Annotated in this window: 48 protein-coding genes (1 of these 48 cut by a window edge); 28 read left to right on the top strand and 20 right to left on the bottom strand. The window is 66.4% G+C overall.

Annotated features, from left to right (window positions below; translation table 11 throughout):
* Window positions 1-526, top strand: partial view of a phage baseplate assembly protein V gene (locus DB032_RS23180; protein ID WP_227106023.1) — the 3' portion only. 128 nt of this gene lie to the left of the window's left edge; 526 of the gene's 654 nt are visible here — the last part of the coding sequence; the start codon falls outside the window, past its left edge; the stop codon is at window positions 524-526.
* Between the two features lie 87 nt (window positions 527-613).
* On the opposite strand, the gene DB032_RS23175 is transcribed toward DB032_RS23180, so the two are convergent.
* Window positions 614-952, bottom strand: coding sequence for a hypothetical protein (locus DB032_RS23175; protein ID WP_107801526.1), 339 nt, complete (start codon window positions 950-952; stop codon window positions 614-616).
* 433 nt (window positions 953-1,385) lie between these two features.
* Between DB032_RS23175 and DB032_RS23170 the strand changes: the two genes are divergently transcribed.
* The 11 genes from DB032_RS23170 to DB032_RS24775 all read left to right on the top strand — a co-directional run bounded on the left by DB032_RS23170 (window position 1,386) and on the right by DB032_RS24775 (window position 13,530).
* Window positions 1,386-2,411 (top strand): hypothetical protein, encoded by a 1,026-nt coding sequence (locus DB032_RS23170; RefSeq protein ID WP_107801525.1) that lies wholly within the window; start codon window positions 1,386-1,388, stop codon window positions 2,409-2,411.
* Window positions 2,412-2,421: 10 nt separating this feature from the next.
* A complete protein-coding gene (locus DB032_RS23165; RefSeq protein ID WP_107801524.1) occupies window positions 2,422-4,410 on the top strand; it encodes a hypothetical protein in 1,989 nt (662 codons plus the stop codon).
* Between the two features lie 13 nt (window positions 4,411-4,423).
* A complete protein-coding gene (locus DB032_RS23160) occupies window positions 4,424-5,485 on the top strand; it encodes a ferritin-like protein (RefSeq protein WP_107801523.1) in 1,062 nt (353 codons plus the stop codon).
* A 140-nt stretch (window positions 5,486-5,625) separates the two neighbouring features.
* Window positions 5,626-6,858, top strand: coding sequence for a 3-dehydroquinate synthase (locus DB032_RS23155; protein WP_199225977.1), 1,233 nt, complete (start codon window positions 5,626-5,628; stop codon window positions 6,856-6,858).
* On the top strand, window positions 6,845-8,080 hold the full coding sequence (eboE, locus tag DB032_RS23150) for a metabolite traffic protein EboE (protein ID WP_158274405.1): 1,236 nt from the start codon (window positions 6,845-6,847) through the stop codon (window positions 8,078-8,080). Before DB032_RS23155 ends, eboE begins: the two co-directional genes overlap by 14 nt.
* Window positions 8,077-9,018: a UbiA family prenyltransferase gene (locus tag DB032_RS23145; protein WP_199225976.1), complete on the top strand. Its 942-nt coding sequence runs from the start codon at window positions 8,077-8,079 to the stop codon at window positions 9,016-9,018. Before eboE ends, DB032_RS23145 begins: the two co-directional genes overlap by 4 nt.
* Before the next feature lie 16 nt (window positions 9,019-9,034).
* A complete protein-coding gene (locus DB032_RS23140; RefSeq protein WP_107801522.1) occupies window positions 9,035-9,733 on the top strand; it encodes an EboA domain-containing protein in 699 nt (232 codons plus the stop codon).
* A complete protein-coding gene (locus DB032_RS23135; RefSeq protein WP_199225975.1) occupies window positions 9,720-10,610 on the top strand; it encodes a TatD family hydrolase in 891 nt (296 codons plus the stop codon). The genes DB032_RS23140 and DB032_RS23135 overlap by 14 nt, the downstream gene beginning before the upstream one ends.
* Window positions 10,611-10,614: 4 nt before the next feature.
* Window positions 10,615-12,030 carry an alkaline phosphatase family protein gene (locus tag DB032_RS23130; RefSeq protein ID WP_107801520.1) on the top strand — a complete coding sequence of 472 codons (1,416 nt, stop codon included), beginning with the start codon at window positions 10,615-10,617 and terminating at the stop codon, window positions 12,028-12,030.
* Between the two features lie 1,049 nt (window positions 12,031-13,079).
* Window positions 13,080-13,448, top strand: coding sequence for a hypothetical protein (locus DB032_RS23990; RefSeq protein ID WP_146176775.1), 369 nt, complete (start codon window positions 13,080-13,082; stop codon window positions 13,446-13,448).
* A complete protein-coding gene (locus DB032_RS24775) occupies window positions 13,399-13,530 on the top strand; it encodes a hypothetical protein (protein WP_255411666.1) in 132 nt (43 codons plus the stop codon). Before DB032_RS23990 ends, DB032_RS24775 begins: the two co-directional genes overlap by 50 nt.
* A 663-nt stretch (window positions 13,531-14,193) precedes the next feature.
* On the opposite strand, the gene DB032_RS23120 is transcribed toward DB032_RS24775, so the two are convergent.
* The 3 genes from DB032_RS23120 to DB032_RS23110 form a co-directional block, all read right to left on the bottom strand.
* Entirely contained in the window at window positions 14,194-15,726 is a 1,533-nt protein-coding gene (locus tag DB032_RS23120; RefSeq protein WP_107801518.1) for a catalase, read from the bottom strand.
* Between the two features lie 125 nt (window positions 15,727-15,851).
* Window positions 15,852-16,430: a TMEM175 family protein gene (locus tag DB032_RS23115; protein WP_107801517.1), complete on the bottom strand. Its 579-nt coding sequence runs from the start codon at window positions 16,428-16,430 to the stop codon at window positions 15,852-15,854.
* Window positions 16,431-16,575: 145 nt separating this feature from the next.
* Entirely contained in the window at window positions 16,576-17,568 is a 993-nt protein-coding gene (locus DB032_RS23110; RefSeq protein ID WP_107801516.1) for a sensor histidine kinase, read from the bottom strand.
* Between the two features lie 159 nt (window positions 17,569-17,727).
* Between DB032_RS23110 and argH the strand changes: the two genes are divergently transcribed.
* The 3 genes from argH to DB032_RS23095 all read left to right on the top strand — a co-directional run bounded on the left by argH (window position 17,728) and on the right by DB032_RS23095 (window position 22,259).
* The gene (argH, locus tag DB032_RS23105; protein ID WP_107801515.1) at window positions 17,728-19,113 is read left to right on the top strand and encodes an argininosuccinate lyase; all 1,386 of its coding nucleotides are present in this window, start codon (window positions 17,728-17,730) and stop codon (window positions 19,111-19,113) included.
* A gap of 653 nt (window positions 19,114-19,766) precedes the next feature.
* Window positions 19,767-21,371, top strand: coding sequence for an EAL domain-containing protein (locus DB032_RS23100; protein WP_158274404.1), 1,605 nt, complete (start codon window positions 19,767-19,769; stop codon window positions 21,369-21,371).
* Between the two features lie 120 nt (window positions 21,372-21,491).
* On the top strand, window positions 21,492-22,259 hold the full coding sequence (locus DB032_RS23095; RefSeq protein ID WP_019103455.1) for a DeoR/GlpR family DNA-binding transcription regulator: 768 nt from the start codon (window positions 21,492-21,494) through the stop codon (window positions 22,257-22,259).
* A gap of 166 nt (window positions 22,260-22,425) precedes the next feature.
* On the opposite strand, the gene DB032_RS23090 is transcribed toward DB032_RS23095, so the two are convergent.
* The gene (locus tag DB032_RS23090; RefSeq protein WP_227106036.1) at window positions 22,426-24,015 is read right to left on the bottom strand and encodes a diguanylate cyclase; all 1,590 of its coding nucleotides are present in this window, start codon (window positions 24,013-24,015) and stop codon (window positions 22,426-22,428) included.
* A 113-nt stretch (window positions 24,016-24,128) separates the two neighbouring features.
* Here DB032_RS23090 and DB032_RS23085 point away from each other — a divergent pair, with 113 nt between their 5' ends.
* Window positions 24,129-26,042, top strand: a complete 1,914-nt coding sequence (locus DB032_RS23085; protein WP_107801513.1) for a ribonuclease catalytic domain-containing protein — start codon at window positions 24,129-24,131, stop codon at window positions 26,040-26,042.
* 181 nt (window positions 26,043-26,223) lie between these two features.
* Here DB032_RS23085 and DB032_RS23080 read toward each other — a convergent pair whose 3' ends face one another.
* The 3 genes from DB032_RS23080 to edd form a co-directional block, all read right to left on the bottom strand.
* Complete coding sequence (locus tag DB032_RS23080) at window positions 26,224-27,045, bottom strand: HDOD domain-containing protein (RefSeq protein ID WP_107801512.1); 822 nt, start codon at window positions 27,043-27,045, stop codon at window positions 26,224-26,226.
* A gap of 183 nt (window positions 27,046-27,228) precedes the next feature.
* Entirely contained in the window at window positions 27,229-27,855 is a 627-nt protein-coding gene (locus tag DB032_RS23075; protein ID WP_048408066.1) for a bifunctional 4-hydroxy-2-oxoglutarate aldolase/2-dehydro-3-deoxy-phosphogluconate aldolase, read from the bottom strand.
* Between the two features lie 2 nt (window positions 27,856-27,857).
* Complete coding sequence (gene edd, locus DB032_RS23070; RefSeq protein ID WP_107801511.1) at window positions 27,858-29,708, bottom strand: phosphogluconate dehydratase; 1,851 nt, start codon at window positions 29,706-29,708, stop codon at window positions 27,858-27,860.
* 254 nt (window positions 29,709-29,962) lie between these two features.
* Here edd and zwf point away from each other — a divergent pair, with 254 nt between their 5' ends.
* The 5 genes from zwf (at window position 29,963) to pgi (ending at window position 35,940) form a co-directional block, all read left to right on the top strand.
* Window positions 29,963-31,441, top strand: a complete 1,479-nt coding sequence (gene zwf / locus DB032_RS23065; protein WP_107801510.1) for a glucose-6-phosphate dehydrogenase — start codon at window positions 29,963-29,965, stop codon at window positions 31,439-31,441.
* Window positions 31,442-31,736: 295 nt separating this feature from the next.
* Window positions 31,737-32,414 (top strand): 6-phosphogluconolactonase, encoded by a 678-nt coding sequence (gene pgl / locus DB032_RS23060; protein ID WP_107801509.1) that lies wholly within the window; start codon window positions 31,737-31,739, stop codon window positions 32,412-32,414.
* On the top strand, window positions 32,395-33,420 hold the full coding sequence (locus DB032_RS23055; RefSeq protein WP_107801508.1) for a glucokinase: 1,026 nt from the start codon (window positions 32,395-32,397) through the stop codon (window positions 33,418-33,420). The genes pgl and DB032_RS23055 overlap by 20 nt, the downstream gene beginning before the upstream one ends.
* Before the next feature lie 4 nt (window positions 33,421-33,424).
* Window positions 33,425-34,276: a transcriptional regulator HexR gene (hexR, locus tag DB032_RS23050; RefSeq protein ID WP_048415130.1), complete on the top strand. Its 852-nt coding sequence runs from the start codon at window positions 33,425-33,427 to the stop codon at window positions 34,274-34,276.
* Window positions 34,277-34,281: 5 nt separating this feature from the next.
* On the top strand, window positions 34,282-35,940 hold the full coding sequence (pgi, locus tag DB032_RS23045) for a glucose-6-phosphate isomerase (RefSeq protein ID WP_107801507.1): 1,659 nt from the start codon (window positions 34,282-34,284) through the stop codon (window positions 35,938-35,940).
* Between the two features lie 194 nt (window positions 35,941-36,134).
* Here the strand turns inward: pgi and DB032_RS23040 are convergent, their stop codons facing one another.
* The 6 genes from DB032_RS23040 to DB032_RS23015 form a co-directional block, all read right to left on the bottom strand.
* Window positions 36,135-36,812 carry an META and DUF4377 domain-containing protein gene (locus DB032_RS23040; RefSeq protein WP_107801506.1) on the bottom strand — a complete coding sequence of 226 codons (678 nt, stop codon included), beginning with the start codon at window positions 36,810-36,812 and terminating at the stop codon, window positions 36,135-36,137.
* A 65-nt stretch (window positions 36,813-36,877) separates the two neighbouring features.
* On the bottom strand, window positions 36,878-37,552 hold the full coding sequence (locus DB032_RS23035; RefSeq protein WP_158274403.1) for an META and DUF4377 domain-containing protein: 675 nt from the start codon (window positions 37,550-37,552) through the stop codon (window positions 36,878-36,880).
* Between the two features lie 174 nt (window positions 37,553-37,726).
* Window positions 37,727-39,103, bottom strand: coding sequence for an NAD(P)(+) transhydrogenase (Re/Si-specific) subunit beta (locus DB032_RS23030; RefSeq protein WP_107801504.1), 1,377 nt, complete (start codon window positions 39,101-39,103; stop codon window positions 37,727-37,729).
* A gap of 9 nt (window positions 39,104-39,112) precedes the next feature.
* The gene (locus DB032_RS23025; protein ID WP_019101645.1) at window positions 39,113-39,409 is read right to left on the bottom strand and encodes a proton-translocating transhydrogenase family protein; all 297 of its coding nucleotides are present in this window, start codon (window positions 39,407-39,409) and stop codon (window positions 39,113-39,115) included.
* A gap of 10 nt (window positions 39,410-39,419) precedes the next feature.
* Entirely contained in the window at window positions 39,420-40,541 is a 1,122-nt protein-coding gene (locus tag DB032_RS23020; protein WP_107801503.1) for a Re/Si-specific NAD(P)(+) transhydrogenase subunit alpha, read from the bottom strand.
* A 463-nt stretch (window positions 40,542-41,004) separates the two neighbouring features.
* Window positions 41,005-41,730, bottom strand: a complete 726-nt coding sequence (locus DB032_RS23015; protein WP_107801502.1) for an ABC transporter substrate-binding protein — start codon at window positions 41,728-41,730, stop codon at window positions 41,005-41,007.
* 327 nt (window positions 41,731-42,057) lie between these two features.
* On the opposite strand from DB032_RS23015, the gene DB032_RS23010 reads away from it, so the two are divergent.
* Complete coding sequence (locus DB032_RS23010) at window positions 42,058-42,993, top strand: GlxA family transcriptional regulator (RefSeq protein WP_107801501.1); 936 nt, start codon at window positions 42,058-42,060, stop codon at window positions 42,991-42,993.
* Between the two features lie 8 nt (window positions 42,994-43,001).
* Here DB032_RS23010 and DB032_RS23005 read toward each other — a convergent pair whose 3' ends face one another.
* From DB032_RS23005 to DB032_RS22980, 6 genes are all read right to left on the bottom strand, one after another.
* Complete coding sequence (locus DB032_RS23005) at window positions 43,002-43,472, bottom strand: thioesterase family protein (RefSeq protein WP_107801500.1); 471 nt, start codon at window positions 43,470-43,472, stop codon at window positions 43,002-43,004.
* Window positions 43,465-44,427: an L-carnitine dehydrogenase gene (locus DB032_RS23000; RefSeq protein WP_107801499.1), complete on the bottom strand. Its 963-nt coding sequence runs from the start codon at window positions 44,425-44,427 to the stop codon at window positions 43,465-43,467. Before DB032_RS23000 ends, DB032_RS23005 begins: the two co-directional genes overlap by 8 nt.
* Before the next feature lies 1 nt (window position 44,428).
* Window positions 44,429-45,331 carry a 3-keto-5-aminohexanoate cleavage protein gene (locus DB032_RS22995; RefSeq protein WP_107801498.1) on the bottom strand — a complete coding sequence of 301 codons (903 nt, stop codon included), beginning with the start codon at window positions 45,329-45,331 and terminating at the stop codon, window positions 44,429-44,431.
* A complete protein-coding gene (gene choX / locus DB032_RS22990; protein WP_107801497.1) occupies window positions 45,328-46,284 on the bottom strand; it encodes a choline ABC transporter substrate-binding protein in 957 nt (318 codons plus the stop codon). Before choX ends, DB032_RS22995 begins: the two co-directional genes overlap by 4 nt.
* Before the next feature lie 230 nt (window positions 46,285-46,514).
* The gene (locus DB032_RS22985) at window positions 46,515-48,587 is read right to left on the bottom strand and encodes a M60 family metallopeptidase (protein WP_107801496.1); all 2,073 of its coding nucleotides are present in this window, start codon (window positions 48,585-48,587) and stop codon (window positions 46,515-46,517) included.
* A gap of 427 nt (window positions 48,588-49,014) precedes the next feature.
* The gene (locus DB032_RS22980) at window positions 49,015-49,500 is read right to left on the bottom strand and encodes an oxidoreductase (protein WP_107801495.1); all 486 of its coding nucleotides are present in this window, start codon (window positions 49,498-49,500) and stop codon (window positions 49,015-49,017) included.
* 567 nt (window positions 49,501-50,067) lie between these two features.
* Here DB032_RS22980 and DB032_RS22975 point away from each other — a divergent pair.
* From DB032_RS22975 to DB032_RS24270, 6 genes are all read left to right on the top strand, one after another.
* Window positions 50,068-51,258 (top strand): MFS transporter, encoded by a 1,191-nt coding sequence (locus DB032_RS22975; RefSeq protein ID WP_233246770.1) that lies wholly within the window; start codon window positions 50,068-50,070, stop codon window positions 51,256-51,258.
* Window positions 51,259-51,287: 29 nt separating this feature from the next.
* Complete coding sequence (locus tag DB032_RS22970; protein WP_107801494.1) at window positions 51,288-52,421, top strand: acyl-protein synthase; 1,134 nt, start codon at window positions 51,288-51,290, stop codon at window positions 52,419-52,421.
* 1 nt (window position 52,422) lies between these two features.
* Window positions 52,423-54,846 (top strand): acyl-CoA reductase, encoded by a 2,424-nt coding sequence (locus DB032_RS22965; RefSeq protein ID WP_107801493.1) that lies wholly within the window; start codon window positions 52,423-52,425, stop codon window positions 54,844-54,846.
* Window positions 54,843-56,117, top strand: coding sequence for a phenylacetate--CoA ligase family protein (locus DB032_RS22960; RefSeq protein WP_107801492.1), 1,275 nt, complete (start codon window positions 54,843-54,845; stop codon window positions 56,115-56,117). The genes DB032_RS22965 and DB032_RS22960 overlap by 4 nt, the downstream gene beginning before the upstream one ends.
* A complete protein-coding gene (locus DB032_RS22955; protein ID WP_107801491.1) occupies window positions 56,114-57,025 on the top strand; it encodes a GNAT family N-acetyltransferase in 912 nt (303 codons plus the stop codon). The genes DB032_RS22960 and DB032_RS22955 overlap by 4 nt, the downstream gene beginning before the upstream one ends.
* 298 nt (window positions 57,026-57,323) lie before the next feature.
* Window positions 57,324-57,671, top strand: a 348-nt coding sequence (locus tag DB032_RS24270; RefSeq protein ID WP_158274402.1) for a hypothetical protein, incomplete at its 3' end; no start/stop codon positions are given.

Below are 57,671 nucleotides of genomic sequence, written 5' to 3'. Positions count from 1 at the left end.
GCCGGTGCTCAGCCGCAAGAGCGGCCGCGACAAGGACTACTGGCTGCCGGACATCGGCGAGCAGGTGGCGGTGCTGCTGGACGCGCGCGGCGAGGACGGCGTGGTGTTGGGCGCCATTTTCTCCGCCGCCGACGCGGTGCCGGTGGCCAGCGTCGATAAATGGCATCGCCGCTTCGCCGACGGCGCGACGCTGGAATACGACCGCGCCGCGCATCAGCTCACCGTCAGCGGCGGGGTGCAAAAAGTGGTGGTGGAGGCCGGGGCGGAAATCGTCCTCAAGGCGGGGGCCAAGGTCAGCATAGACGCGCCGGCCACCGAGATCAGCGGCACCCTGCTGGTCAAGGGTCTGCTCACCTATCAGGGCGGCCTGAACGGTTCCGGCGGCAGCGGCGCCAGCTTCTCCGGCAACATCAGCCAGAGCGGCGGCAGCTTCAACAACGCCGGCGGCGACGTGGTGGCCAGCGGCAAGAGCCTGGCCGGCCATGTGCATCCGGCGCCGGGCGGCATGACGGGCGGGCCGGTGTAGGCGCGGCGCTTAGCTGGGCCGCGGCGTCAACAAGCCAGCCCCGACGGATCTCTCCGTCGGGGCTGGCTTGCGTGTTGAATCAATCCCTTAGAGCAAGCGGTTCAACTCGCTGGCCGCATTCAGCTGCATCGCATGCAGCGGTTCCAGCATGAAGGCGAGGTGCTGGTCTTGCGTTCCGCCGTCTGCGCTCTGCCACAGCAGTTGCAAGGCCGCGCCCAGGCTGCTGTTGGCGGCGTCCAGCTCCAGCAGGTGGCGGCTGGCGATCTGGCGTATGGATTGGCGGCAGCGGCTCAACTCGTCTATCACCGCGTCCAGCACGCCCAATTCCGTATGTTGCTGACGCAGCGCCTGCAATTGGGCGATGGCCTGCCCCAGCTGACGCGTGGCTTGGCCTTCGGCGGCGGAGGGGAGGGAGGAGAGGGCCATGATGAGGTTTCCAATTGATGTCGGCGCAGCCTGTCCGGGACCGATCGGAAGCGGGCAAGTCCATGGCGGGGCGGCTGCCGGCCTGCGCGGGCCGCGTTCCCGGCGTCGGGAAAGCCGGCGCGTCGTGGATTGTCGTCCAGCGCCGAGCTTGGGGTCAAGGCCGGGAAGAGGACTGTCGCGCCCGCGTCGTTTTAGTCCGCATTTCACATTTTCCTTTGCGACTGATCCGCCGCCGGCTATAACCACACTTACAAGTCATGATAAAAGCATGTGTTTTTCTGTGTGTTAATACTAAGTGACTATACGTAGTGCGCTGCATCAGGGAGGGCGGGTCAGCCGCCCGTGAAGCGGCGCCGTCCGTAGCGCGTCGGGCAGGAAGCGGCGGCCAAGGGGGCGGATGGCACCGGGGGTTCCAATACAAGGAGCACGATCGATGTCATTGCAACAGTCTGTCACCGCCAGCGCGCGCTGGGGGTGGCTGCTTCTGGCCTGCGTCGCCGCCGGCGCCCAGGCCGCCGACATGCCGGAGGCCTCCGCGGCCGCCGCGCTCAAGGCCTTGAAAAGCACGCCGGCTGGGCGTCACAGCTACTACACCGGCGGCGTGCACAACACCGTAGGCTGTCTGTTGCCGGGCAGTTGCGTCTATCCGCGCAAGCCCGGCGAACCCAGCGATCCGCTGTTCCCCGAGTGGTGGGTCAGCGATTGGACCATGTATCGCATCTTCAATCAGGCGGCGATCCAGCAATACCCGCCGCCGTACGCCTCGCCGCCAGCCGGCATGAGCGAGGGTCAGGACTATGAAAAGTCCTACGGCGCCAGCTACTACGACGCCAGCTATGTGCCGGCGGACGGCGACGGCCGCGGCGCGATGATGGAACACTATGAAAAACGCTGCCTGCCCATCTTCCCCGGCAGCAACCAGTACAGCTGCTCCTTCGTGTCCTTGGGCAACAAGGCTTATTTCCTGCGCTACGCGGACCGGCCCAAGGGCACGCCGCAGTGCTGCCAGTTCTCCTTGGACAATCACCCGCCGCGCCGCGACTTCATCAAGCATCTGCCGTACAACGCCGAGCAGAGCACGCACCTGAACGGCAGCGTCCAGGCGTACTCGCGGATAGTGCAGCCGGGCAGCATCCTGTTCGGCTACGCCTTCTACAAGCAAGCGACCCGCGACGGCGGCAAGGGCGCGCCGTACCGGCACCCGCAGTCCTTCTTCTTCTCAGGCGATCCCGGCTCTCCGCCGGACGCGCCCATGGTCAGCCAGAACTACAGCAACTTCCGCGCGCAGAAGCCGGACCCGAAACGGACCTGGCTCAAAGTGGCCGAGATGTGCCCGGCCAAGCCGGAATGGTGCTGCCTGTTCGCCACCGATTGCCCGGACAAGGGCAAGACCGACGCGCCGGCGGCCGACAAGGCCAACGCTCAACCCGACCCGAGTTGGGCCACTTTGCAGCCGTAAAGGAACCGCCATGAGTTATCTCGACTCTCCCCGCATTCACTTTTCCGGCTACTTCCAGTCGGACGTGTCCACCGTCAACAACAATGTCTGTTATTACGATTCCGACGCCTTCAAGGAGGAATACCAGCAGTTGTCCACGACCGGCGGCGACGGCGGTTGGAACCCGCAGGGCACCGCCATTTTCCGCTTCGTCAGCTGCAGCGTCACCGGCGCCAGCCTCAACGGCAAGCCGGTCACCAGCAGCGCGCAGGACCCCATCATCGGCATGGCGATGGAAAACGCCGATTGCCGCGCGCCGGGCAAAATGGCGGACCTGGACCCGCAGCAGCAAATGGTGTCCCAGATCTGGGCGCTGCAAGTGCGGCTGACCGACAATGTCGAGCGCGCGTTGTTCATCGGCGACATGCTGCCGGTGGGCTTCATGAATCTGTGGCAGCGCCAGCAGCAGGGCATCCGCTCGGACCAACTGCTGGCCGCCAACTACCAGTCCATCCTGGAAAACGTCCAATGGCACGGGCACAGCCACTCGCCGGTGTTGGAGGCGCTGCGCAAGGCCAGCCAGCACGGCCTGCTGGCCATCGAGTTCAATCTGTTCGGCTACGGCCGCGACCCGTCCATTCCCCGCTATACCCAGGGCCATATCGTCGGCACCATCGGTCCTTACCACGACCGCGAACCCCGGCACTTCGTCATGGGCCGGCAAATGACCGCGCAGTTGGACCCCAACCCCAATGAATATCCGATGGTGCCCTCCGGCGGCGTCTACAGCTTCCAGTGCCAGAACCACCCGGAGCGCCAGACGCTGACCGCGGACTTCGGCAACGCCCTGCCCATCGTCGACGCCAGCGGCGCCTTCGTCGACATGGGCACCTTGACGCTTGGGGTGTTGAAACAGCCGGCGCATGCGCCGATCAGCGGCAATCTGCCCAAGGACCAGGTCATCGTGCTGGGCCAGGTGGCCTACGACCCGCCGCAGCCGGGCGCGGCGGCCAGCGACGAGCCGTCCGAGTGGTATCGCCAGACCGCGGCGATCCAGGACTTCGATTACTCGGCCATCCCCGGCGCCAGGCAGGCGCTGGAAGCTTGCCCGGTGCTGCTGCTGGCGCCGTCCGGCGGCGTGTTCCAGGTGCTGGTGCAAGAGTCCATCGACGGTCTCTATGTGCGTTCCGACGAACACGTGCTGCGGCTGAACGCCGGCCAGCAGCTGCCGGTCAGCTTCTTCGCCAGCCGCTACGGCAAGCCGCTGTCCGCGCAGGTGAACGTGGAACTGCTGCCCAACGGCGCCACCCTGATGGGCGGCGGCCAACCGTTGCCGCCGTCGCCGCCGCACAATAAACCGGTGCTGCCGCCCAGGATCAGCGTGCCGGCGGACGCGGTGCACTATCCGGCCTGTTTCCACACCAACGACAACGGCCACGGCCGCGCGGAGATAGGCGCGATTCCGGCCGGACCGGGCAATCCGCGCGGCTATATCGACGGCCAGTTGTACGGCATCGGCTACCAGCTGCAGCATCAGCCGCAGGGCTATGTCAGCAATTACTGGAACTTTGTCAGCGTACTGGCCTTCAACCGCGTGCCGGTGCCGGAACACCCCACCTGGTACGACGATATCCGGCCCATCTTCGTCCAGTACGGCAACCTCTATCCCATCATGAGCAAATACGTGGTGGACCTGGGCGATTACGACTCCGTGGTGCGCCATGTGGACATCCTCAAACTGGCGTTCGCCCTGCCGATGAGCGACCCCAATCACATGCCGGTGACGCGCGACCTGTCCGAAGACAAACGCGCCATCATCCTCAAGTGGCTGAACCAGACCGACGCTCAGGGCAAACCGCTCAAGGGTGCGCCGCCGGCCAAGGCCGCCGTCCTGCCCGCGCCGCAAGCGGTGGACACCGACGCGGTGGCGGTGAGCCTCGACGCCTTGCAAGTTGCCGGCAAGACCGCGGTGGTGATGCAACGCCAGGCGCAGCGCAAAGCCGCGCCGTCCAAGGATTGAGGGAGAACAGGCCATGATTCGCTTGCAACGCAGCATCATCCACGGCATCCGCGCCGCCAAGACCGCGGCCGAACTGCACTACTACCTGCAAAACGCGGTGGAACTGGAGCACGCCACCATCCCGCCCTATCTGACCGCGATGTTTTCGCTGAAGCCGGGCTACAACGAGGAAATCCGCCTGCTGATCCACAGCATCGTGATGCAGGAAATGCTGCACATGTGCATCGCGGGCAATATTCTGATCTCCATCGGCGGCCACCCGCAGATCAACAAGCCGCCGTTCATCCCCAAGTATCCGGGGCCCTTGCCGATGTCCATCGGCGGCGATGACTTTATCGTGGGCATCGAGCCCTTTTCCAAGGAGCTGGTGTTCAACACCTTCATGGTGATCGAGGAGCCGGAAGACCCGGTGCCGGTGGAAACGCCCAAGCTCGCCGCCGAGGACGAGCCGGACTACGCCACCATCGGCGAGTTCTACGACGCGATCAAAAAGAAGATCAAAGAACTGGGCGACGGCATCTTCATTCCGGCCACCGTGCCCAAGCAGGTGCTGGGCTGGTTTTCGCCGGAGCGGCTGTTCCCCATCAAGGACATCGCCAGCGCCCTGCACGCCATCAACATCATCATCGTTGAAGGCGAGGGCACCAGCACCAATCCGAACCAATCGCCGGGCAACCCGGCGCACTACTACAAGTTCGGCGAAATCTACTACGGCCGCCGCATCGTCAGCACCCCGGACGGCGGCTACGCCTACGCCGGCGCGGAAGTGCCCTACGACCCGGCCGGGGTCTACCCCATGGTGTCCAATCCGCAGGATTACGACTACCAGGACAATACCCAGGCCAAGGTGAGGGTGGAAGCCTACGCCTACAGCTACAGCAGCCTGCTCAACGCCCTGCACCAGGCTTTCAACGGCGAGCCCAAGCGCATCGACACCGCCATCGGCCTGATGTACGACCTCAAGGTGCAGGCGGTCAGCCTGATGGAGACCCCGGTGGCGCCGGGCAGCGCGCAGACGGCCGGGCCCAGCTATCGCTACGTCAACACGCAAGGAGGCATGGACACCAGCGATTAAACGCGTCGGCGGAGGAGTAGCGCCCAAGCGGTCCGGTTAGCGCCGGACCGCGTTTGCCGTCTCTTCCGCCTCGTCGGCGCGCCGCGCGAGGATGTCGCGGCGCGCGGCGGATCATGAACCGGTTTTCTAGGAGCACAGCCATGCCACTGTCAGCCAGCAAGCCAGGCCTCAGCGACGCCGCAGGCGGCCGCAGCGCCGGGGCCATGACCATGCAGCGTTTCAGCGTGCCGTTCGAATACCCGGTGTATTTCGGGCGCGGCCTGCTGAGCGACCCCGGCAACCCGCTGTTGCGGCAAGCCATCTGCCGGCGGGAGCCGGAACGGCGGCACCGCTTCGTGGCGCTCATCGACCAAGAAGTGGCCGCCGCCCACCCGCAGCTGCCGGCCGCTTTCGAACGCTACGCCCGGCGTCACCGCGCCGCGCTGGAACTGGCCGCGCCGCCGCGTCTGGCCCAGGGGGGCGAGGCGTGCAAGAACGAGCCGGAGCAGCTGCTCGCGCTGCAAAGCTGGCTGCAGCAATGCCATGTGGACCGTCACAGCTGCCTGGTCATCGTCGGCGGCGGCGCGCTGCTGGACATGGCCGGTTTCGCCGCGGCCACCACGCACCGCGGCGTGCGCGTGGTGCGCATGCCCACCACCGTGCTGGCGCAGAACGACTCCGGCGTCGGCGTCAAAACCGCGGTCAACGCCTTCGGCGCCAAGAACTTCCTCGGCGCCTTCGCCCCGCCGTTCGCCGTGCTCAACGATTACGACTTCATCGCCAGCCTGCCGCGCCGCGACCGCATCGCCGGCATCGCCGAAGCGGTGAAAGTGGCGGCGATACGCGACCGCGCCTTCTTCGACTGGCTGGACGCCAACGCCGAAGCGCTGGCCGCTGGCGACGACGAGGCGATGCAATGGATGATACGGCGCTGCGCCGAACTGCACCTGAACCACATCGGCCAGGGCGGCGACCCCTTCGAGTTCGGCAGCGCCCGGCCGCTGGATTTCGGCCACTGGGCCGCGCACAAGCTGGAAGCGCTGAGCGGCTACGCGCTGCGCCACGGCGAGGCGGTGGCGATAGGCCTGGCGCTGGACTGCCGCTACGCGGTGCTGACCGGCCTGTTGCGCGAAGCCGCCCAGCTCAGCCTGCACCGGCTGCTGCTGCGGCTGGGCTTTGCGCTGTGGCACCCGGCGCTGGACTGGCGCGACGGCGAGCGCCGCCAGGTGCTGGCCGGGCTGGATGAGTTCCGCGAACACCTTGGCGGCGATCTGACCATCACCCTGCTGCAGCGTCTGGGGCAGGGGGTGGAAGTGCACGCCATCGACGCGGATCGGATGAACGCGGCCATAGACTGGCTGCGCGACAGGAGCGATGACCATGTTGCTGCTTGACCCCCAACAACGGCCGGACAGCGTGTCGGCCCCCCATTTGCCCGCGGTCCACATGAGCTACTGCAGCAATATCCATCCCGGCGAAAGCTGGCAGGAATTGCGCGCTCAACTGGGCTTCCACCTGCCGCGCATCAAGGCGCGGGTGGCGCCGGACCGGCCGTTCGGCCTTGGCCTGCGGCTGTCCGCGCTGGCGGCGCGGCAACTGGAAGAGCCGCCGGCGCAGGCGGAATTCCGCGATTTTCTGGCCGAGCACCAATGCTATGTGTTCACTCTCAACGGCTTCCCCTTCGGCGCCTTCCACCGCCAGGCGGTGAAGGACGGCGTCTACCTGCCGGACTGGCGCGACCCGCAGCGGCTGATCTACAGCAACCGGCTGGCCCAGCTGCTGGCGGATCTGCTGCCGGCGGAACTGGAATACGGCAGCGTCAGCACCGTGCCCGGCGGCTACCGCCAGCACCTGAGCGGCGACGGCAGCGGCGCGCTGTGGATCGCCACCCATCTGCTGGAGCACGCCGCCTTCCTGCACCGGCTGCGGCAGGACAGCGGCCGCCGCATCGTGCTGGCGCTGGAGCCGGAACCGGACTGCCTGCTGGCCACCAGCGAAGACGCGGTCGCCTTCTTCGAACTGCACCTCCTGAGCCGGGCCGCGCTCAACCAGGTGGCCAAATGGTGCGGCGTCAAACGCGAGGAAGCCGAAGCCATTGTGCGCCGCCACCTGGGCGTATGCCTGGACGCCTGCCATGCCGCGGTGGAGTACGAACAGCCGGAAGACGCGGTGGCGCGGCTGGACCAGGCCGGCATCGCCATCGCCAAGCTGCAGCTCAGCGCCGGCCTGCGCGTGACCCGGCCGGACCGGATGGCGGCCGAGGCGCTGCGCGCCTTCGCCGAAGACACCTATCTGCACCAAGTGGTGGCGCGGCGCGGCAGCGAGTTGTGGCGTTATCCGGACCTGCCGGCGGCGCTGGCGGCGCTGCCGCGGCAGCCGGCCGACGAATGGCGCATCCACTTCCACGTGCCCATCTGCCACGCCGCGCTGGGGCCGTTCGCCAGCACCCAGGATTTTCTGTCGCGGCTGCTGGCGCTGCAACGCCAGCGCCCGCTGAGCGGACATCTGGAAGTGGAAACCTATAGCTGGGGCGTGTTGCCGCCGGCCCACCGCCAGGGCGACCTGGGCGAGGCGATCTGCCGGGAACTGCAATGGGCGGAGGGCCAGCTGCGATGAGCGGACAGCCCGCGCTGCCCATACCCAAGACCAGCGCCCGGCGGCGGCTGTCGCGGCGGCACGCGCGCCAGACCCGCCGGCGCGTGGCCGGGGTCTGGTCGCTGGCGCTGCGGCTGGGACGGGTGTCTAACCTGCCTACGGTGTGGAGCAACGTCCTCGTCGGCGCCGCGCTGTCCGGCCACGTCGCGGCCGGCGGCCCGCTCGCCTTGCTGCTGTTGTCGCTGTCGCTGATCTATGTGGCCGGCATGTATCTGAACGACGTCTGCGACCGCCACATCGACGCGCGCGAACGGCCGGAACGGCCGATACCCGCCGGGCTGGCGTCGGCCCGGCTGGTGCTGCTGGCCGGCTCGGCGCAGTTGGCCGTCGGCGTCGCCCTGCTGGCGGCGCTGGGCCTGTCCGCCTTGCTGGCCGGCCTATGCCTGGCCGCCACCGTGGTGCTTTACGACCTCTGGCACAAGGGCAACCCCTTGAGCCCGCTGCTGATGGGCCTGTGCCGGATGCAGGTCTATCTGGTCAGCGGCCTGGCGCTCGGCGCCGGCGCGCTGTCTGGCCCGCTGCTGCTGGCGGCGCTGGCGCTGCTGGCTTACCTGATCGCGCTGACTTACGTGGCCAAGCAGGAAGGCCGCGCCGGCCTGGGCCGCTTGGCGCCGCTGCTGGGCCTGGCCGCGCCGCCGCTCTACCTGCTCAGCCAACCGTTCCAGCCCTGGGCGTTGCCCTTCCTGCTGCTCAGCCTGGGCTGGAGCGCGCATTGCCTGCGGCTGGCCCGGCCCGGACCCGGCCGCGACATGCCGCGCGCCGTCGGCGGCCTGATTGCCGGCATCGCCCTGGCGGACGCCTTGTTCATCGCCGCCGCGGGCCTGCCGCAGTGGGCGGCGCTGGCGGTCCTGGCCGCCTGGCTGACCCGGAGCTGGCAACGCCGGGTACCGGGCACTTGAACGGAGAATCTGCGCGATGGAAACGCAAACCATGCTGGCGGACCAACTGCACGCCAGCCTGCTGGACGCGGCGGACCGCCACAACGCCGCCCAGGCGCTGGTGTGGCTGGAGTCCTGTCGCCGTCTGACCGCCGCCGTGCCGGAGCCCGCCGCCGCGCGCCGGCTGTTCAGCGTGGCCAACCGGCAACTGGCGGCGTTGACCCTGTTGCCCAAGGGCGCGATCAAGGCCTTGCAGGCCCAGCATGTGCTGGCCGCCGAAGCCTGGTCGCCGGGCGACGCCGGCCGCGCGCTGCTGCTGCTGCGCGCCCTGGCCGCCGGCGCCGGCGCGGCGCTGGCCTTCGATCTGTATCGCGGCGGCGACAGCCTGGAACAGCAGGCGGTGGTCAAGGCGCTGATCCTGCTGCCCAGGCCGGAAGACTGGCTGGCGCTGGCCACCGACGCCAGCCGCAGCCACGTGGCCGGCGTGTTCCAGGCGCTGGCCTGCGACAACGCCTACCCGGCGCAACAGTTTCCCGATCTCAATTTCAACCAGCTGGTGCTCAAGGCGCTGTTCACCGGCGCGCCGGCGCGGCACATCGCCGGCCTGGAGCGGCGCTGGAGCCCGGAGCTGGAACAGATGGTGGCCGCTTACGCCAGCGAGCGCCGCGCCGCCGGCCGCAGCGTGTCCGACGACGTCGTTTTCCTACTGCAAGGACTGCATCATGAAAATGTTTGATCCGCACATCCACATGACCTCCCGCACCACCGACGATTACCAGGCGATGAGCCGGGCCGGCATCAGCGTGGTGGTGGAGCCGGCGTTCTGGATGGGCCAGCCGCGGCGGCACGTCGGCAGCTTCGACGATTATTTCCTGTCGCTGCTGGGCTGGGAGCGCTTCCGCGCCGCGCAATTCGGCATCCGCCACTTCTGCACCCTGGGCCTCAACCCCAAGGAAACCAACAACCCGGACGTGGCCGACGGCGTGATGGCGCTGCTGGAGCGTTATCTGGACAAGGACGGCGTGGTGGCGGTGGGGGAAATCGGCTTCGACGACGAAACCGAGGCCGAGGAGCGCTACTTCGCCCGCCAGCTGGAACTGGCGATACAGTTCGACCTGCCGGCGCTGGTCCACACCCCGCACCGCGACAAAAAGGCCGGCACCCTGCGCAGCCTGGCCCTGGTGCGCGACAGCGGCATCGCGCCGGAACGGGTGCTGATAGACCACAACACCGAAGAAACCCTGCCGCTGGTGCTGGACTCCGGCTGCTGGGCCGGCCACTCCATCTATCCCAACACCAAGATGGACGAACCGAGGATGGTAGCGCTGGTGCGCCAGTACGGCAGCGAACGCATCATCATCAACAGCGCGGCCGACTGGGGCGTCAGCGACCCGCTGAAAGTGCCCAAGACCGTGGAGGCGATGCGCGCCGCCGGCATCGCCGAGCGCGACATCGAAACCATAGTCTGGCGCAATCCGCTGGACTTCTTCGCCCAGAGCGGCCGTCTGGACATCGAAGAAGCCAACAGCCCGCTGGCGGTGGACCAGCGCCGGCTGTACCAGGGCAACTCCGTGCTGCGCGGCCAAAATCCGCAGGTGGACATCGTGGACTGACATCATGCAACGCACCCTCGTTCTCAACGTGGTGGGCCTGACGCCGCAGCTGCTGCGGCACGCGCCGCACCTGAGCCGGCTGGCGGAGCGCGGCGCGCAGCGCCCGATCACCGCGGTGACGCCGGCGCTGACCTGCCCGGCGCAGGCCACTTATCTGACCGGTCAGCTGCCGCAGGCGCACGGTTGCGTCGCCAACGGCTGGTATTCGCGCGAACTGGCGGAGCCTTTGTTCTGGAAGCAGAACAACGCCTTGATCCAGGGCGAGAAACTCTGGCACGAGGCCCGGCGCCTGCACGCCGGCTTCAGCTGCGCGCAGTTGTTCTGGTGGTACAACATGTACGCCGACGTGGACTGGAGCGTGACCCCGCGGCCCATCTACAAGGCAGACGGCCGCAAGCTCCCGGACTTTTACTGCAACCCGCCGGAACTGCACGCGGAACTGCGCCAGAAGCTGGGCGATTTCCCGTTATTCCACTTTTGGGGGCCGGCGGCGGACATTCGCTCCAGCCGCTGGATCGCGGACTGCGCCTTGCATCTCTACCGCTCGCGCCAGCCCACGCTGACCCTGGTTTACTTGCCGCATCTGGATTACTGCCTGCAAAGGCTGGGGCCGGACCATACGGAGGTGGCGGCGGAGGTGGCGGCGGTGGATCAGTTGTGCGGCGAACTGATCGAGCAGGCGGAGCGCGACGGCAGCCGCGTCATCGCGCTGTCCGAGTACGGGGTCACGCCGGTCAGCAACGATATCGCGATCAACCGCATCCTGCGCATGGCCGGCTGGCTCAAGGTGCGGGAGGAGCAGGGCGAGGACAAGTTGGATTGCGGCGCGTCGGCGGCCTTTGCGCTGGCGGACCATCAGATCGCACATGTCTATGTGCGTCAGCCGGAGCTGGTGCCGGAGGTGAAGGCCTTGTTGCTGGAGCTGGACGGGGTGGAGATGGTGTTGGATCAGGCCGGCAAGCGTTTGCTGGGGCTGGATCATCCGCGCTCCGGCGAGCTGGTGGCGGTGAGCCGGCCGGATCGTTGGTTCAGTTATTACTATTGGCTGGACGACGCGCACGCGCCGGACTTCGCCCGCACGGTGGATATTCACCGCAAGCCGGGTTACGACCCGGTGGAGTTGTTCCTGGACCCGACCTTGAACTGGCCGAAGTTGAGCATTGGCTGGACTTTGCTCAAGCGCAAGCTGGGCATGCGCAGTTTGTTGGAGGTGATTCCGCTGGACCCGTCCTTGGTGCGGGGTTCGCATGGCCGTCCCACCTTGAACCCGGAGCACGGGCCGTTGATGATCAGTTCCTTGCCGGACAGTTTGCCGCCGGGGTCGGTGCCGGCGACGGCGGTGCGGGACATCATCATGGATCATATGTTTGGGGAGGTGGAGACGCGGCTGGCGTATGGGGCGCATGGGGTGATGGAGTAGGGGTTTTGGTTTATTCCGGTGCGACGCTTATTGACTGGTTCTCCTTTGATTAGGGTTGTGATGGGTGATGGTTTTTCTGTTGAATCCGCTGCGCGGATAATGTTTTGGGTGCCGCTTTCCGCGCGGCGAACGGGGAGGGGGCGGGCCGCCGCCCCCTTCCAGCCCCCCTCGTCCCCCAGGACGCGAAACCCCGAAGAAAAAGGGGCCTGCAAGGCGCGGCTGAACTCGCGATTTGCTAGCGTCAAATCGCTCAAACAAAGCAGCCGCTTAAAACCTTGCAGACCCCTTTTTCTCCGGCGCGCCCCGAGGGGACACCTGGGCGCTACATGAGGTGGTCTTTTTTTGAAAAGAAAGAGTGATTTAGCTTTGCTGGCTAGTTCTGTGGATAACTATCCAGTTTGACCCTGCCTGTGGGTATCTAAGACAAATCAAGAAGAAAGCACGTCTCCGACGCACCCCAGATCCCTTCAAGCCTGCCGTCGGGTGGCGGGCCCGAGGTTTTAAGCGGCTGCTTGTTCGAGCAGCGCGACGTTAGCGCGCCATCACTGAGCGAATCAGAGATTCGCACGTAGAGAGTTCAGCCGCGCCTCGGGCCTGACGGGACCCGGCGGGAAGCCGTAGGCCAGGCTTGCAGGGTGGCCTTTAGGAGTGGAGGGGATATTTGGCCAAGCAAATATCCCCTCCCTGCTCGCCGGGCAGCCCCGGCAATGAAAATCATCATCCGCGCAGCGGATACAAAACCCACACACCGAGCCACACCAACCACCCTACCTTGACCCCGCCCGCCCCCTCGGCAACAATCCCCACGTTGCCGCCAAAACAAGCGGCACACGGGATTGGCGTCCCGTTTCCGAAGTCGACAAGCCAACGCAGCATGCTGCGTTGGCTGCTTTATCCATGGCAAGGCCGTTTTGGCAGGCGCATGGTGGGAGAGCGCTATGCGCTCGCCGGCAAGACTTCGGACCGGTACGCCAATCCTGCCACGCGCCTGCCTCACCTCAGCCTCACCCGGCAGGTGGTTTATCTTGTGTCACAGCAGGAGAAACACCATGCAACATTCTCAAAACTTCCCCCGTCGTCGTCGCTACAAACTGCACTCGCTGGAACAGCAGGAAGCCTTGCTTCCCTTTGTTCGCTTCTGCCCCGGCCGCACCTATCGGCATTACTGGCAAATGCCCACGCCCCGTAAGGATTACCCCGCCGACAGCGCCTATGGCCGCGAATGCGCGGCCCACCTGCTGCAATGGATGAAGGACAACCGCGAATATGTCGGCAAGGGCCTGCTCAGCCGCGTGGCGCGCGACATCGATTTTGACGACCGCGACGGACGCGGCCAGTGGATGGGGCTTCTTCAACTATCTGGAAATCATGATGCTGCTGGGCGCCGACCGGGTCCGGGTCTACCGCCATGTCGATAGCCAACACCAGATCTACCTGGCGCTGGGACAGCGCTTCAGCCTGGAAGCGCGCTTCCGCCGCATCCGGCTGCGCAACCGCTAAGCGTCTTGCGGTGGGTATCGCTGCGCTCCACCCACCCTACGGTGGATGGTCTTGTAGGGTGGGTGGAGCCGCAGGCGATACCCACCAAAGCCCGCCGCCAAGACCCAAGCATCGGTTCCATCGCGTTTCCGTGTGGGTATCGCTGCGCTCCACCCACCCTACGGCGAATGGTCTTGTAGGGTGGGTGGAGCCGTAGGCGATACCCACCAAACCCCGCCACCAAGGTCCAAGCATCGATCCCATCGCGTTTCCGCGTGGGTATCGCTGCGCTCCACCCACCCTACGGTGAACGGTCTTGTAGGGTGGGTGGAGCCACAGGCAATATCCACCAAAGCCCGCCGCCAAGACCCAAGCATCGATCCCATCGCGTTTCCGCATGGGTATCGCTGTGCTCCACCCACCCTACGGTGAACGGTCTTGTAGGGTGGGTGGAGCCGCAGGCAATACCCACCAAAGCCCGCCGCCAAGACTCAAGCATCGGTTCCATCGCGTTTCCGCGTGGGTATCGCTGCGCTCCACCCACCCTACGGCGGACGGTCTTGTAGGGTGGGTGGAGCCGAAAGGCGATACCCACCAAACCCCGCCGACACCGCTGCCACGGCGCGGCGCGCACGCAAAAACGGGGCGGCCATGGGCCGCCCCGCTTCACTCAAGCGGCTACGCTTATTCCTGCAACAGCGCCGCCCTGCGCTCAATCCCCTTCGCGTCCACCTTCAAGGCCTTGGCCAGACGCTCGCCGTACTGGCGGTCCGCCTTGTAGAAGTGCGACAGCATGATGTCGCGGGTCTCGACATTGCGCACCTTGGCCAGATCGCCGGACAGATTGCGGATCAGGTCCGCCTGGTCCTGCGCGCTCAGCGAGCGATAGAACTCGCCGGCCTGCTGGAAGTTCAGCGTCTTGGCGATGGCCTCCTGCTGGGTGTTGCCCTGCAAGGGCAGGCGGCTGTGCTTGAACTGCGGGTCCTGCGGCTTGGGAGCCAGCCGGCTGGGCTCGTAATTGACGCTGCCCTGGCGGCCGGAGGCGTTTTGCGCGCCGTCCTGATTATTGTTCACCACCTCCACCCGCGGACGGTTCACCGGCAGCGCCTGGAAATTGGTGCCGACGCGGTGCATCTGAGTGTCCAGATAGGAGAACAGCCGGCCTTGCAGCAAACGGTCTTCCGAGACCTCGATGCCCGGCACCAGATTGGCCGGCGACATCGCCACCTGCTCGGTGGCTTCGAAGAAGTTGGCCGGCACCTGGTTCAGCGTCATGGTGCCCACCTTGCGCTCCGCCACGCCGGTCCACACCTTGGTGGGGTCCAGCGGGTTGAAGGCGAAGCGGTTCATGTCCTCGGGCTGGATCAACTGCACGTACAAGTCCCAGGACGGGTAGCGCTTCTGTTCTATGCTTTGCAGCAGGTCCGCGGTGGCGTGGCTGACCGATTGGCCTTGCACCTTGGGCAGTTCGTCCGGGCGCAGATTGCGCTCGCCCTGATGCGATTTCCAGGTGAACTTGGCGTATTGGTAGCGGCCGTCCGCGGCCACCAGCTTCAGCGCGTGCACGCTGCTGCCGTTCATTTCACGGTAATTGGCCGGGGTGCCGTAGTTGGAGTACACCCGGGTCAGCATATGGGTGGATTCCGGCAAATGGGAGAAGAAGTCGAAGACGCGGTTGGGGTCTTGCTCATTGCTGACCGGGTCCGGCTTCAGCGAATGCACCATGTCCGGGAACTTGATCGCGTCGCGGATGAAGAACACCGGCAGGTTGTTGCCCACCAGGTCCCAGTTGCCCTGGGCGGTATAGAACTTGGTGGCGAAGCCGCGCGGGTCGCGGTCGGTTTCCGGCGCGCCGCGGCTGCCGATCACGGTGGAGAAGCGCACGAACACCGGCGTTTTTTCGCCCTTGCGGAATACCAGGGCGCGGCTGACGTCCTGCAAGCCTTCGCTGGCGACGAAGACGCCGCCGGCGCCCGCGCCGCGCGCGTGGACCACGCGTTCCGGGATGCGCTCGCGGTCAAAGCGCTGCAGCTTTTGCAGCAGTTGAATGTCTTGCAGCAGGGTGGGGCCGTTGGGGCCGGCGGTCTGGCTGTTCTGGTTGTCGCCCACCGGCGCGCCGTTGTCCTGGGTCAGGTTGGCGGCTTGGCTCAGAGCGGCGCTACAAGCCAGCGCCAGGGTGAAAAGCTTGCGGTTCACGGAAAAGGTCAGAACTGACATTGGCACTCCCATAAATTATTAGAACATTTACTAAGGGAGCGGCCATTATCGGAAGTGACGATAGTTTTGTTAAATCTTAAATTACAATTTGTTTGATAGTGTTTATTAATGGAACGAAGACGGCTTCATTTCTCCGCCAGCAGTCGTTCTATGCGACGGTCCGGCACCAGCCAGATCAGGGCCATCAGCACATACATCGCCGCGGACAGCCATTCCCAGTAAAAGGCGGCGGCGATGCCGATCAGATAGCACAGCGGGGAGATCTTGCCCTTGATGTCCTTGCCCAAGGCCTCGGACAGCCGGGTGCGGTTGCCGGGCAGGCACAGCAGCGATTGCTGCATCAGCCACCAGGCCAGCGCGCACATTAGCAACACCACGCCGTACAGGGCCAGCGGCAGCGGGGCGAAGTGGTTTTCCCCCATCCAGCCGGTGACGAAGGGAATCAGCGACAGCCAGAACAGCAGGTGCAGATTGGCCCACAGCACGCGGCCGTCCACGCGCTGGATGGCGTGGTAGAAGTGGTGGTGGTTGTTCCAGTACAGGCCCACGTAGAGGAAGCTGAGCACGTAACTGAGAAAGACCGGCCAACGGTCTTGCAGCGCCGTCCAGCTGGTGTTGTGCGGCACTTTCAGTTCCAGCACCATGATGGTGATGATGATGGCGAGCACGCCGTCGCTGAAGGCTTCCAGCCGGTTCTTTCCCATGATGTCCCTATCAGCTGTTTCAAGTAGATGATGGGGGCAGTATAGACGGCTTTCAGAGCGTGTTTACGATCGGGCGAGCAAGGGCGGGACAAGGCGTACTCACCGCGCAACGCTCCGCGACGCGCAGCAGATCGTCAACAGGTTCTTAGCCCGGCCGCTGGGCTGGCGCCGGGCGATAAGGCAGGCGGATGCGGGTGATGAAGCGTTCACCGTCCAGCCGAGCGCTGAGCGAGGCCTCGGCGTCGAAATACAGCTCCAGCCGCTCGGCCAGATTGTCCAGCGCCATGTGGTGGCCGGGCGCGGCCGCTGCCGGCTCCGGATTGACCGGATTGCTCAGCGTCAGCTCCAGCTGTTGTTCTAGCTGGCGCGCCTGGATGCGGATTTCGCCGCCGTCGGCCAGCCGTTCTATGCCGTGGAACACCGCGTTTTCCGCCAGCGGCTGCAGGATCAGCGGCGGCAGCGCCGCGTCCAGCGGGGCTTGCACGTCCCAGCTCACTTGCAGGCGCGCGCCCAGCCGTTCGGCCTCGATCGCCAGATACATCGCCGCCAGTTCGATTTCGCGGCCCAGCGTGGATTGCCGCGCCGGATCGCCCAGCTGGGCGCGGAACAGATCGGCCAGGTTTTCCAGCACCATTTCCGCCTTGTCCGGCTGCTTGCCGATCAGCGCGATGGCGGCGTTGAGGCTGTTGAACAGGAAATGCGGGCGGATGCGCGCCTGCAGCGCGATCAGCCGCGCCTCCGACAGCGCCGGGGACAAGGCGCGCGCGCGCAGATTGAGGTAATGCTGCATCAGCCCACCCACCGCGCCGGCCAGCAGCACCTGGCCCCAGGGCATGGGCGCCAGCGGGTTGAGCAGACGGCCGCAGAAGGCGAAGGACAGCAGGCAGATGGCGGCGGCGCTCAGCGTCACGCGCCGGCCGCGGTAGAGGCGGCGGCCCAGCAAGGCCAGCAGGCCCAGGCTCAGCAAGGCGCCGGGCACCAGCAGGCTGGACAGGCGCAGCAGCCGCCAGGGCAGCGGCTCGCCGCCGTCGTCCAGCAACAGGCCGCCCAGCAGGAACAGGCCGAGCAGCAGCAAGGCGCGCAGCAGCACGCCCAGGTTGCGGTAGTCGGGCAGGTCGGACGGGGGCGGTAGCGGCATGAGGGCGCGGCCGGAAATAGGATAGCCGCATCATAGCAAGGAAAACCCGCACTGGCCGAAGGCGCTCGCCGCTGGCATAGTAGGGGATTCCCGGCGGCGCCGCGCGCCCCCGGAGTTTCGCCAAGTTTTTCGTCCGCAGCCATCGTAGAAAGCATCGCCATGCAAGATCAACACGCCTGGTCCGGCCGTTTCTCGGAGCCGGTATCCGAACTCGTCAAGAAATACACCGCTTCGGTGGATTTCGACCGACGACTGGCCGAATTCGACATCGAGGGCTCGCTGGCCCACGCCGCCATGTTGCAGCGCGCCGGCGTTCTGTCCGCCGAAGACCTGGCAGCGATCCGACGAGGCATGGGCGAAGTGCTGGACGATATCCGCGCCGGCCGCTTCGAGTGGAGCGTGGATCTGGAAGACGTGCACATGAACGTGGAGCGCCGGCTGACCGACAAGATCGGCGACGCCGGCAAGCGCCTGCACACCGGCCGCAGCCGCAACGACCAGGTGGCCACCGACATCCGCCTGTGGCTGCGCGCGCAGATCGACGCCATCGTCGGCCTGATCGGCGAGTTGCAGCACAGCCTGCTGGACCTGGCGGAACAGCACGCCGAAACCGTGCTGCCCGGCTTCACCCATTTGCAGGTGGCGCAGCCGGTGACCTTCGGCCACCACATGCTGGCCTATGTGGAAATGCTGGCGCGCGACGCCGAACGCATGAGCGACTGTCGCAAGCGCGTCAACCGCCTGCCCTTGGGCGCGGCGGCGCTGGCCGGCACCACCTTCCCGATAGACCGCCATTACACCGCCCAACTGCTGGGCTTCGACGATGTTTGCCACAACTCGCTGGACGCGGTGTCCGACCGCGATTTCGCGATTGAATTCACCGCCGCCGCCAGCCTGGTGATGGTGCATCTGTCGCGGTTGTCCGAGGAGCTGATCCTGTGGATGAGCCCGCGCGTCGGCTTCATCGACATCGCCGACCGCTTCTGCACCGGCAGTTCCATCATGCCGCAGAAGAAGAACCCGGACGTGCCGGAGCTGGTGCGCGGCAAGTCCGGCCGCGTGGTGGGCCATCTGATCGCGCTGGTGACGCTGATGAAGGCGCAGCCGCTGGCTTACAACAAGGACAACCAGGAGGACAAGGAGCCGCTGTTCGACACCGCGGACACCTTGATCGACACCCTGCGCATCTACGCCGACATGATGCGCGGCGTCACCGTCAAGCCGGAGGCGATGCGCGCGGCGGTGCTGCAAGGCTTCGCCACCGCCACCGATCTGGCCGACTACCTGGTGAAGAAGGGCGTGCCCTTCCGCGACAGCCACGAGGTGGTGGCGCTGACGGTGCGCCACGCGGAGCAGCAGGGCGTGGACATCGCCGACCTGTCGCTGGCCAAGCTGCGCGAGTTCTCGCCCTTGATCGATGAGGACGTGTTCGCGGTGCTGAGCCCGGAAGGCAGTCTGGCGCAGCGCGACCACGTGGGCGGCACCGCGCCGCGCCAGGTGCGCTTGCAGATCGAGCGCCATCGTCAACGCCTGCAGCCGCGTTAAGCCCCTTAGAACCTGTTCAAGGTCGGCTGCGTTTCCTGAGATGCGGCGCGCTGAGCGCCGCTCCGTCTCGCTCTTGCCCGCAAGCCTTTGAATAGGCCTTTGATGGCCGTCAGGCCGCGCCCCGCCATCCCGGCGGCGCGCGGCCTGTTCTTGTTTGGGGGCCTGCCGATTGCGGCAATTTATATCAAACAACAGTCAATCAAAGACATTTTATTAAATAAATCTTTCTAATTAGCTTTTCTGTCTCCGGCTAAACCGTTATCTTTAGCGCCAGACTTGCGGGAGCTTCGAAAAATCGCGACGGCGGCCGACACGCCGCGCGGCTGGTTTTCCAAATTTCTCCAAGAACGTGTTTACGATCCAGCGAGCCAGAGCGAGACCAGGCGTTGCGGTTGAGAAAGCGGAATGCACACGTAGTGCATGAGTGTTTCGAAGCGCTGCTCACCGTGTCGCGTCTCATGGCGCGCGGCAGATCGTAAACAGGTTCCAAGGGACGGCGCGGCAACGCCCGCCTATCCCTCATCCTGGCAGTCCCCGTCTATCCATGCTGTTCTCGCCAGCGCCAGCCGTGCCGCGGATTGGCGCGCGCCGCCATGGCCGGACGCGGGGCCGCTTCTTGTCATTACAGTCACTCAGTCACGCCGGGGAACAATGTGTTTTGTCGCCATCGCTTCCGTCACCTGATCAGCCGAGGCAATCAATTCCGCGGCAGCCTCAACGCCGCGGAATGGGCCTTGGTCTTGCTGGTGGCCGTGTTGCCGGCGGTGATAGGCCTGCCCCTGACCTGGAACCGCTACCAGCTGGACGTGCAGGCGCAGCTGCAAAGCGCGGCGGGGCGCGCGGTCAATTCGGTGGACCGGGTGTTCAGCCAGGTGGACCGCTCATTGCGGGAGGCCGCGCCGTTGGCCGGCCAGCCCTGCCCGCAGGCGCGCGGCAAGCTGGTGTCGCTGGCGGCCTTCGATCCCTATATCCGCTCGCTGGGGCTGATGGACGGCCGCCGCCTGTACTGCACCTCGGTGCTGGGCGCGCAGTATTCGGATCTGCCCTTCACCCCGTCGGCGCCGCAGCAACTGATCTACCGTCTGGACTCCGGCCCCTTGTACCCCAAGCGGCCCTTCTTGATGCGCACCTTGCTGGGGGAGCGGGGTCAGGCCGTCGTCGCCAGCGTGGAACTGGCCTATTTCAGCCCTCTGCTGCCCTGGCAGGCCGACGACGGCCACAGCGGTTCGCTGCTGGTGCTGAATCACAAGGAGGCGGTGCAGTCCACATTGCCGGGCGCCGCCGAGGTGCCGGCCAGCGCGGTGCTGCGGGTGATCGCGGCCTCGGAGCGCTTTCCGCTGGCGGTGCACAGCTGGGTGGACGCCGACTACCTGTGGCGCGGCGCGTCGGCGCGCCTGCTGCGCGCCCTGCTCTTGTTGCTGCCGGTGGGCGTGGTCGGCGCGGTCCTGCTGCTGGGTTATCTGCGCAAGCGCGGCTCGGTCAGCGGGGAAATCCTGCTGGCCTTGCGCAATCAGGAGTTCCTGCCTTACTACCAGCCGGTGTTCGACGCCTGCGGCCGCCGCTGCATGGGGGTGGAGGTGTTGCTGCGCTGGCAGCATCCGCGTCAGGGGCTGACGCCGCCGGATCTGTTCATCCCGGTGGCGGAGGCCTCCGGCATGATCATCCAGATCACCCGCTATCTGATGCGGCGGGTGGCCGCCGACATGGCCTCGCTGCCCTTGCCCGATCGCTTTTTCGTGGCGCTGAATCTGTCGCCCAGCCATCTGCAGCACGCGCAACTGGTGGAGGACTGTCAGGCGTTTTTGCGACACTTCCCGAAGACGCCGCCGCGGCTGGTGCTGGAAGTGACCGAGCGCGAGCCCATCCGGGTGACGCCGCAAAGCCAGCAGGTGATGGCCGCGCTGCGGCGGATGCGGGTGCAGATCGCCATCGACGACTTCGGCACCGGCCACAGCAGCCTGGCCGAGCTCAACCGCATTCACGCCGATCATCTGAAGATAGACCGGGTGTTCGTGGCGGCGATAGGCAGCGACTCCATCGCCAACCGCATCCTGGAGATGATCATCGATCTGGCCAAGCAGCTGCGCATCTCCATGGTGGCCGAGGGCGTGGAAACCGAACAGCAGCGCGCCTATCTGCAGCAAAGCGGCGTGCATTATCTGCAAGGCTATCTGCTGGCGCGGCCGATGCCGCTGGAACAGCTGCGCGATTTTCTGTGGGGGCGTCCGCCGCTGGCGGAGGGCCAGCCGGTCTCCTGAGCAAAAAATACGCAATAAACGAACACTATTGGCCGATATCAAGCCGGAATAGTGGTTCTGTTTGCCGCTGACCCGCAAAATATGTTACTAAAGTGACGTGATTTTCGATTCCGAATAGTTATGAGCCGCTCACCCCGTCACGACAAGATTCTGCAGCTGGTCCGCGAAAACGGCTTCATGCCGATCGAAGAGTTGGCCAGACTGCTCGATGTCACCCCGCAAACCATTCGCCGCGATATCAACCAGCTGTGCGAGGCCAATCTGTTGCGCCGCTACCACGGCGGCGCCGCCCTGGGCAGCAGCGTGGAGAATGAGGACTATTTCGCGCGCAAAGGAAAATTCCAGAGCGAAAAAGCGCATATCGCGGACATGATCGCCAGCAGCATTCCCGATCACGCCTCGCTGTTCATGAGCATAGGCACCACCATAGAGGCGGTGGCCCAGGCGTTGACCAGCACGCACAAGGGTTTGCGGGTGATCACCAACAACATCCACGTCGCCTCCATCATGTCCACCAATCCGGATTTCACGGTGATGATCACCTCCGGCACGGTGCGCGCGTCCGACGGCGGCATCACCGGCGTGGCCACGCTGGACTTCATCAACCAGTTCAAGGTGGACTACGCCATCATCGGCGTGTCCGGCATCGAGCCGGACGGCTCGCTGCTGGACTTCGATTACCGCGAAGTGCGGGTGGCGCAGGCGATGATGTCCAACGCCCGTCACCGCTACCTGGCGGCGGACCACAGCAAGTTCGGCCGCAACGCCCTGGTGCGCATGGGACACATCAGCGAGTTCCACACCGTGTTCACCGACGCGCTGCCGCCGGAGCCGGTGACCAAGCTGCTGGAAGAGCAGGGCGTGCGCCTGGTGCTGACCGAGGCCTGAGACGCTTTCAAAGCCTGCCGCGCTTCGGCGGTGTTAACAGGCTTTGAGCACGCGGATCGTCAACAGGCGTCCTGGGTGCGGCGCTGAGCGCCGCGCCCGAAAAAAAGCCCGGAACCTCTCGGTGGTCCGGGCTTTTTCGCGTCCGGGCGGGGCCCGGCGGCGGGGCTCAATCCTGCATGATCTCCACCCGGTTGCGGCCGTTGGCCTTGGCCCGGTACAGCATTTCGTCGGCCTGGCGCACCAGCTCGGTGCTGCTGGCGGCGGTGTCCAGCGAGCTGATGCCCACGCTGAAGGTCTGGCGGAAGTCGCCGTCCGGCGCGCGCTGCTCTATCTGGCTGAAGTCCTGGCGCAGCTGGTCCATCAGCTCGCGCGCCTGCGTCTGATGGGTGCCGGGCAGCACGATGGCGAACTCCTCGCCGCCGTAGCGGCCCACCAGATCGCTGCTGCGCAGCCGTTCCTTGAGGAAGCGCGCCAGATTGATCAGCAGCTCGTCGCCGGCTGGATGGCCGTGGCTGTCGTTGATGGTCTTGAAGAAGTCCAGGTCCAGCATCGCCAGCGACAGCGGCCGCTGATCGCGGCGCGCGCGCTGGATGCCGTACTCCAGCTGGCCGTGCAGATGGGAGTGGTTGAGCAGGCCGGTGAGGCTGTCGTTGATGATGTAGGAACGCAGCTTGCGGTAGCGGCGCGCGCGGTTGATCACGGTGACGATCAACTCCTCCGGCGCCACCGGCTTGGTCAGGAAGCCGTCTATGCCCAGGGTCAGCGCGTCCAGCTGCACCGCCTGGCGCTTTTCCACCGACAGGAACACCACCGGGATGCCGTCCAGCAGCCGCTGCTGGCGGATCACCTTGGCCAGCTCCATGCCGCTGCACTGCGGCATGTACATGTCCATCAGGATCAGGTCGGGGCGGAACTGCTCTATCATGTCCAGCACCCGTTCCGGCTGGGTCTCCTCGCGGGTTTCCACCCCCTGGGCGTTGAGCACGCTGGAGTAGAGCCCGGCCAGCGATTCCATGTCCTCCACGATCAGCACACGCAAGGGCTCGCGCTTCTCGCCCAGATCGCTGAAGCTCAGCTGGTCAATCAGCTGATGCGCTTGCAGCGGCCAGTCCAGCAGGCTGCCGGCGCCGGCGCGCACCGCCGCCAGCCGCGCCTGGAAATCGTGCAGCGGCGAGGTCAGGATCAGCGGACAGATGCTGCTGATGGTGGGGGCCAGCAAAAGAATGGGGTCGTTGGCGGCGAACTCGGTGAAAGCCACCACCGCTTCCGGCGCCTTGTCCTGCAGCGCCTGGGCCAGTTTGGCCGCCTGCTGGATCACCTTGGCGTGGATGCCGTAGCAGGACAGCTGCTGGATCAGCGGCGTGGCGTCCACGTCTTGCGGCAGCCATAGATAGAGGGTGACCAGGCCGCCGCCCAGCAGGGCGTCGTAGTCGATCTCCGGCAGGCCGTCCTTGCGCTCCATCATGCCCAGCTGGCTGACCAGGCCCAGGTGGTGGCGCAGCCGGTTGTAGCGCTCGCTTTCCGACGGCGCGGTCTGCGGTTGCTGGATCCAGCCTTGCAGCAGCCGCGACAGGGTCTGGATTTCCCCGGTGATTTCGTTGAGGTCCTGCTCGCGCACCATGTCCTCCAGCCGCAGGATCAGCGACAGCAGGTGGGCGGCCAGCGGCCGCTCCCAGCGGGTGACGAGCAGGTGGCCGATGCGATCGATTTCCTGTGCCAGATGCACACGTTGTTTGAAAGCCTGATGTTGCGACATGATCAAGTATTCCCCGGTGGACCCGGTCGTCCAATATTCAAGTTCTGAAGCCGCGCCTGAGGCGCGCTGTTATAATCCGCCGTTGGATTGCAACGGCCTGGCAAAAATTTTTAATGAACGTTTTTTACGAAGAGAGCGGCGGCTTTAAGGTCGGCAGCATCGTTTCGCGCAATGACGCTAGTCTGCAAGTGGATACCCAGCATGGCAAGCGCGCCAAGATCAAGGCGGCGAATGTTTTTCTGGAGTTTAGCTCCGCATTGGGCGATTTTCTGCCCATGGTAGAGCAACTTGCCGCGGATATTGACCTGGATTTCCTGTGGGAATGCTGCCCGGACGACGAGTTCGGCTATGAGGCGCTGGCGGCCGATTACTGGGGCCGCGCGCCGTCGGCGGCCGAGGCCGCCGCCATCGTGTCGCGGCTGTACGGCGCGCCGATGTATTTCTACAAAAAAGGCAAGGGCCGCTACAAGAAGGCGCCGGAAGACGCGCTGAAGGCGGCGTTGGCCGGGCTGGAGCGCAAGAAGCGCGAGCAGGAGCAGATCGACCAGTGGGTGGCGGAGCTGAAAGCCGGCCAGCTGCCGGAGGCGATCCGCGGCCAGCTGATGACCTTGTTGTGGAAACCCGACAAGAACACGCTGGAGTTCAAGGCCTTCGACCAGGCCTCGCGCGAGCTGAGCCTGCCGCCGCTGCGGCTGGCGGACAAGGTGGGCGGCATCTCCTCGGTGCCGGACTATCTGATGGCCGGCTTCATGCTGGAGTTCTTCCCCAAGGGTCGCGGCTTCGGCAAGTACGAACTGCCCACGCTGCCGGAAGAGCTGCCGCTGTCGCTGGTGCGCGCCTTCTCCATTGACGACGCCAACACCACCGAGATCGACGATGCCTTGTCGGTGCAGGACCTGCCCAACGGCAACAAGCGCGTCGGCATTCATATCGCCGCGCCGTCGCTGGGCATCGCCATCGATTCCCCGCTAGAGAAGCTGCTGCTGTCCCGGCTGTCCACCGTGTATTTCCCCGGCGACAAGATCACCATGCTGCCGGACGATCTGGTGGAGATGTTCACCCTCAAGGAAGGGCACGACTGCCCGGCGCTCAGCCTCTACGTGGAGGTGACGCCTGAGTTCGAGCCGGTGGCCTACGAGAACCGCATCGAGAAGGTGCATATCGCCGCCAACCTGCGCCACGCCGCGCTGGAGCAGTTCTTCAACGAAGAGACGCTGGCTTGCGATCCGGGCGTGGACTATCCGTTCAAGCAGGAACTGATCTGGTTCTGGCAGTTCGCCGAGGCGCTGGAGAAGCGCCGCGGCAAATACGACCCGACCCGGCCGGTGCAGATGGATTACAACTTCGACGTGGTCGACGGCAAGGTGCTGATCACCTTGCGCAAGCGCGGCGCGCCGATGGACAAGCTGGTGTCCGAGCTGATGATTCTGGCCAACAGCGAGTGGGGCCGGATGCTGGCCGAGGCCGACATCCCCGGCATGTACCGCGCGCAAAGCATGGGCAAGGTGAGGATGACCACGCGGCCCGAGCCGCACACCGGCTTGGGCGTGGCTCAATACGCGTGGGCCACGTCGCCGCTGCGCCGCGCCACCGACTTCATCAACCAGCGTCAGCTGATGTCCATGATCCGCGGCGAGAAGCCGCAGTTCGAGCAGGGCGACGCGATGCTGTTCGCCATCCTGCGCGATTTCGACACCACCTACTCCGCCTACCTGGGCTTCCAGGACCGGATGGAGCATTTCTGGTGCCTGCGCTGGTTCAGCCAGGAGGGGGTGTCCGATCCCACCGCCGCCTTCATCAAGGAAGACCTGGTGCGCATCGACGGCCTGCCGATGCGGGTGCGCATCCCGGGCCTGCCGGAGCTGGCGCGCGGCGACCGCATCCAGCTGTCGGTGATCCGCATCGACGAGCTGATGCAGGAGATCGAGCTGCGCTGCGTCGGGGTGCTCGGCCATGTCGACGCCGCCGAGGACGAGGCGTCGGAAGCCGAGACGGAGACGGGCGAGGCGGACGGCCAGGCCGGTTGAGTCCGCAATGCGAAACGTGCGAAAAGGCGGCTTGGGCCGCCTTTTTTGCGTCCGGCTGGACGGTGCTCAGCGTGGCTGACACAACTCAGTTTTACGGCTGAGGCAAGGCGCGCCGACGCAGACAGTACATTGAGTACGGCAAGTCGGCGCAACGCAGCATCAGGGGTTGAGTTAGCCGTTCTTAGAACATCTCGTCCAGCGCGGTGCACGCCTCGCGCAACTCCGGCAGCGCCGCGGCCAGGTCCTCGCGCTTCAAGCCGGCGCGCTCCATCACGCTGACCGGCAGGGTGGCCAGCATGTCCTCCTCGCTCATATCGTGATTGAAGCCGGAGGTCATGAAGGACGCCAGGCCGATCAGCAGCGCGAACGGCGACACTTCCTCGTTCAGCAGATCGTGCTGGTTGAAGATGGCTTCCTGGATTTCGTCCGGAAAATTCCAGCGCCGCGCCAGCTCGGCGCCCACCTCGGTCAGATCCATGCCCAGCAGCATGCGCTCGGTGGCCACCCGGTCGGCGCCGCCGGCGACGATGCGGTCTATCTGCAAAGCCTGTTCCGGCACCGCCACATAGAGCACCAGTTCGCCGATATTGGACAGCAGGCCGCAGGTATAGCCCAGCTGCGGGTCCAGCCGGGCCAGCTTGGCCAGCCGTTTGGCGGCGTTGGCCATCGCGAAGCTGCGCTGCCAGAACGCCTTCATGTCGAAGCCCTGGATGCCCAGCGTGGCGCCGGTGACGCCGGAGGCGATCACCAGCACCCTGAGGTTGTCGAAGCCGAGCAGGATGATGGCGTCGTCCAGAGAGCCCACGCGCCGGCTGCCGCCGAAGCGCGCGGTATTGGCCAGCCGCAGCACGCGCGCGGTCAGCACCTGGTCATGTCCCACCTTGTCGGTAATTTCATCGATGTTCACGTCGGTGCGGTGAAAACTGGCCACCAGCTCCTGGACCACTTTGGGCACCATGGGCAGTTTGCCCGACGCTTTTTCAAATATTTCCGCCACTTGCATAGGGGTCTCCAATAGGTGAGCCGTCGCCGGCGCGGGCGTGGGCCGGCAGGCGATGAAGTCCTGCTTCTTGAGCTTAGGCAATTGGCGGGGGAAAGGAAGGACAAAACCGGACAGGGGCGGGCCGGCGGCGGGCGGCCCGCCAAAAAAACAGGGCCGGGAGGCCCTGTAAAGAAGCAACGTCGTTTAATTCCTGTGCAGCTGGCTCGCTTCCAAGGCCAACTGGGTGATGCGGTCCCAATCGCGGTTGGCGATGGCGTCGTCCGGAGTCAGCCAGCTGCCGCCCACGGCCAGCACATTGGGCAGCGCCAGGTATTCCGGCGCTTTCTTGATGTCGATGCCGCCGGTGGGGCAGAAGCGCAGATCGGAGAACGGGCTGGCCAGCGATTTGAGCAGCTTGACGCCGCCCACGGCCTCGGCCGGGAACAGCTTCTGGATGGTGAAGCCCTCGTCCTGGGCGCGCATCGCCTCGGACGGGGTGGCGATGCCGGGAATCAGCGTCAGATTGGCGGCGCGGGCGGCGGCGCCCAGCTCCGGGGTGAAGCCGGGGCTGACGCCGAACTGCGCGCCGGCGTCGATGGCGGCTTCCACGTGGGCGCGGGTGCGCAGCGTGCCGGCGCCGACGATGGCGCCCGGCACTTCGTCGCGCATGCGGCGCATCGCCGCCAGCGCGGCCTTGGTGCGCAGCGTCACTTCCAGCACGCGCACGCCGCCGGCCACCAGCGCCTGGGCCAGCTCGACGGCCACGGCCGCGTCGTTGACGATGATCACCGGAACAACCGGGCCTTGGCGCAGCAGGGTCAATGCGTCCATATTCATTTTCTCCAAGAAGCGGGGTGGAAGTCGGGATGGCGGAAGCTGGTGGCGCCGGCTTCGGCGTGGTCGGCCACCGAACGGAACACCGCGAACAAGTCCCGGCCCATGCCAAAATCATTATGCGTCAGATCAGCCTGCGCCGATTCGCGCGCGGCCCATTCGGCCTCGTCCACCAGCACGGTCAACTCGCCGCTATTGGCGTCCAGCCGCACCGGGTCGCCGTCGCGCACCTTGCCGATCGGTCCGCCGGACAGGGCTTCCGGTGAGACGTGGATGGCGGCCGGCACCTTGCCGGAGGCGCCGGACATGCGGCCGTCGGTGACCAGGGCCACCTTGAAGCCGCGCTCTTGCAAGATGCTCAAGGCCGGGGTCAGTTTGTGCAGTTCCGGCATGCCGTTGGCGCGCGGGCCCTGGAAGCGGATCACCGCGATGAAGTCTTTTTCCAGCTCGCCGCGCTTGAACGCCGCCAGCATGTCGTTCTGGTCGTGGAAGATCACCGCCGGCGCTTCCACCACCCGGTGTTCCGGCTTGACCGCGGACACCTTGATCACCGCGCGGCCCAGCTTGCCGGACAGCAGCTTGAGGCCGCCGTCGGCGGAGAAGGGGTCGGCGGCGGTGCGCAGCACGCTGTCGTCGCCGCTGTCGGCGGGCGCGTCCCGCCATTTGAGTTCGCCCTGATCCAGCCACGGTTCCTGCGCGTAGCGAGACAGGCCGCGGCCGGCCACGGTGCCCACGTCCTCGTGCAGCAGGCCGGCGGACAGCAGTTCGCGGATCACGAAGCCCATGCCGCCGGCGGCGTGGAAGTGGTTCACGTCGGCCTTGCCGTTGGGGTAGGCGCGGACCAAGAGCGGCACCACGGCGGAGAGCTCGTCGAAATCGTCCCAGTTCACATCAATGCCGGCGGCGCGGGCGATGGCGACGATGTGCATGGTGTGGTTGGTGGAGCCGCCGGTGGCCAGCAGGCCGACGATGGCGTTGACGATGGACTTCTCATCTATCATCTCGCCCACCGGGGTGAAGGCCTTGCCCTGGGCGGCGATCTTGGCCGCCTGATGGGCGGCGGCGCGGGTCAGCGCCTCGCGCAGCGGGGTGCCCGGGTTGACGAAGGCGGCGCCGGGCAGGTGCAGGCCCATGATCTCCATCAGCATCTGATTGGAGTTGGCGGTGCCGTAGAAGGTACAGGTGCCGGGGCCGTGGTAGGACTGGCATTCGGATTCCAGCAGCGCGTCGCGGCCCACCTTGCCTTCGGCGTACAACTGGCGCACCTTGGCTTTTTCATCGTTGGCGATGCCGGTGGTCATCGGACCGGCGGGAACGAACACCGCCGGCAGGTGGCCGAAGGACAGCGCGCCTATCAGCAGGCCGGGCACGATCTTGTCGCACACGCCCAGATACAGCGCGGCGTCGAACATCTGGTGGGACAGCGCCACCGCGGTGCTCATCGCGATGATGTCGCGGGAGAACAGGGACAGCTCCATGCCCGGCTGGCCCTGGGTCACGCCGTCGCACATCGCCGGCACGCCGCCGGCGAACTGGGCGGTGGCGCCGGCGGCCAGCGCCGCCTCCTTCAGCTGCGCCGGATAGGTTTCCAGCGGCTGGTGGGCGGACAGCATGTCGTTATAGGAAGAGACGATGGCCAGATTGGGGCGGTGCTCTTCCTTTAGATGTATCTTGATGCCGTCGGGCATGGCGGCGAAGGCGTGGGCCAAATTGGTACACGACAATTGCGAGCGCTCCACCCTTCCCTGATGGGCTGCTGCGCGCAAGCGGTCCAGGTAGGCGGCGCGCGTTGCCCGGCTCCGGTTGACGATGCGCTCGGTAACGGCGGACAGGGTGGAATGCAAGGCCATGATGACGTTCCGTGTTGAAGTGGGTTGATAGTAGTTTTACTACACTCAAAATGCAAGACGCGCTCCAGCGCCGTCCCGCCATGATACGCCCGGCGGCGCGAGGCAACACCCGCCAGTGCTGCGATTGGGAGAATTGTTTGCTTTGGGGCAAAAGGTGTTGCAAAAGCGGCCTGCGTCAGTGAGATGACATGGACAAGGTAAAAGCTGGTGGTAATATAACTACATCTACAAACGTCTCGAGATGGAAGATCAGGATGGATACCCGTACTACGCCAACCCCGGCCTTCGATATGGTCTTGTTCGGCGGCGCCGGCGATCTGGTGATGCGCAAGCTGCTGCCCTCCTTGTATCAGGCGCACGCCGCCGGCCTGCTCAATCAGCAGGGCCGCATCCTGGCGCTGGGCCGCAAGGACTTGAGCCGCGACGACTACCTGGCCTTTGTCGAGAAGAACTCGCGCCAGCACGTCAAAGCCCATTTCGACGCCGCCGCCTGGGACAGCTTCTGTGCGCGGATCGAATACCTGAAAGTGGACGCCTCGCAGCCGCGGGATTTCCCGGCGCTGGCGGACAAGCTCAAGGGCGACGACGACCGCGTGGTGGTCTGTTATCTGGCCACCGCGCCCAATCTGTTCGCCGGCATCTGCGAGAACCTGGCGGCGGTGGGCCTCAATAGCGGCAATGTGCGCGTGGTGCTGGAAAAGCCGCTGGGCACCGACCTGGATTCCTCCAACGAGATCAACGACGACGTGGCGCGCTTCTTCAAGGAAGAGCAGCTGTACCGGATCGACCACTACCTGGGCAAGGAATCGGTGCAGAACCTGATGGCGATCCGCTTCGCCAACGCGCTGTTCGAGCCGCTGTGGCGGCGCGAATGGATACACGATGTGCAGATCACCATCTCCGAAGATCTGGGCGTGGGCAGCCGCGGCGATTTCTACGACGGCACCGGCGCGCTGCGCGACATGGTGCAGAACCACCTGTTGCAACTGCTGTGCATTGTGGCGATGGAGCCGCCGGCCAATATGGAAGCCGACGCGGTGCGCGACGAAAAGCTCAAGGTGCTGAAGGCCCTGCGCCCGTTCAGCGAACAGGACGTGGCGGCCAAGACCGTGCGCGGCCAGTACAAGGCCGGCGCCGTCGGCGGCCAGCCGGTGGTCGGCTATCTGAACGAGCAAGGCATCCCCGCCGACAGCCAGACCGAAACCTTCGTCGCGCTCAAGGCCGAGATCGACAACTGGCGCTGGGCCGGCGTGCCCTTCTTCCTGCGCACCGGCAAGCGGATGCAGGAGCGGGTCGCCGAGATCGTCATCAACTTCCGCGACGTGCCGCACCAGCTGTTCAACGGCCCGATGAGCGGCAGCCACACCGCCAACCGGCTGGTGATCCGCCTGCAGCCGGAAGAAAGCATCCGCCTGTACTTCCTGGCCAAGGAGCCGGGCGACAATATGCGCCTGCAGCCGGCCTACCTCGACCTGGACTTCTATAAAGCCTTCAAAGTGCGCCGCGCCGACGCCTACGAACGCCTGCTGCTGGACGTGATCCGCGGCAAGCTGGCGCTGTTCATGCGCCGCGACGAGCTGATCGAGGCTTGGCGCTGGGTGGAGCCCATCATGGACAGCTGGAGCCGCAGCAGCAATCTGCCGCCCAAGCAGTACACCGCCGGCACCTGGGGCCCGGCGGCGTCCAGCGCTTTGCTATCGCGCGATGGGATAGGCTGGCACGAGGAATGCTGATCCATCTGCTGCGCGTCCCGATCTCGAATGCCGCGGTGCTCGTTGTACTACCGTACGGCTGCGCGTCTCGCTTCGACCTCGAGGCGCTCGCGACGATGGCTGTCCCATGCTGACCGTTTGTGGTGCGTCCCGATCTCGAATGCTGCGGTGCTCGCCGTACTACCGTATGGCTGCGCGTCTCGCTTCGATCTCAAGGCGCTCGCGACGATGGCTGTCCCATGCTGACCGTTTGTGGTGCGTCCCGATCTCGGGGCGGCGATGCTGACCTTAACTTCTTACCCGCGGAGCGCCGCTGATGAACTGCGTAGAATTCTCCGATAGCGAGCAACAGTCCACCGCGCTGGCCAATAGCGTGGCCTCGCGGCTGTCCGCCGCCATCGCCAGCCAGGGCGCCGCCGTGCTGGCGGTGTCCGGCGGCAAATCGCCAATCCCCTTCTTCCATATGCTCAGCACCATGGCGATAGACTGGTCCAAGGTGACCGTCACCCTGGTGGATGAGCGTTTTGTGCCGGACAGCCATCCGGACAGCAACGCCGCGCTGGTGCGCGTCCACTTGCTGCGCGACCGCGCCGTGGAGGCGCGCTTCCTGCCCCTGGTCGGCGACGCCGCGGACATCGACGCCGACGTGGCGCGCGCCAACGCCGCTTTCGTTCCGCCCACCGTCGCCATCCTGGGCATGGGCGAGGACGGTCACACCGCTTCGCTATTCCCCGGCGCCGACGAGTTGGCGGCCGGCCTGGACCCGGCGTCCGCCGCCGCCTTCCTGGCGGTGACGCCCAAGACCGCGCCGCACCGCCGGGTGTCGATGAGTTACGCCGCGCTCTTGCGCGCCGGCTGCCTGATCCTGTCCATCCAGGGCGACAAGAAGCGTCAGGTGCTGGACGCCGCCGCCCAGGGCGTCAGCGACGCGCTGCCCATCAGCCATTTCCTGGCTCAGAACAAGGTGGAGCTGGATGTCTACTGGTCTGCCTGAGCAATGGCCGCGGCTGCTGGCCGACATCGGCGGCAGCAACGCCCGCTTCGCGCTGGAGACCGCGCCCGGCGTGATCGAGGACATCGAGGTGCTGCCCTGCGCCGGCCATCCCACGCTGCTGGACGCGGTGCGCGCCTATCTGGACCTAGCCGGCGCGCGTGCGGTCGCCCACGCGGCTTTCGGCATCGCCAACCCGGTGCTGGGCGACTGGGTGCAGATGACCAATCACCATTGGGCCTTCTCCATCGAGGCCACGCGCCAGGCGCTGGGCCTGACCACGCTGTTGGTGATCAACGATTTCACCGCGCTGGCGCTGGCCCTGCCGCATCTGCCGGCGAGCGAACTGCTGCAAATCGGCGGCGGCGAGGCGGAAGCCGGCGCGCCGCTGGCGCTGATCGGCCCCGGCACCGGCCTGGGCGTGTCGGCGCTGATTCCCTATCCGGGCGGCCATGCGCCCTTGTCCGGCGAGGGCGGCCACGTCGGCTTCGCCCCCTTCGACGAGCGCGAGGCCGACATCTGGCTTTACGCGATGCGGCGCTTCGGCCACGTGTCCGCCGAGCGTCTGTTGTCCGGCTCCGGCATCCCCTTGATTTATCAGGCCTTGTGCGAGCGGGCCGGCGAAACGGCCGCGGCGCTGGACCCGGCCGAGGTCACCGCGCGCGGTCTGTCCGGCGCCTGTCCGCGCTGCCGCGAAACCCTGGAAGTGTTCTGCGGCATGCTGGGCGGCGCGGCGGCGAATCTGGCCCTGAATCTCGGCGCCCGTGGCGGCGTGTATCTAGGTGGTGGTATCGTGCCGCGTCTACGCGGTTTTTTTGAACAATCACCATTCCGCCGCCGCTTCGAGGATAAGGGACGGATGTCCGGCTATCTGGCCGCGATTCCGGTCTATCTGATCGTCAGCTCCTACCCGGCTCTGCCGGGCGTGGCCGCCCATCTGGCGGCCGAACTGGCGAGCGCCCGCGCCCGACTCCGGGCGCATCCTGACGACGGCGCGGCAGGAGAGTAAATACATGCTTGAACGTATCAGGAGCCAATTGGAGATCCTGTCCTCGGCCGAGCGCAAAGTGGCCGAGCTGGTGCTGGAACAGCCTTACACCGTGATCCAGGCGGCGGTGGCCGACATCGCCAAGAACGCCGGCGTCAGCCAGCCCACCGTGATCCGCTTTTGCCGCACCGTGGGCTGTTCCGGCCTGCCGGACTTCAAACTGAAGCTGGCCGGCAGCCTGGTCACCGGCGTGCCCTATGTGCATTCCAGCGTGCGCCCGGAAGATCCGACTTCGGAAATCGTCGCCAAGGTGTTCGACAACACCGTGTCCGCGCTGCTCAAGTGCCGCAACGACGTCAATCCGCAATCGATAGAATCCGCGGTCCGCTTGTTGACCGACGCGCGCCGCATCGAATTCTACGGCCTGGGCAACTCCGGCATCATCGCCGCGGACGCCCAGCACAAATTCTTCCGCTTCGGCATTCCCACCGTCGCCTATTCCGACACTCACATCCAGATGATGGCGGCCTCGGTGCTGGGCCCGGGCGACGTGCTGGTGGCGATCTCCAGCTCCGGTCGCACGCTGGAATTGCTGGAGGCCGTGGACGTGGCGCTGTCCGCCGGCGCCAGCGTGGTGGCGCTGACCACCAGCGGTTCGCCGCTGGCGCGCCGCTCCACCGTGGCCTTGATCGCAGACACGCTGGAAGACAATGAAACCTATAGCCCGATGATTTCGCGCATCGTGCACCTGGTGCAGATCGACATCCTGGCGGTGAGCGTGGCGCTCAAGCGCGGGCCGGGCCTGATCAGCCAGCTGGAAAAAACCAAGCACAGCCTGAAGAACCGAAGGCTGGACAACAAAACCGAAGAGGATTGACCATCATGAGCGAACTGACCGAACTACCGGCCTGGCAGGCACTATGGGACCATTTTGCCGAGGCCAAGCACCAGCACATGCGCGATTTGTTCGTCTCCGATCCGGAGCGGGCGGAGCGCTATGCGCTGGAGGTGGGCGGCCTGTTCCTCGATTACTCCAAAAACCGCATTACCGACGACACCCTGAAGGGCCTGATGCAGCTGGCGCGCGAAGCCGGGCTGCCGGCCAAGATCAAGGCCATGTTCAAGGGCGAGAAGCTCAACAGCACCGAAAACCGCGCGGTGCTGCACGTGGCCTTGCGCAACCGCACCAATTCGCCCATCCATGTGGACGGCGAAGACGTGATGCCCAAGGTCAATTCGGTGCTGGAGCGCATGGGCAAGTTCGCCCACGCGGTGCGCTCCGGCGAATGGCTGGGCTATACCAATCAGCCCATCACCGACATCGTCAACATCGGCATCGGCGGCTCGGACCTGGGCCCGCTGATGGTCTGTAGCGCGCTCAAGCCCTTCGGCCACCCGCGGCTGAACATGCACTTCGTCTCCAATGTGGACGGCGCCCAGCTCAAGGAAACGCTGAAAAAGGTCCATTCCGAGACCACGCTGTTCGTGGTGGAGTCCAAGACCTTCACCACCCAGGAGACGCTGACCAACGCGCTGACCGCACGCGACTGGTTCTTGCAGCGCTCGCGCGATGAAAGCGCGGTGGCCAAGCACTTCGTCGCGGTGTCCACCAACCAGAAGGCGGTGGCGGACTTCGGCATCGACCCGTCGAATATGTTCGAATTCTGGGACTGGGTGGGCGGCCGCTACAGCCTGTGGTCGGCCATCGGCCTGCCCATCATGCTCTACCTGGGCGAGGAGAACTTCACCGAACTCCTCAACGGCGCCCACATCATGGACCAGCATTTCAGAAACGCGCCGTTCGAGCAGAACATGCCGGTGCTGCTGGCCATGATAGGCGTCTGGTACATCAACTACTACGGCGGCGGCAGCCATGTGATCGCGCCCTACGATCAATACCTGCACCGTCTGCCGGCCTTCATCCAGCAACTGGACATGGAGTCCAACGGCAAGCAGGTGATGCTGGACGGCCAGCCGGTGAATTTCGAAACCGCGCCCATCATCTGGGGCGAGACCGGCATCAACGGCCAGCACGCCTTCTTCCAGCTTTTGCACCAGGGCACCCATATCTCGCCGATCGATCTGATCGCCTCGGTGCAGAACTGCTCCAGCCTGCCCGGCCACCATGAAATCCTGCTGGCCAACGTCTTCGCCCAGGCCGAGGCCTTCATGCGCGGCAAGACCGCGGACGAGGTGCGCGCGGAGCTGGCGGAGCAGGGCCTCAAGGGCGAGGCGCTGGAAGCGCTGGTGCCGCACAAGGTGTTCGGCGGCAACCGCCCCACCAACACCCTGCTGATGAGCCGCTTGAACCCGCGCAATCTGGGCTCGCTGATCGCGCTGTACGAGCACAAGATCTTCGTTCAGGGGGTGATCTGGCACATCAACAGCTTCGACCAGTGGGGCGTGGAACTGGGCAAGCAATTGGCCAAGACCATACACGCGGAACTGACCGGCAAGCTCAAGCACGCCGAGCACGACAGCTCCACCCGCCGTTTGATCGAGCTGTACCGCCAGGTCAACGCCGACGACTGCAAGTGCTGAGCCGGACGGCGGACCAATGAAAACGCGAGGCCGAGGCCTCGCGTTTTGTTTGGATCACGCCACCGTTGTGCACGATTTGCCGCGCGGCGGCGATACGGCGTTGAAAACAGCCTAGAAATGCTCATGCGCCCTGTGTGCGCTCCGCTTTCTCCGCCGCAACGCCCGGTCTTGCTCGCGAGCTCGTGAATGGGCTGTTATTTCTTAACGACTTCCTGCTCCACCACCATGTCCAGCACCCAGCGGAGGGACGAAGCGTCGGCCGGCGGGTTCGCCACCTTGAATTCCTTCAGGCGTAGACGGTAGGCGATGCCCGGCTCCGGCTTGAAGCCCTCGATCTCGCCGTAGTGCAGCTGCCACGGCTGATCCTTGCTTTCGCGGATCTGCAGGCATTGCATCGGCGCCACGCCGGTGCAGGGCTTGCGCTCGGCGGCGACGTAGACGAAGCGGGTGACGCCGCCTTCCAGCGAGGGCTGGCGGTCAAAGCTCAGCGTCTTGTCGCCGGCCTGCAGGGTCAGCTTGTCGCCGGCCAGCTTGACCGCGGGCTTGGCGCCCAGGAAGGCGGCCAGCGCGCGGTCGCGCTCCATCGCCTCCGGCGGACACATCATCAAGGTGCTGGCCAACTGCTTGCTGACCAGCTGGCCGCCTTCCAGCGACACCGGGCCGAACATGCCGTTGCAGCCGGCGCGGGCGGACACGCCGCCGTCCTTGAAGCTGAGAGTGATCGGGTGTTCGGCGGCGTCCTGCTTCCATTGGCCGGCCAGCGCCTCCAGTTTGATATCCGCTTGGGCGTCCATTTTGGCTCCGGTTTGCGGGGTGGCGCAGGCGCTCAGGGCGGCTGCGGTCAGTGCGGCGAGCAAAAGCGATTTTTTCATTATCGATGTTCCGTGGTTAAGGGCGGGGACGGGCTGCACTTGGAGCGCCCGCCGTTCTCAAGAGTTCAGCGCAGCTTGCTGACTTCCTCGCTGTAAACGATGCGGTCCAGCGTCCAGCGCGAGCCGGCATCGGCCTGCTCCGCCGGTTTCAGCTTGATGTAATAGCTGACGCCGGGCTTGGGGTGGAAGCCGGCGATTTCGCCTTGCAGCGGCCGCCAGCTCTGTTCCGCGAGTTCGCGCACCTGCAGGCAGTCGCGCGCGGCTTCGCCGTTGCGGCAGGCCTGGCGTTCCGGCGCCACGTACAGGTATTGCAGCTTGGCCGGCTGCGCCGCCGGATCGGCGTCCGGGGTCAGGCGCACGAAGCGGTATTCGGCGCGCTCCGATTTCAGCACCAGTTTCTGCGCGCGGCCGTCCGGCAAGACGCGGAAGGGGCTGGAGAGGAAGGCGACGAAGTGCTGCTCCATCTCCATCAGCGGCGGCCGGCAGGCCATGCGGGTGGTGGCCACCTGCGGCTTGCCCTGGGCGTCCAGGGTGCGGACGAAGCGGTTGCAGCCGGCGAAGCCGGTCATCTTGCCCGGGTGGAAAGCCAGGGTGGGCGCCGTTTGGCCCACCGGCGCGGGTTCCACCATCCGCCATTCGGTTCCCTGCAGATTGGGCATGGCCAGCGCCGGCAGCGGCAAGGCCAGCGCGCCCAGCCACAGCGCCGCCAGGCGACGGGCGGAGAAGCCAGTATTTTGCATTGCCATACTCCATGTATAAACAAAAACTAATATTTGTTTACAATACACCGGGCGGGCGCCGCTTGTGAAGCGCGGCGGGGCGGAAAAGCGGGGATAGAAATAGATGGAAACAAAAAACCGCCCAAGCTTAAAACATTGGGCGGTTTTGAAATGCCGGAGGCATGGGGCGGCGCCTTACAGCTGCTCCACTCCCCTGAGCAGCTCCTCCACCACCTTCTTGGCGTCGCCGAACACCATCATGGTCTTGTCCATATAGAACAGCTCATTGTCCAGACCCGCGTAGCCGGCGTTCATCGAGCGCTTGACCACGATCACGCTGCGCGATTTGTGCGCGTCCAGGATGGGCATGCCGTAGATCGGGCTGGTCTTGTCCTTCTGCGCGGCCGGGTTGACCACGTCGTTGGCGCCTATCACCAGCACCACGTCGGTGTTGGAGAAGTCGGAGTTGATCTCCTCCATCTCCTGCACCTGTTCGTAGGGCACTTCGGCTTCGGCCAGCAGCACATTCATATGGCCCGGCATCCGGCCCGCCACCGGGTGGATGGCGTAGCGCACGTTGACGCCTTTCTGATGCAGGATTTCGGCGAATTCCTGCAAGGCGTGCTGGGCGCGGGACACCGCCAGGCCGTAGCCGGGCACGATGATCACGCTGTCGGCGTTGGCCATCAGGAAGGCCGCGTCCTCGGCGGAGCCGGATTTGTGGTTCTTGGGCCCGCCGTCGCCGGCGCCGCCGCCCGTGCCCGCCTCGGCGCCGAAGCCGCCCAGCAGCACCGCGACGATGGAGCGGTTCATCGCCTTGCACATGATGTAGGACAGAATCGCGCCGGAGGCGCCGACGCAAGCGCCGGCGATGATCAGCACCGGATTGTTCAGCGTGAAGCCGATGCCGGCGGCCGCCCAGCCGGAGTAGGAGTTGAGCATGGACACCACCACCGGCATGTCGGCGCCGCCGATCGGAATGATCAGCGTCACGCCCAAGGCCAGCGCGATGGCGAGCATGGTCAGGAAGGCGGCCTGGCTGTCGCTGAGGAAATAGACCACGCCGAAGCCGACCATGGCGACGGCCAGCAGCAGATTAAGTAGGTGTTGGCCTTTGAAGTTCACGGCCTTGGAGCCGAAGCGGCCGGACAGCTTGCCGTAGGCGATCACCGAGGCGGTGAAGGTGATCGCGCCGATGAAGGCGCCGATGAACAGCTCCACCTTTTGCACCTGGGTGTGCTCCACGCCGCTGTGGAAGATGGCCGCCACCGCGATCAGCACCGCGGACAGGCCCACCAGCGAGTGCATCGCCGCCACCAGTTCCGGCATGCCGGTCATCTGCACGGTCTTGGCCTTCCACGCGCCGATGGCGCCGCCGGCGACGATGGCGGAGGCGATCAGCGCCAACACCGGCTTATCCATGATCAGCAGCGTGGTGGCCACGGCGATGAGCATGCCTATCATGCCGTAGAGGTTGCCGCGCAAGGCGGAGGCGGGGCTGGACAGGCCCTTGAGCGCCAGGATGAACAGCACCGCGGCTACGAGATAAAGAATTGCGGACAGGTTTTCCATCGTGGTCCCTTATTTCTTCTTTTTCTTGAACATGTCCAGCATCCTCTGGGTGACCAGGAAGCCACCGAAGATATTGATGCTGGCGAGGAAGATGCCGATGGTGCCCAACACCGAGGTGAGGGTGATTTCGGAACCGTTGATGTCCACCACCTGCAGCATGGCGCCGACGATGATGATGCCGGAAATGGCGTTGGTCACCGCCATCAGCGGGGTGTGCAGCGCCGGGGTGACGTTCCAGACCACGTGGTAGCCGACGAAGACGGCCAGCACGAAGACGGTGAGGCTGGTGATGAAAGGATCGACCATCTTGTTCTCCTTAATCGGCGGCGGGGAAGCGGACCTGGCCGGCGTGGGTCACCAGCGTGGCGGACAGGATCTCGTCTTCCAGATTGAGGTTCAGGCCTTCCGGCGTCAGCAGCAGGCCGAGGAAGGTCAGCAGGTTCTTGGCGTACAGGCTGGAGGCGTCCGCCGCCAGCAGGCCGGGCAGATTGGTCTGGCCGACGACGGTGACGCCGTTGTCCAGGCGCACGGTCTCGCCGGGCCGGGTCAGCGCGCAGTTGCCGCCGGTTTCCGCCGCCAGGTCCACGATCACCGAACCGGGCTTCATCTCCGCCACCACATCGGCCGACAGCAGCTTGGGCGCCGGCTTGCCGGGGATCAGCGCGGTGGTGATCACGATGTCCGCCGCCTTGGCGTGCTTGGCCACCAGTTCGCCCTGGCGCTGGCGGTAGCTCTCGGACATTTCCTTGGCGTAGACGCCGCTATTGGCCATTTTTTCTTCCTCGCTCATCGGCACCTCGATGAACTTGGCGCCCAGCGACTCCACCTGCTCCTTGGTGGCCGGCCGCACGTCGAAGGCCTCCACCACCGCGCCCAGGCGCTTGCCGGTGGCGATGGCCTGCAGGCCGGCCACGCCCACGCCCAGGATCAGCAGCCGCGCCGGCTTCACCGTGCCGGCCGCGGTCATCAGCATGGGCATGAAGCGCGGATAGTGCTGGGTGGCCAGCAGCACCGCGCGGTAGCCGGCGATATTGTTCTGGCTGGAGAGCACGTCCATGCTCTGCGCGCGGGTGCTGCGCGGCAAGAGCTCCAGCGCGAAGGCGGAGACGCGCTTGGCGGCCAACGCCGGCAGGCTGTGGTTGTGATAGGGGTTGAGCTGGCCGATCAGCGCCGCGCCGTCCTTCAGCGCGGCGATGCCGTCCTCGTCCAGCGGGCGCACCGTCAGCACGATGTCGGCCTGGGCCAGCGCCGCGGCGCGGTCCGCCGCGATGGCGGCTCCGGCTTCCTGATAGGCCGCGTCCGGCTGCGCGGCCGCGAGGCCGGCGCCGCTTTCCACCGTGACGGCGTGGCCGCCGGCGACGAGCTTCTTCACCGTGTCCGGCGTAGCGGCCACGCGGTGTTCACCGGCCAGCCTCTCGGCTGGGATAGCGATATGCATGGTCTTCCTTTCCTGCGATTAGATAACAAAGTTTCCAGATAGCGAACGCCCGTGCGGCGCAAAATCGAACGAGCGTTTGAATTCAATTAAAGGCATGCGGGATTTTTCCGCGCAACACTTATATTGCCGACCGTATACCGTCGGACAATTTCGACAGTGAAAGGGCCGGATGCTAGCAAAACCCTACAGCAGCGATGTGACGTGAATCAGACAGAGGCCAGTCAGCGGCTGTTGGAGCGGGAATGCGGAAGAAAGACGGCGAAGCGGCCGTTGGCGGGCAGGCGGAACAAGGCGCGGAGGCGGGTGCGGCCGGTCGACGCGCATATGCTGCCGGCAAGGCTTATGCAGGACACTAGCGTTGATGGCGCGGCTTGTAAAGCTGCGACAAGCGCCAGTTGCCAGCCGGCGCGCGCGGCCGCGGAGGCGGGCGCCGGCTGTTGCGCGCGCGCGACGGCGGGGCCGGCTAGGAGGTCGGCCGCTGGGCTTCCGCCAGCAGCCGCGCCACGGTGCCGTCCTGCAGCATGGAGCGCATCGCCAGCGAGATGCGGCGCTTGTACGGAGAGCGCGGAGACAGGCCGATGCGGCGCGGCTCCGGCGAATACAGCAGCAGCGGCGCGCGTCTCACGTGCTGGCGGAATTCGGCTTCGGCGGCCAGCTCGGCGGTTTGGCGCTCGTCGGCGATCAAGGCGTCGATGCGGCCGGCCTTGAGCTTGCGGAAGTTGGAGTCCAGCGACGGGGCCGGCTCGCGCCGCAGGCGCAGATCGCCGTCGAACTCGTCCTGATAGCGGACGCCTTCCACCACGCCGATCAAAAAGGGATAGAGCTGGCGATAGCTGCGCAGCGGCCGCGGGTCGTCGGCGCGCTGGTACAGGGCCAGCCGGCTGCCGCTGGCGAAGGCGGGTTCGATGAAGTCGATGAATTCGCGGCGGGAGGCGGTGTTCTTCACGCCGATCACCACATCGGCCTTGCCCTGGCGCAGGTATTGCAGGCAGCGCGCCAGCGGGCAGGGCAGGAAGACCAGCCGCAGCTTGGCGCGCCTGGCCACCTCCCGCATCAGCTCGGTGTACGGGCCTTGCGGCACGCCATGGGCGTCCATGGTCTTCCAGGGCGGGAACAGATTGTAGGCGAAGACCAGTGTCGGCTCCGCCGCCGCGCACTGCATGCCTGCCAGCAGGCAGACCAGAGCCAAAAGAGACTTGAGTTTCACAATGATGAACAGGTGCGAACGGGCGTCGGCGGCCCCGCGCTGCCGACTGCGGCCAGTGGGTCATTATCGGACGGCCTGGCGCGGCGCGGGCGGAAAAATTCACCGTTCCGAAAAAAACCATGGAAACAATATGGTATTGGAAATGTCCGCATCGGCAACCTGTCCCATTGGCTGGCGTGGCGCGGACCGGCGTGGATCGCCGCGCGTCGGCTTGCCGTTTTCAGTGGATGAACGGTAGGCTGTTGATTGTAAACATGTTTAACGAAGGCGCGCCATGGGTTTCATCATTGCCGCGGACAAGGGCTGAGCATGCGGGATTTCAGCTTTGTGCTGCTGCCCGAGTTTTCCATGCTGGGTTTGCTGGCGGCCACCGAGCCCTTGCGCGTGGCCAACCGCTTTCACGGCGGCGCCTATCGCTGGCGGCTGCTGAGCGCCGATGGCCGGCCGGTGGTCGCCAGCAACGGCATGTCCTTGGCGGCGCATGGCGGCTGGGGCGAGTCGGAGGCGGCCGACGCGGTGCTGGTGGTGGCCGGCTTTCATCCGCTGCGCCACGGCGGCGCCGGCCTGCTGGCCTGGCTGCGCGCTCAGGACGCCGCCGGCCGGGTGTTGGGCGGCATCGACACCGGCTGTTTCGTCCTGGCCGAGGCCGGACTGTTCCGGCAGCAGCGGCTGACCCTGCACTGGGAGGCGCTGCCGGCGTTCCGCGAGCGCTATCCCTTGCTCAACGCCACGCAGGAGCTTTACGAACTGGGGCCGCGGCGCATCAGTTCCGCCGGCGGCACCGCCTCCATCGACATGATGCTGGCCCTGATGGCGCGCAGCCATGGCCATGATCTGGCGGTGCAGGTTTCGGAGCAATTCGTGCTGGGGCGCATCCGCGCCCAGAGCGATCATCAAAGGCTGGAACTGGGCGCGCGTTACGGCGTGCACAGCCGCAAGCTGATCCAGGCCCTGGCCCTGATGGAAAAACATATGGACGCGCCGCTGGACAGCGCGGCCTTGGCGGCCGGGGCGGGGGTGACGGCGCGTCAGCTGCAACGCTTGTTCCGCGCCCAGTTGGGCGCGGCGCCCAATGTCTTTTATCTGGGCCTGCGCCTGGAACACGGCCGGCGCTTGCTGCGCCAGAGCGGGCTCAACGTCACCCAGGTCAGCGCGGCGTGCGGCTTCGAGTCCGCCAGCTACTTCGCGCGCGCCTATCGCCGCCGCTTCGGCTGCGCGCCGGGGACGGAGCGGCGCGAGGCGTGAGCCGCTTCTCAGCGCATCTCGATGCGGCGGCCGCAATCCTCGGGCCAGGGCAGGCCGGCTTGCCGCCGCGCCAGCGCGTCCAGGCTGTGCCGCACCGGCGCGGAGAACGGCGCGCTCCGGCCCAGCCCGGGGTCCACATTGAGCAGCATCAGCTCGCAGCCGGCCGCGGCGTCGGCCTCCTCGTCGCGATGCAGGCTCAGATAGAGCCGCAGCCGCTTGGCGTCGTGCTCCAGCAGCCGCCCCTCCACCCTTAGCTCGGCTTGTTGGCGGATTTCGCGCAGATAGCGCAGATGCAGCTCCGCCGTGTACAGGGTGTGGCCGCCGCGCTCGCGCGCCGCGGCGTCCATGCCGATGCGCTCCATCAGCGCGTCCACCGCGTGGCTGAACACCAGCAGGTAATAGGCGTCGCGGACATGGCCGTTGTAGTCCAGCCATTCCGGCCGCGTTTGCGCGCGGAGCAGGACGAGGCGCTTATTCATGCGCGGCCAGCCCATGCTTGCGCTTGGCGGCCGCCACCGCTTCCATGATTCCAATCAGGCAGTCGTCGCGATAGCGCTCCAGATCGGCGATGGAGCGTTGGCCCAGCTGACGCGCGCAACCGTCCACCACCCGGTCTATCAGCGCCTCGCTCAAGTCCGGGGCCGGCAGCCGGGTCCAGGGCAGTTGCAGCGCCGGGCCGAACTGGCTCAGAAAGTGGCGCATGCCGGCTTCGCCGCCGGCCAGGGCGTAAGTCTGGAAGGTGCCCATGAAGGCCCAGCGCAGGCCGGCGCCGAAGCGGATGGCGTCGTCGATTTCGCCGGTGGTGGCCACGCCGTCGTTGACCAGGTGCAGCGCTTCCCGCCACAGGGCCTCCAGCAGCCGGTCGGCGATGAAGCCGGGCACCTCGTGACGCACGCGCAGCGGCCGCATGCCCAGCGCCGTATAGACGCGTTCGGCGGCGTCCAGCGCCTGCGGCGCGGTGTCGCGCCCGCCCAGCACCTCGACCAGCGGCAACAGATAGACCGGATTGAAGGGGTGGCCCACCACGCAGCGCGCCGGACGGCGGACGTCCTGATAAAACTCGGAAGGCAGCAGGCCGGAGGTGGAAGAGGCGATGATGACCGTCTCCGGCGCGGCCGCGTCGGCGCGGCGATGCAGCTCCCGTTTCAGCGCCAGCGTTTCCGGCGCGCTTTCCTGGATGAAGTCGGCGGCGGCGGCGCAGTCTTCCAGCCGGGAGACGAAGCGCAGCCGCTCGGGCGCGGCGCCGGCGGCCAGGCCGCGGCGTTCCAGCGCCGGCCAGGCGCGCTCCACTTGGGCGCGCAGACGCGCCTCGGCCTGCGGCGCGGGGTCCCAGGCCAGCACGTCGCGGCCGGCCGCCAGCGCGCGGCAGGCCCAGCCGCCGCCGATGACGCCGGCGCCCAGCAGGCCCAGGGTGGCGATGTCGGTACGGTGCATCTCAATCTCCTTTTACGCCGCGCGGCGGCAGGCCCAGGCGGATCCGGCCTTCCGCCGGCGTCAGCACCCGCGCGCCCATCAGGTCCAGCAATCGCCGCGCCTGTTCCACCAGCGCGCCGTTGCTGGCGTACACCCCTTTGGCCAGATACAGATTGTCTTCCAGCCCCACCCGGACATGGCCGCCCAGCAAGGCCGCTTGCGCCACCATGGGCATTTGCAGCCGGCCGATGCCGAAGGCCGCCCACTGCGCGCCCGGCGGCAGGCTGTCCACCATGGCCTTCATCGTGGTGGTGTCGGCCGGCGCGCCCCAGGGGATGCCCAGGCAGAGCTGGAACAGCGGCGGCGCGTCCAGCAGCCCCTCGCTCAATAATTGTTTGGCGAAGCGCAGGTGGCCGGTGTCGAACACTTCCAGCTCCGGCTTGACGCCCAGTTGCTGAATGCGTCGCGCGCCGTCGCGCAGCTGCCCGGGCGTGGCCACGTAGAGGAAGTCGCCGTCGCCGAAGTTGAGCGTGCCGCAGTCCAGGGTGCAGATTTCCGGGCGCAGTTCCTCCACGTGCAGCAGGCGCTCCAGGCCGCCGACCAGGTCCGTGCCCGGCCCCAGCGGCAGCGGCCGCTCGCCGGGGCCGATCTCCACGTCGCCGCCCATTCCGGCGGTCAGATTCAGAATCATGTCCACGCCGGACGCGCGGATGCGGTCCACCAGCTCCCGATACAGCGCCGGCTCGCGGCTGCCCTTGCCGGTGAGCGGGTCGCGCACATGGCAGTGCACCACGGTGGCGCCGGCGCGGGCCGCCTCCACCGCGGCGGCGGCGATCTGCTTGGGCGTGACCGGTATCGCCGGGTGCTTGCCCACGGTGTCGCCGGCGCCGGTGACGGCGCAGCTCAGCACGATGTCCCGGTTCATGGCCCGTTCCCTTCGCCTTGGCGCAGATAGGCCTGGACCGCGGGCAGGCCGGGTTTGCCGTCAAAGGAGGAGACGCCGTCCAGCCAGCGTTCCAGCGGCTGAGGGTTGGCTTGCAGCCATTGGCGCGCGGCGCGCGCGGGCGGGACCCGCTTGAGGATGGCGTTCATCACCTGGTTTTCCATGTCCAGGCTGAAGCGCAGCTGACTGATCAGCTTCCCGGCGTTGGGACAGCGCTGCATGAAGCCGTTGGCCACCACGGTATAGACCTTGGAGCCGCCGTATTCGGCGCCGAAGACCTGGTCGCCGCCGGCCAGATAGCTTAGCCGCATCAGGTAGTTCATCGGATGCGGCTCCCAGGCGAGGAACACCACCATGCGTTTTTGCCGGATGGCGCGGGATACCGCGGCCAGCATGCCGCTTTCGCTGGACTCCACCAGGGTGAAGCCTTTCAGGCCGAAATCGTTGTTGGCGATCATCCGCTTGATGATGGCGTTGCCCTGGCTGCCGGATTCTATGCCGTAGATCTTGCCGTCCAGCTGTTTGCGAAAGCGCGCGATGTCGGCGAAGGTGCGCAGGCCCTGCTCCGCAAGCTGGCTGGGCACCGCCAGCGTGTATTTGGCGCCGCTCAGATTGGGCTCGGGCAGCACTTGCAGCGCCTTGGCCTGTAGAAAGGGCGTGATGGCCGGCGTTTGCGACGGCACCCAGTAGCCCAGATACACGTCGATCTGCTGGTTCTTGAGCCCGGTGAAGGCGATGGGCTCCGAGGCGAGCTGGGTGCTGGGCTGGTAGCCCAAGCCTTGCAGCACGGCGGAGGCCAGGCCGGTGGTGGCCGCGATATCGGTCCAGCCGATGTCGGCGAAGCGTATCTTGCGACAGCTTTCCGGCTCCGCGGCCCAGGCCTGGGCGGCCAGCGCGCCGCACAGCAGCGCCAGCCAGGGGGTGGAGAGTTTCATGTCGGCTTCTCCCGCAAGCGGTTCCGTCGCCGACGGGCAGCGCCGGGCCGCTGGGTTGGAAGGCATGGCCGTGGCCATGTCGACGCCGCGGACTCGGAGGGAGCCGGAGCGCAAGGACCAATCTAGGCGGGCGGCGCCGAATAGTAGCGCACGGGAGCGACCAATGCCGTCACCCGGGCGACCGGGCCGGCCTCGACGAGGGAGGCCGGCGCCGGTGGCGGAACCCGGGTTTACGGGGTCAGGTACTGGCTGCCGTCATAGGAGCCGACGAAGGTCCAATTGCTGTTGCTGACGCCGGTGGTGGGAAAGTAGCCGTAGTTCGCGTTCTTCAGCACGAAGTAGTCGCGCGTGGAGCGATAGGGGTTGTCGTAGACATAGACGTCCCCCACCGTGCCGGTTCGGCTGTCGCTCCAGCTGTTCAGGCGGCTCTTGCGCTGCGCGGTCAATATCGCCAGATCGTAGGACTGGGTGGCGGACAGCGGGGCGCCGTTATAGCTGTCCAGGAACTGCCAGCCGGCGTTGCTGCCGCCTTCGGTCGGGAAATAGCCGTAGCTGGCGGTTTTCAGCTGGAAGTAGTCGCGGGTGTTGCGGTAGGGGTTGTCGTAGACGTAGACGTCGCCCGGCGTGCCCGCGCGGCTCTCGCTCCATTTTTGCAGCGCGCCCTTGTTGTAGGCGGCCAGAATCATCGCGTCGTAGCCTTGCGCGCCGGGGCGGCGCAGTTGGATGGCGCTGCCCAGCGTCATCTGGGTGACACCGTCGCTGACGGTGACGCGTATCGGCGCGTACGCGCCTTGCAGCGCCTGAGGGGGCGCGGTCAGCGTCGCCGTCGCGCCATTGCCGGGGGATCCGCCGAAACCGGTCGGCACCTGCCACTGGTAACGCAGGGTCTTGCCGCCGGCGTTGACGACCCGCGCCTCCACGCTGAATGTGCCGCCGGCGTTGACGGAGGCCGGCAGCGACACGCGTCCGGCCAGGCCCTGCTGTTCCAGCGGATAGCGATAGAGCAGGTTTTCGTCGCGGTTCAGCCAGATCGGCTGCGACAGGACGGGCAGGCTGTTCACGGTTTGCCGGGTGCTCAAGTTGGCCTTCAAACCCCATTTGTCGAAGAACGGGGTCAGATTCTGGCCGGCGACGCGGCTGGTTTCGATGATGAAGCGCTGGCGCTTGTCCTCGTCGCTGGCGGGCAGCTCGGCGAAGGGCATGCTGCGGTAGCGCTGTCCCAGCCGGCTGTAGAAGTCCTTGCCGAAAGCCAGGTCCAGCTGCCAGAACATCGCCGCGCGCACGAACAAGTCCGTTTGCGCCTCGTAAGACGGTTGAGCCTGGTTCAGGTGCTGGCGCACCAGGTCCCATTTGCCGCCGGTTTCCAGCCGCGAACGCTGGCCCAAGGCGCGCTGCACATAGAGCGAGGTCAGGTTCACCGTCACCTCGGTCTGGTCGTTCCAGGTCATCGCCGGCATCTGGTAGTGATGACCCAGCTCATGCCAGGGGCCCCAGCCGTCCTGCTGCAGCAATTTGGAGTTGGCCACCGAGCCGGCGCCGCCGACATTGGTGCCCAGCCAGTAATTGCTGGCCGACATATAGCCGCCGCTGCTGTCCGGCTTGGTGACGAACTGGTATTGGAACGGCGTTGCCGCGTGGGGGTAGGGGTTGCCGGCGGCCAGGCCGTATTGTTCCTCGGCCAGGGTGACGATGCGATCCCACAGCGTCATGGCGGCGGCCGGATCGTCCACTTGCTGGCGCAGGATGGGCAGCGGCATGGTCACGATCATGCGCTTGCCCACCAGCTCCGCGTAGGGCTCGGCCGACAGGCGGTTCAGCATGGCGTTCCAGTCCGCGCTGCTGTGCTGACCCAGCACGAAACGCGGTATTTCGCGGCCGCCGCTTTGCAGCGTGGCCACGATTTTGCCGCTGCCGGGCTGGCTGCGCGGCGCGAAATAGATCACGCCGTCGTTCTGCGCGGTGATCTGATTGAGGCCGGGGCGCAGCTGGACCACCTGATTGGACGGCATGGCGCTGTTGGCGTTGGCGATAGGCACCAGCCACAGCTCCGGGGGCAGATTGGGCGGCGTGCCCTGATAGGCGATATTGACGCTCAGCGCTTCGCCCTTGCGGGCCCAATAGCCGGTGGACTGGGTGGGATGGGTGAGGAAGCCGCGGCGGTGCGCCAGCAGCCATTCTCCCGGATCGCCGCGCTGTTCCAGCGTCAGCTGGCGCGGCGCGTCGGCGAAGGCGGACAGAGAGGGCAGGCTGGCGGCCATCGCGGCGCCAAGCCACAGACAGGAACTGAGCTTAAATGCGTGCATATTTCTCTTATTCCATCAGGCCATGCCGGACTGCTGCGGGCGCAGGGCACGGCCTGTCCAGTTGCGGGTTGCGCCCTGGCTCCCGCCGGCATGAAGGGCGGGAGCCTACCCACTGGAGTCCGCTTCTTATTCCAAAGTTCTTATTTTATTCAGGTAAATATTTACTTGGGACTAACTGGATTTATTCAGCGCATTGACATTTTTAGTCGAGAATTCGGCTAAAAGCGGCTCATAAAAACCGCTCTCGCGGCTGAGGCCAATCGGCGCAACGCGGCATCAGCGCTTGGCTAGCGGCTTAAGAGCCGCTAACAAAACTCAGTTTTACGGCTGAGGCAAGGCGCGCCGACGCAGACAGTACTTGAGTACGGCAAGTCGGCGCAACGCAGCATCAGGGGTTTTGTTAGCGGGTCTAAGCGCTACGCCGCGCTCAACGCACCACCAGCGCCTTCACCCGCCAGGCCAGCTTGGCGTCGATGTCGGCGGTTTGCAGTTCGCGGAAGTCGTTGAGCGGATACATCATCCACTGGCTGAAGCCCATCTCCTCCAGCGGCCGGCCATTGATGCGCAGCGCCAGGATGGGCTGATAGCGGCTTTGGTCGCCGGGCGGAATCACCACCTTGTACTGGTCTTCTGTGACCACTTCCACGGGCCGCCCGGTCGCGCCCACGGCGCGCAGAATGGCGGAGAGCGTGGGGCCGGTAAAGGCCGACTTCGGCGTCCAGGTGGTCTTGGTCTGGATGGTGCGCTGCTGCAGGCGCTCCAGATCGGCCTTGCTGAAGTGGTATTCGCCGGCGCGGGTCTGATTGGACACCTTGATCTGGCCGGTGACCACCAGCGCCGGCGGCGCGCCGGCCAGCGCAAGCGCGGCGCAGAACATGGACAGGAAGGCGGCAAAGGGCAGGACGGATCTCATGGGGATGGGCTCCTGAAGGCATGGGGGATGTCAGTGAAGATGACATTTTAACCATGGGAATCCATTGTCATGCTTGTTGCAAAGCAATGAAAACGAGCTCTTTGCGGGCTGGCCGCCGGCATGAGGCGACGCGGTTTAGATTCTGATTTGGAAAATCATCATTCAATCTATTGGTGGTTTTGATTGGAATCGTTCCTCCAAATATTAATTGACTTGCCATTTGCATATTATTTTATGTTATGGTTTATTTGTATAAATATCCGTCGCCAAACTTGGATATTAATATATTTACTCTAGGATAACTGTCCAATAGAGCAGTCAATTCAATTCGCAAGCCTGTCTATAATCTCGCCCCTTCTAAGTACGCCGATGTCATTCTTCGGCGCTACTTGATCACCGAAACAAATGCCGCGCAGTTCACTTTTCCGCGTCGTTTTTTATTGTCGGTTTTAAATGGTCCGTGTTTTTTATAGGGCCGCCATTAAATTACCTAGATATTTTATGAGTCAAAACTCAATTCAATCCCTGCTGCCTATTTCCCGGGGCCGGGCGTTAGGCTTTTGCCTATTGCTGGCCGCTTTTGAACTGCTGACGTATATCGGCAGCGATATGGTGATGCCGGCCATGTTGCAAGTCGTCGCGGACTTGAACGCCGACGCCCGCCACGTGCCCACCGCGCTCAACGCCTATCTGCTGGGCGGGGTGGCCCTGCAATGGCTGATTGGCCCATTGTCCGACCGTTACGGCCGCAAACCGCTGCTGGTGGCCGGCGCCGTCGGCTTCGCCCTGGCTTGTCTCGCCGCCGTCGGCAGCCGCGACATCGAGCTGTTCAATCTGCTGCGCTTCATCCAGGGCCTGTCGCTGGGCTTCGTGATGGTGGTCAGCTATCCGGCGCTGCAAGAAGCGTTTCCGGAAAAAGACGCGGTGCGCCTGATGGCCTTGCTGGCCAATATCGCGCTGCTGTCGCCGCTGGTCGGCCCGCTGCTGGGCAGCTTGTTGCTGGGCCTGCTGCCCTGGCGCGGCCTGTTCGCGCTGATCGGCGCGCTGGCGGCGCTGGTGGCCGTCGGCCTGTGGCGCTGGATGCCGGAAACCCTGGGCGCGGAGCGTCGCGACGGCAGCCGGCTGGCGGCGAGCCCGCTGCGCCTGGTCCGCAGCGCGCGCCAGTACGCGGCGCTGCTGCGCAACGCCCCCTTCATGCAGGGCAGCGTGGCGCTGGGCCTGCTGTCCATCCCGCTGGTGGGCTGGATCGGCCTGTCGCCCTTGCTGCTGATGCGCGGCCTGGGCCTGTCCGGCGTTGAATACGGCCTGTGGCAGCTGCCGGTGTTCGGCGGCCTGATCGCCGGCAATCTGACCTTGAACCGGCTGGCGGCGCGCCTGGAGCTGGAGCGGGTGCTGCGGCTGGCGCTGCTGCCCTTGTTCGGCGGCCTGGCGGCGATGTTGGCGTTGACCTGGTCCAGCGGCGCGCTGCCGGCGCTGGCGGCGGGCCTGACGCTGTACGCCTTCGGCCTGGGCCTGGGCCACGCCACCCTGTACCGCTTCACCCTCTACGCCAGCGACAGCGGCAAGGGCGCGGTGGCGGCGATGCTGGGCATGATCTCCACCGCCTTGCTCGGCCTGGGTTGCAGCGCGCTGGCCTGGCTGGGCGCAGGCACCGGCCTGCAAGCCTTCGCCGGCTGGGCCGCGCTGGGCGCCGGCCTGGCGGCCTGGCCGCTGTGGCGCTTGCTCAAGCAGCGCGCTTACGCGCTGCAAGCGGCTTGAATCCCCTTCCTCATTCCCGGAGCTCCACCATGCTGAACCATGTCGACGCGCTGTGTGCGCTGGAACACCCTTATCGCGCCGATGCCGACGGCGACCGTCTGTTCGACGCCGCCATGCGCGAGCTGAGCCATTACCACTGCGAACACACGCCCGGCTACCGCCATTGGCTGCAGGCCAACGGCCTGGACGCCGCCGCGCTGGACGGTCTGGACGGTCTGGACGATTGGTCGCGGCTGCCGCCGCTGTTCGCCAACTACTTCAAACGCCAATTGGTGGTGAGCGCCGCCGGCCAGGACGCGCTGGAGCTGACCTCCTCCGGCACCACCGGCCAGAAAAGCCGCATGCGTTACGACGCGCGCAGCCTGGGCGCGGCGCAAAGCATGGTGGACCGCATCTTCCGGCATTACGGCTGGGACACGCCGCAACAGCCGTGCAACTACCTGCTGCTCAGCTACGAGCCGGCCGGCGCCATCACCCTGGGCACCGCCTACACCGACCAATTCCTGTGCAAGTACGCGCCGGTGAACCAGGCCTGTTACGCCTTGCGCCACAACGGCCACGGCAATGAGTTCGATCCCTTCGGCGTAATCCGCGCCTTGCAGGACTTCGCCGAACAAGGCCTGCCGGTGCGCATGCTGGGCTTCCCCGCCTTCCTGTGGTTCGCGCTGGAACGGATGCGGGAACTGGGCCTGCCGCCGCTGCAACTGCACCCGGAATCGCTGGTGTTCCTGGGCGGCGGCTGGAAAACCCACGCCGACCGCGCCATTCCCAAGGCCGAGCTGTACCGGCGGCTGGGCGAGCAACTGGGCATTCCGGACGCGCGCTGCCGCGACGGCTACGGCGCGGTGGAGCACCCGGTGCCTTACGTGGAATGCGAACGCCACCGCTTCCACCTGCCCAGCTACGCCCGCGCCGTGATCCGCGACACCGCCAGCCTGCGGCCGCAGCCTTACGGCGCCGCCGGCTTCCTCAACCTGCTGTCGCCCTACATCACCTCCAGCCCGGCCCACAGCATCGTGATGGGCGATCTGGCCGTGCTGCATCCGGCCGAGAGCTGCGGCTGCGGCCTGGCCACCGACTGGTTCGAACTGCTGGGCCGCGCCGGCACCAGCAAGAGCCGCAGCTGCGCGGTGGCCGCCTCCGAATTGATCAAGGAATCCTGATATGTATCTATTGAACGGAACACTGAACGCCGCCGCGGACGCCGCCGCCGCGCTGGCGCAATTGCAAGCCGGCCTGCCGGCCGCGCTGGCCCGGCCGCCGGCCTTGGACGCGGTGCTGGATTGCGCCGAGCGCTTCGCCGCCGCGCTGCCGGCACGGGCGGAGGCCCTGGGCCTGGACGCCGCCGCCGTCGACGCGCTGCAAGGTTTTTGCCGGCGCGAGGCGCTGGAAGCCAAGGTCGGCCGCGAGCTGGGCGAACAGGCCTTCTCGCTGCGCCGCTTCGACTACCGTCAGCCGCGCTTCGAAAGCTGGCGGCCGCTGGGCCTGGTGGCCCACATCACCCCGGCCAACGCGCCGCTGCTGCCCTTCATGGCGGTACTGGAAAGCCTGCTGGCCGGCAACGTCAACTGGCTGCGCCCCAGCGGCAGCGACCAAGGCCGCAGCGCGCGGCTGCTGGCCGATTTTCTGAGCCACGACGCCGCCGGCGATCTGGCCGCCCACGTGGCGGTGCTGCCGCTGGCCACCGACCAACTGGCCGGCCTGCTGGCCCGCGCCGACGCCGTGTCCGCCTGGGGCGGCGACGCCGCGCTGGAAGCGATCCGCCGCCAAGTGCCGGCCGGCTGCCGCTGGATACCCTGGGGCCACCGCATCAGCTTCGCCTACCTGGACCCGGCCGCGGCGACGGAGGCCGATTACGACGCGCTGGCCGACGACGTCTGCCGTTTCGACCAGCAAGCCTGCTCCAGCCCGCAATGCCTGCTGGTGGACAGCGAGGACGAAGCCGTCTTGCGCGGCGCGGCCCAGGCCATGGCCGCCGCGCTGGCGCGGCGCGCGCCGGCCTGGCCCGCCCTGCAGCCGGACGTGCAGGAAGCCGCGGAAATCTCCAGCCAGCTGGCCATGATGCGGCTGGACCAGTCTTTCGCCGGCGTGGCCGGCGCGGTGGAGCAGGGCGAGGGCTGGCGCGTGGCCTGGGCGCAGCGCCAGGAGCTGGCGGCCTCGCCGCTGTTCCGCACCCTGCAACTGCGGCCGGCGCCGCGCGCGCGGCTGGTGGAACTGCTGCTGCCCTGGCGCACCCATTTGCAAAGCTGCGGCCTGATCGCCGCGCCGGAGCAAGTGCCGGCGCTCAGCCGCCTGCTGCTGGACGCCGGCGTCGGCCGGCTGTGTCCGGCGGGAGCGATGCACGACGGCTATGCCGGCGAGCCGCACGACGGCGTTTACGCGCTGAGCCGGCTGACGCGGCGGGTGTCGGTCAGCCTGCGCGACGGCCAGCTGCCGGGCCATGCGACGCTGGACGCCTTGCCGCCGCCGCCGGCCGGCCTGGACGCGCTGCCGGTGATGGACAAAACGGCCTTCCAGCAAGCTGAAATGGGGCCGGCCGCCCAGCTGTTCTTCCGCAGCGGCGGCAGCAGCGGCGAACCCAAACTGGCCGGCTTCAGCTACCGCGACTACCACCGCCAGATGCAGGCGGCGGCGGACGGCCTGCTCGCCGCCGGACTGGATCCGGCGCATGACCGGGTGATGAATCTGCTCTACGGCGGCAACCTCTACGGCGGCATGCTCAGCTTCTTCACCATCCTGGACAAGCTGGGCGTGCCGCAATACCCGATGGGCGGCCCGGTGGACGACGACTTCAGCCAGATCGCCCACTTCATCGTGTCCCGCGGCGTCAACACCCTGGTGGGGATGCCGGGCACCTTGCAGCGCCTGTTCGAATGCGAGGAAACCGCGCTGCGCGCCTACGGCGGCGTGCGCAAGCTGTTCTGCGGCGGCGAGCACATCAGCGACGGCCAACGCCAGTTCCTGGCCGGCTTCGGCGTGGAGCTGATCCGCTCCGCGATGTACGGATCGGTGGACGCCGGCCCGCTGGGCCACGCCTGCGGCCACGGCCGCGACGGCGAATTCCATCTATTGGCCGATATCCAGTGGCTGGAAATCCTGGAGCAAGACAGCGACCGCCCGGCCGCGCCCGGCGCCGTCGGCCGCCTGGCCTTCACCTCGCTGGCGCGAGAAGGCCAAAGCGTGCGGCGCTACGACCTGGGCGATCTGGGCCGCTGGCTGCCCGGCCGCTGCGGCTGCGGCCTGCCGGCGCCGCGCTTCCAGCTCACCGGCCGCCACGGCGCGCTGCTGCGCGCCGGCACCATCTTCGTCAACCCGGAAGCGCTGTCCGCGCCGCTGGGCCTGGCTGTGCAATGGCTGGTGGACCACGCCGCCAGCGGCGGCGACCGCATCCGGGTGCTGGCCGACGGCGACGCCGCGCAGGTGCGCGCCCGCCTGCTGCAACACCCGATGCTGAACGAGGTGGTCAGCGGCGGCCTGCTGCAACTGGACGTCATCGCCACCCCGGCCGGCCAGTTCCAGCGCCATCCGCAAAGCGGCAAGACCCCGCTGGTGTTGGACCTGCGCCGCAACACGGAGCCGGCGCGATGAAGGCCGCCACGGAGGCCGGGCTGCGCCGGCTGGTGGAACACGCCCGCGCTCACTCGCCGTTTTTCAGCGCGCTGTACCGCGAGCTGCCAGAGGACTGGACGCTGAGCGATCTGCCGCTGATCGAGCCGGCGGACTACTGGCGCCAATGCCAGCCGCTGGAAGACTGGCCGGTGCTGAGCGGCCCGCTGGCGGACGGCCATGTGTTCAAGACCGGCGGCTCCACCAGCGAGGGCAAGCTGTCGGTGTTCCGCCGCGACGAATGGCAGGCCTTCGTGCGCGCCTTCGGCCAAGGCCTGGGCCGGCAACTGCTGCCCGGCGACCGCGTCGCCAACCTGTTCTTCGCCGGCGATCTCTACACCAGCCTGCTGTTCATCCACGGCGCGCTGTCGCACTCGCCGGCGCCGGTGGTGGAGTTTCCCTTCACCTGCAATGTCGAGGACGCGGCGCTGGCCGACGCCATCGACACGCTGGACATCAATGTGCTGGCCGGCGTGCCGGTGCAACTGGTGCGCTTCGCCAGCTGGCTGCAACAGGCCGGCCGCGCGCTGCCCGGCGTGCGCTGCCTGCTTTACGGCGGCGAAAGCCTGTTCGCCGAACAACTGGCCCTGCTGGGCCGGGCGTTTCCCAATGCCCGCATCGGCTCCATCGGCTGCGCCAGCGTGGACGCCGGCCTGATCGGCGCCGCCGGGCCGGATTGCGCCCAGGGCGAACACCGCGTGTTCGACGCCGACACCATCGTCGAAATCATCGACGAGGCCAGCGGCCTGCCGATCACGGAGCCGGACCGCAAAGGCCTGCTGGTGGTCAGCAATCTGCAACGGCGGCTGATGCCGGTGATCCGCTATCCCACCGGCGATCTGGCCTGCTGGCGCGAGCCGGCCGGGCGGCCGGAACGCAAGTTCGCGCTGCAAGGGCGCGCCAGCCGCGGCCACCGCGTGCGCGTCTGCACGCTGTCCTTGTTCCCGGACGAACTGGACCCGCTGCTGCGGGGGCAGGACGGCGTGCTGGCCTGGCAGCTGCTGGTGGGCCGCCGCGACGGCGTCGACACCCTCAGCCTGCGAGTGGCCAGCGAATACGCGCCGGCCCCGGCGGCGGAGCCGCTGCGCGAACGGCTGCTGGCCGCGCAGCCGGCCTTGGCCGAACTCTGCCGCCAGGGCCTGCTGCGGCTGGACGTCGCATATTGCGCGCCGGAGGCCATGCTCACCCATCCGCGTTCCGGCAAGCTGATGCGCGTGGTGGACCAGCGCGCTTACGACGAGGTGGCGGCATGAGCATCGCCATCCGCGATTTCCAGGCGGACGACGCCGCCGGCGTCAGCGCCTTGTTCCGCGCCATCTACGGCGAACACTACGTCTATCCCGACGTGTATCTGCCGTCTATGATCCGCCGCCACAACGCCGCCGGCCGCTGGCATTCCGCCGTGGCCGTGAGCGGCGGCCGGGTGCTGGGCCACGCCGCGCTGTGGCGCGACCCGCATTGTCCGGGCAGCGCCGAGCTGGCGCTCAACGTGGTGCATCCGGACGCGCGCGGCCAGGGCCTGGCCACCGCGCTGGGCCGCCATCTGCGCGCCCAAGGCGTCGCCCTGGGCCTGAGCATGCTCACCATCAAGCAAGTGTCGTCCCACGGCCAGAGCCAGCGCCTGGCCAAGACCCTGGGCTTCCACACCACCGGCCTGCTGCTGGACTACGTGGCCTCGCCGTTTGGCCAGCCGCAGCCGGAAAGCATCGTGCTGGGCTGCCTGCCGCTGCAAAGCCGGCCGATCCCGGCGTTGAACTGGCCGGCGGCGTGGCGGGAATGGCTGACGCCGCTGACCCGCGCCTTCGGCAGCGTGCCGCCGCCGGCGCAGGGGCCGGCCGGCGGACTCAGCATCGCCAGCCACGGCCGGCGGCTGGACGTGGGGCTGGAGGACGTCAGCGGCGGCCGGCTGCGGGAAGTGGCGGCGCTGCCGGCCGGACGGCTGGTCTACGTCAGGCTGGCGCTGGGACCGGACGCCCCGCGCGCGGCGGACGCCTTGCAACAGGCCGGCTTTGTCTGCGGCGGCCTGGTGCCCGGCCCGGAGGGCAGCTGGCAGGCGTTGCTGCTGCGTGGACACGGCCGGCAGGAACTGGCGCTGAGCTGCCCCTTGGCCAATCGTCTGCATCAGTTGAGCCGGCAGGTGGCGGCGGCGGTTGCCGCCTGAGGCCCGTGCCTCCCCTGCGCCTTGACGGCCTCTGCCAGCCTGTTTAGGCTTGGTCCCGCGCTGCGCTCAATCACGCCGCGTCGGGCTGGCAAGCCTATAAATTACTAGACCGCAGACAAGTCGTGTCCGCCTTTGGCACTGCTACGTCTGCTGCCACGCCGTACCCATTCGGGACGGGCCGTGGCAGGGAGTCCTCTGGACTGCCGGTCGTTGGTCTAGTAAGCCGGTCTTGCCACCTTGTCATGTGCCTGTCCCAGCCTCGCCTGGGCGGGTTTCCAAAGCTGACATGGAGACCGTGATGACCTTTTCCACCTTTCCTCCCGCAATGCCCCCTCCCGCCTGTCCCCATGGCGCAGGAGAACGCCCCGAACCCGCCGCCGCGCCGGTGATGGAGCAACTGCGTTCCTGCGCTCAGCGCTTGCCCGCCGCCGCTGGCAATGTGCTGCTGCTGGGCGATCTGGGCCGCCAATTGAACGATTGCTATATCGAGCTGGACTCCGCCCTGTTGAGCGGGGTGATGGATATGCGCGCCGCCCACACCGGGCTGTTGGCGCTGCTGACCTTGCTGGAACGCCGCGACGAGCCCTTGCTGTTCAGCAGCGAGGAGGCGCTGGCCTTGCTGGAACCGATACAGCAGCGTTTGCAA

Source organism: Chromobacterium sp. Panama, from assembly GCF_003052555.1.
Taxonomy (GTDB): Bacteria; Pseudomonadota; Gammaproteobacteria; order Burkholderiales; family Chromobacteriaceae; genus Chromobacterium.
This window is presented reverse-complemented; position numbering and strand designations above follow the sequence as displayed.

Coding starts and splice junctions, on each gene's coding strand:
- DB032_RS23175 (WP_107801526.1), bottom strand. CDS start 952: ATGGCCCTCTCCTCCCTCCCCTCCGCCGCCGAAGGCCAAGCCACGCGT.
- DB032_RS23170 (WP_107801525.1), top strand. CDS start 1,386: ATGTCATTGCAACAGTCTGTCACCGCCAGCGCGCGCTGGGGGTGGCTG.
- DB032_RS23165 (WP_107801524.1), top strand. CDS start 2,422: ATGAGTTATCTCGACTCTCCCCGCATTCACTTTTCCGGCTACTTCCAG.
- DB032_RS23160 (WP_107801523.1), top strand. CDS start 4,424: ATGATTCGCTTGCAACGCAGCATCATCCACGGCATCCGCGCCGCCAAG.
- DB032_RS23155 (WP_199225977.1), top strand. CDS start 5,626: ATGCCACTGTCAGCCAGCAAGCCAGGCCTCAGCGACGCCGCAGGCGGC.
- eboE (WP_158274405.1), top strand. CDS start 6,845: ATGTTGCTGCTTGACCCCCAACAACGGCCGGACAGCGTGTCGGCCCCC.
- DB032_RS23145 (WP_199225976.1), top strand. CDS start 8,077: ATGAGCGGACAGCCCGCGCTGCCCATACCCAAGACCAGCGCCCGGCGG.
- DB032_RS23140 (WP_107801522.1), top strand. CDS start 9,035: ATGGAAACGCAAACCATGCTGGCGGACCAACTGCACGCCAGCCTGCTG.
- DB032_RS23135 (WP_199225975.1), top strand. CDS start 9,720: ATGAAAATGTTTGATCCGCACATCCACATGACCTCCCGCACCACCGAC.
- DB032_RS23130 (WP_107801520.1), top strand. CDS start 10,615: ATGCAACGCACCCTCGTTCTCAACGTGGTGGGCCTGACGCCGCAGCTG.
- DB032_RS23990 (WP_146176775.1), top strand. CDS start 13,080: ATGCAACATTCTCAAAACTTCCCCCGTCGTCGTCGCTACAAACTGCAC.
- DB032_RS24775 (WP_255411666.1), top strand. CDS start 13,399: ATGATGCTGCTGGGCGCCGACCGGGTCCGGGTCTACCGCCATGTCGAT.
- DB032_RS23120 (WP_107801518.1), bottom strand. CDS start 15,726: ATGTCAGTTCTGACCTTTTCCGTGAACCGCAAGCTTTTCACCCTGGCG.
- DB032_RS23115 (WP_107801517.1), bottom strand. CDS start 16,430: ATGGGAAAGAACCGGCTGGAAGCCTTCAGCGACGGCGTGCTCGCCATC.
- DB032_RS23110 (WP_107801516.1), bottom strand. CDS start 17,568: ATGCCGCTACCGCCCCCGTCCGACCTGCCCGACTACCGCAACCTGGGC.
- argH (WP_107801515.1), top strand. CDS start 17,728: ATGCAAGATCAACACGCCTGGTCCGGCCGTTTCTCGGAGCCGGTATCC.
- DB032_RS23095 (WP_019103455.1), top strand. CDS start 21,492: ATGAGCCGCTCACCCCGTCACGACAAGATTCTGCAGCTGGTCCGCGAA.
- DB032_RS23090 (WP_227106036.1), bottom strand. CDS start 24,015: ATGTCGCAACATCAGGCTTTCAAACAACGTGTGCATCTGGCACAGGAA.
- DB032_RS23085 (WP_107801513.1), top strand. CDS start 24,129: ATGAACGTTTTTTACGAAGAGAGCGGCGGCTTTAAGGTCGGCAGCATC.
- DB032_RS23080 (WP_107801512.1), bottom strand. CDS start 27,045: ATGCAAGTGGCGGAAATATTTGAAAAAGCGTCGGGCAAACTGCCCATG.
- DB032_RS23075 (WP_048408066.1), bottom strand. CDS start 27,855: ATGGACGCATTGACCCTGCTGCGCCAAGGCCCGGTTGTTCCGGTGATC.
- edd (WP_107801511.1), bottom strand. CDS start 29,708: ATGGCCTTGCATTCCACCCTGTCCGCCGTTACCGAGCGCATCGTCAAC.
- zwf (WP_107801510.1), top strand. CDS start 29,963: ATGGATACCCGTACTACGCCAACCCCGGCCTTCGATATGGTCTTGTTC.
- pgl (WP_107801509.1), top strand. CDS start 31,737: ATGAACTGCGTAGAATTCTCCGATAGCGAGCAACAGTCCACCGCGCTG.
- DB032_RS23055 (WP_107801508.1), top strand. CDS start 32,395: ATGTCTACTGGTCTGCCTGAGCAATGGCCGCGGCTGCTGGCCGACATC.
- hexR (WP_048415130.1), top strand. CDS start 33,425: ATGCTTGAACGTATCAGGAGCCAATTGGAGATCCTGTCCTCGGCCGAG.
- pgi (WP_107801507.1), top strand. CDS start 34,282: ATGAGCGAACTGACCGAACTACCGGCCTGGCAGGCACTATGGGACCAT.
- DB032_RS23040 (WP_107801506.1), bottom strand. CDS start 36,812: ATGAAAAAATCGCTTTTGCTCGCCGCACTGACCGCAGCCGCCCTGAGC.
- DB032_RS23035 (WP_158274403.1), bottom strand. CDS start 37,552: ATGCAAAATACTGGCTTCTCCGCCCGTCGCCTGGCGGCGCTGTGGCTG.
- DB032_RS23030 (WP_107801504.1), bottom strand. CDS start 39,103: ATGGAAAACCTGTCCGCAATTCTTTATCTCGTAGCCGCGGTGCTGTTC.
- DB032_RS23025 (WP_019101645.1), bottom strand. CDS start 39,409: ATGGTCGATCCTTTCATCACCAGCCTCACCGTCTTCGTGCTGGCCGTC.
- DB032_RS23020 (WP_107801503.1), bottom strand. CDS start 40,541: ATGCATATCGCTATCCCAGCCGAGAGGCTGGCCGGTGAACACCGCGTG.
- DB032_RS23010 (WP_107801501.1), top strand. CDS start 42,058: ATGCGGGATTTCAGCTTTGTGCTGCTGCCCGAGTTTTCCATGCTGGGT.
- DB032_RS23005 (WP_107801500.1), bottom strand. CDS start 43,472: ATGAATAAGCGCCTCGTCCTGCTCCGCGCGCAAACGCGGCCGGAATGG.
- DB032_RS23000 (WP_107801499.1), bottom strand. CDS start 44,427: ATGCACCGTACCGACATCGCCACCCTGGGCCTGCTGGGCGCCGGCGTC.
- DB032_RS22995 (WP_107801498.1), bottom strand. CDS start 45,331: ATGAACCGGGACATCGTGCTGAGCTGCGCCGTCACCGGCGCCGGCGAC.
- choX (WP_107801497.1), bottom strand. CDS start 46,284: ATGAAACTCTCCACCCCCTGGCTGGCGCTGCTGTGCGGCGCGCTGGCC.
- DB032_RS22985 (WP_107801496.1), bottom strand. CDS start 48,587: ATGCACGCATTTAAGCTCAGTTCCTGTCTGTGGCTTGGCGCCGCGATG.
- DB032_RS22980 (WP_107801495.1), bottom strand. CDS start 49,500: ATGAGATCCGTCCTGCCCTTTGCCGCCTTCCTGTCCATGTTCTGCGCC.
- DB032_RS22970 (WP_107801494.1), top strand. CDS start 51,288: ATGCTGAACCATGTCGACGCGCTGTGTGCGCTGGAACACCCTTATCGC.
- DB032_RS22965 (WP_107801493.1), top strand. CDS start 52,423: ATGTATCTATTGAACGGAACACTGAACGCCGCCGCGGACGCCGCCGCC.
- DB032_RS22960 (WP_107801492.1), top strand. CDS start 54,843: ATGAAGGCCGCCACGGAGGCCGGGCTGCGCCGGCTGGTGGAACACGCC.
- DB032_RS22955 (WP_107801491.1), top strand. CDS start 56,114: ATGAGCATCGCCATCCGCGATTTCCAGGCGGACGACGCCGCCGGCGTC.